The following is a 54367-nucleotide window of genomic DNA, read 5'->3' as shown; positions in this document are numbered from 1 at the left end:
AGAGCGGAATCGTCGAGGCCGACGGCCGTTCGCTGTTCCTGACCGTGCAGGTGCCGCCGCCGCGGCTCGTGGTGATCGGCGCCGTTCATATCAGCCAGGCGCTGGCGCCGATGGCGCAGGCAACCGACCTCGACGTCACCATCATCGACCCGCGCACCGCCTTCGCGACGCCGGAGCGCTTCCCCGACGTGCCGCTCCTGGCCCTCTGGCCCGACGATGCCCTGGCGCAGCTGCCGCCCCTCGACCGCTACACCGCGGTGGCGGCCCTGACCCATGACCCGAAGATCGACGACCCGGCGCTGATCGCGGCGCTCAGGGCGGAGTGCTTCTATGTCGGGGCGCTGGGCTCGCGGAAGACGCATGGCCGGCGCGTCGAGCGCCTGACCGCCGCGGGGTTGAGCGAAGCCCGGATCGCCCGCATCGCCGCGCCGATCGGCCTCGACATCGGTGCCGTCAGCCCGGCCGAGATCGCCGTTTCGGTGCTGGCCCAGGTGATCGCGAGCCTGCGCCAGGACCGGCGGCGAGCCCCCGCATGAGGTTCGGTCCGGTTCCGATCGGAGAGGCCGCCGGGCTGATCGCCGCCCATTCGGTGCGCGCCGGCGACGCCGTGGTGAGGAAGGGCCGGGCGATCGGTGCCGAGGACGCCGCCCGCCTCGCAGCCTCCGGCATCGCCGAGGTGGTGGCGGTGACCCTCGAACCGGGTGACGTCGGCGAGGACGAGGCGGCGCAACGGCTCGCTGCGGCCGTCGCGGGACCGGGCGTCGGCGTCGAGCCGCCGTTCACCGGCCGGGCCAACCTTCACGCCGCGCAACCCGGGCTGCTCTGCCTCGACGAGGGAACGATCGGCGCGGTCAACCGGATCGACGAGGCAGTGACCCTCGCGACCCTCGCGGCGTTCAAGCCGGTGGTCCCCGGCGAGATGGTGGCGACCGTCAAGATCATCCCCTACGCGGTGCCGGGCGCGGTCCTCGACCGGGCGCTCGCCGTGGCCGCCCCGGCGATCCGGGTCGCGCCCTACCGCCTGACCCGCGTCGCGGCGATCTCGACCCTGCTGCCGGGCCTGAAGGCCAGCGTCGTCGACAAGACCCTGCGCACCCTCGAGGCGCGCCTGAGCCCGGCCGGCGCGCGCATCGTCGCCGAGGCCCGGGTGGCGCACGATTCCGCCGCGGTGGCGCAGGCCCTGCGGGACGCGATCGAGCGGGACGGCGCGGAACTGGCTGTGGTGTTCGGTGCCTCGGCCATCGCCGACCGGCGCGACGTGATCCCGGCCGGAATCGAGGCGGCCGGCGGCTTGGTCGACCATCTCGGCATGCCGGTCGATCCCGGCAACCTGCTTCTGCTCGGCCGGCTGGGCCCCGGCACGGCGACCCCCGTGCCGGTGATCGGGGCGCCCGGCTGCGCCCGCTCGCCGAAGGAGAACGGCTTCGACTGGGTGCTGCAACGGCTGCTGGCGGGGCTCCCCGTCACCCGCGACGACATCGTCGGGTTCGGGGTCGGCGGGCTCCTGATGGAGATCGTGTCGCGACCCCAGCCGCGGGACGGCGGGGAGAGCGCCGACGATGCCTGACCCGGTCGGCACGGTGCTGCTCGCCGCCGGACGCGGCACCCGCTTCGGTGCGAGCCCGAAGCTCCTGAGCCTGCTCGACGGCAAGCCGCTGGTGCGCCACGCCGCGGAAGCCGCCGTGGCGGCGGATCTCGGACCCGTGATCGTGGTGCTCGGCCATGCCGGCGAAGCGGTGCGCGAGGCGCTGGCCGGCCTGCCCCTGACGGCAGTCGAGAATCCGGATTTTGCCGAAGGCCTGTCGACCTCGCTGCGATGCGGGTTCGGCGCCCTGCCGGATCCGGTCGCAGCGGCGGTCGTGCTCCTCGGCGACATGCCGCGGGTCGGCCCCGGCCTGCTGGGGCACCTCGCCGCGGCGTTCCGCACCGCGCCGGTCGCCCCGTCCGCGGTAGTGCCGATGCGGGACGGGCAGCGCGGCAACCCGGTGCTGCTCAACCGCCGTCTCCTCGGCCCCGGCCTCGCCGCCCTCACCGGGGACCGCGGTGCCGGGCCGCTGCTGGCGCGGCGCGACGATGTTCTGGAACTGCCGGTGGACGAGGCCGGAATCCTGATCGACGTCGATACGCCGGCCGCGCTCGCGGACCTGTCCTGACCGGTCAGGTCGGCAGTCGCGTCGTCAGCACCCGCAGGCCGGCCCCGGCGAAGAGCAGGGCGAAGGCGCCCTCGAACCAGCGCCGCAACCGCCGGTAGGCCTGCGCGATCCGGCCGTGCGAGAACAGCAGGGCGTAGCCGGTGAAGATCGCGGTGCTCTGCAGGCCGACGGCGACGATCACCAGGGCCAACTCGGCGGGCGAGGCCTGCGGCGACAGGCCGAGCGTGTAGAGCGAGCCGAAGAACAGGATCGCCTTCGGGTTGGCGAGGTGCAGGGCGAGCCCCTTGGCGTAGGCCCGGGAGGGGGAAGCCTCGACGGCCATCCGCTCCGGATCGGCCGTGCCCCGAACGGCGCTACGCCCCGACCTGTAGGCGAGGTACAGCAGGTAGGCGCCGCCGCAATAGCGCAGCACCTCGAGCGTCCAGGCGCTCGACGCCATGATGGCGGCGAGGCCGAGAGCCGCCGCGATCGACCAGGCCAGCGAACCGGTCACGACCCCGGCGGCGAGGGCGAGGCCGGTCCGGCGCCCGGCCTGCATGGCGGTATCGGCGATCGCCAGCGTTGCCGGACCCGGGCTCGCACTCGACACGAAGGCCGCCGCGAGGATCAGCGGGAGGTTGATCGAGAGGGACATCCGCGTCCGTCCGCGTGTGAGGTGCCGTTCGACCGGAATCGGCCGATCCCATCCCAGGCCGACGCCCGCGCCGGGACCGTGCTCCCGGCAGCGCCCCGTCCCGGACCGTTCTTCCCTCGTTCGCGACGAAGGCTCACGCCCCCGCGGCGACCCCGAGGTTCAGCAGGCCCACCACCGCGGTGAAGACCGCGTAGACGAAGCCGAGGTTGAGCAGCACGCCGAGCACGCCGACGCCGAGGCCGGCCGCCACCACGATGCCGTCGCGCTCGACGAGGCCGAGGCCGACCAGCGTGACCGCCAGCCCGAGCGGGATCTGGCCGACCAGGGGGGCGGCGACGATCAGCACCAGGGACAGCACCAGGAGCAAAAGCCCCATGGTGCGCATGCCGATGTCGTTCTCGAACACCCGCAGGCGCGGCCGCGACCAGCGCTCGAGCCGGCGCAGCAGCGGCACGGCGCGGGAGACCGCCCGCTGCAGGTCGGAGCGGGCGATCGAACGGCCGAGCAGCGCGCGCGGCAGCCAGGGCGCCGACATGCCGGCGGCGATCTGTGCCGCCACGAGCGCGAGGAGAAGGCCGCAGATCAGCGGGATCGGCGGCGGCATCGGCAGGCAGTTGGGCAGGCCGAGCAGCACGACGAGGAGCGCGAAGGCCCGGTCGCGCAGGACCGCCACGATCTCGCCGACGGTCAGCCGCTCGGTGTCCTGGGCGGCGAGGACCGTCAGGATCTCGGAGGTGCGGGCGGATTGCGTCACGGGGCTCTGGTCGTCCGGTGCCGGGGAGGCGCTCCCGGGCGGGATCGCGGCCCCCTCGAACGAGGAGGCGACGCTCGCCGGCGCAGGCGCGGCGCCCCGGGCCGGGGTCGCGCGGCCCCCTCTAGCCCACTCCGCCGCGCGGGCCAACCCGCGGGCGTGGGACGCCGCATTCCGGTCCGGATGGGCCGGAACGGCGGCAAGGGGCGCGAACCGCCGTCGAAGCGGGCCGGCGGCGGAGAGGAGGCGCCTGTGCATGGTTCACCGACGTGAGCGCCGCGCCCGTCCGGGCGCGGCTGTTGCGGTCTCACACACGGCCAAACAGGCAATCGTAGGGCAGAGGCCGAAAAATCGTCGGCCCTTCCCCGGCTCAATGCAGGGTCAGCACGCCGTTCACGGCGCGGAACTCCGCCGGCTTGATCAGCCGGGAATGCGCGACCCGGACCGAGTGAAGCGGTCCGTCCAGCTCGCGCTTCCAGAATTCGAGGAACCCGGTGAGGACCGGGAAGCGCGGGGCGAGGTCGTATTCCTGCCAGACGAAGGTCTGGAGGACGCCGGGGTGATCGGGGATGCGGTACAGGATGTGGGCCGTGGTCAGGCCGTAACCCTCGATCTGCTGCCTGAACTCCTTCGAGACCATGGAACCTCCTCGTGTGGTGAAGATCCTTCTCGGGGTGCGAAGCGCTTTGCCGACCAAGGGTGCGATGATGCGGTTAACCGATCGTTACGATCAAGCAGGACGAGGCTCTAAACCCTTGTTATCTCAAGCATTGGCAGCCGATCTGGCCGAGTGCTGACAATTTGTCCCGTCAAGAACGGTACCGGACGGCTTCGGGGTGCGCGAGTACCTGGTGGCCGGCCGGGTGCCCCACCTCCCGCGGGTATGTATCCGGCACAATCGAGAGAGGGCTGGAGCCCGACATCCACTGTGTGATGCCGGATCGCGCCGGTTGACGTTGCGTCCAATGGAAAAGATATTTCCATTCGTGCAATGACGGATTCGGCCGACGTGCCTCCTGCGGCTCGCCATGCTCTGATATGGACCGCGGCCTTTCTCGGCTGCCCCGACGACGTCCGTGCCGAAGACCTCCGCGCCGATGGCCGGGACGAGGTGCGGACGGTGCTGTTCGGCAGTCTCGATGCCGGACGGTCCACCTTCGTCAGCGCCGGTGCCAAGGTCGGACCCGGCGGGATGGACCGAAGCGGCTTCGTCGCCCTGGCGGCCGTCGGCTACGGGATGCGGACCGAACGGGACTGGTGGGGCGATCCGCGCGCCGCGGCGGGCCTGCGCCCCCCCCGGACGCAGCGTCACACCGTCCAGGCCGGTGCCGTGGCCGGGTGGCAGTGGATGCACGAGTGGGGGGTCGTCGCACTGTTCGCCGGGCCGGAGCTCGCCTTCGAGGTGCTGGACAGCCCCGGCACGAAGCGGCTGCCCGCGCCGCGGCTCGGGGCCAGGGTTCAGGCGGAGCTGTGGGCGCGGCCGAGCGAGGCGACCCTCGTCACCGCCACGCTCATCGCCGGCACCGCCCGCGGCAGCGTCTGGGGCCGGGTGTCCTGGGGAATGCGGATGCCGGGCTTGCGGGGGATGGGCCTCGGCGCGGCCTATCTCGGGCCGGAGGCCGCGCTCTATGCCGACCTCACGGGCTACCGGAAATGGAGCCTCGGCCTGCACGCGACCGACGTCGCGCTCCCGGCCGCGATCTCCGCCGATCTGCGCCTGCGGGTCTCAGCCGGCTGGGTCTACGAGGAACAGATCCGGCGCCCGGGCGCCTACGGCATGCTCGCCGCCTGGCTCCCCCTCTGAGGCGTTCAGATTGTCGAGGAAGCGGGCCGAATCCGCCAGCACCTCGGCGCGGCGCGCCGACGCCATCTTGGCGAGAGTCCGGTAGGGCATGGCGAGGCGCGGGTTGCGGCTCAGGCGCTCCTCGTGGGTGATCAGGAAGTTCCAGTACAGGTAGTTGAACGGGCAGGCCGTCTCGCCGCTCTTCGCCTTCACGTCGTAGGCGCAGGCCCGGCAGTAATCCGACATCCGGTCGATATAGGCGCCCGAGGCGGCATAGGGCTTGGAGCCGAGGAGCCCGCCATCGGCCCAGAGCGCCATGCCGTGGACGTTGGGAAGTTCCACCCACTCGTAGGCGTCGGCATAGACCACCAGGAACCATTCCTCGACCTGGGCGGGGGCGAGACCGGCGAGCAGCGCGAAATTGCCGAGCACCATCAGCCGCTGGATGTGGTGGGCGTGGGCATGGGCCTTGGTGTCGCGCACGCATTCGGCGAGGCAGGCCATGGCGGTCTCGCCCGACCAGTAGAACCACGGCAGGTCGCGGGTGGCCTCGAGGGCGTTGGTGTCGGGATAGTCCGGCATCCGGGCCCAGTAGAGCCCGCGCACGTATTCGCGCCAGCCCAGGATCTGGCGGATGAAGCCCTCGACCGCGTTGAGCGGCGCCGCCCCCTCGCGCCAGCGCTCCTCGGCCGCGCGGCAGACCTCCTCGGCGTCGAGGAGGCCGAGATTGAGCGCGGGCGCGATCAGCCCGTGATACAGGAACGGCGTGCCCGCGCGCATCGCGTCCTGGTAGTCGCCGAACCCGGGCAGGCAATCGTCGAGGAAGTGCCGCAGGGCCGCCAGCGCCTCGGCCCGGGTCACCGGCCAGGCAAAGCCGTCGAGGTCGCCGAAATGGTCGGGGAAGCGGCGCGCGACGAGAGCCATCACCGCCCGGGTGACGGCATCGGGCGCGAAGCGGCGCCGCTCCGGCACGGCGTGGCCGGCGGGCAGGCGACGGCGGTTGTCGTGGTCGAAGTTCCACTGGCCGCCGACCGGATCGCGCCCCTCCATCAGAAAGCCGGTGCGCTTGCGCATGGCGCGGTAGAAGGTCTCCATCCGCAGGGCCTCGCGCCCCTCCGCCCAGCGGGCGAAGACCGGGCGCGGACACAGGAAGCGGGTATCGTCCCGGATCTCGACGGGCAGGCCGAACGCCTCCTCCCAGTCGCGCATCATCGCCTCGACCCGCCATTCGCCGGCCTCGGTCACGACGATCCGGTCGGGTGCGTGCCGGGCGACGGCGCGGGCGACCTCGCCGGTGAAGGAGCCGGTATTGCCCGGGTCTTCCAGCTCCACGTAATCGACCCGGACGCCGCGCTCGCGCAGCTCGGCCGCGAAATGGCGCATGGCCGAGAAGACCAGTACCAGCTTCTGCTTGTGGTGGCGCACGTAGGTCGCCTCCTCGGCGACCTCGACCATCAGCACCGTGTCGGCCTCGGGATCGAGGTCGGTGAGGGTGGCGAGCCGCGGGTGGAGCTGGTCGCCGAGGATGAGGCGGAGGTGGCGCAAGGGGGATCGGCGGCGGCGGGCCGCACCGTGAATCGTCTCGTGCGCCATTGCGGCTCCCTTCCGCCTGCCCATAACGCTAGCTAGGGCGTTCCGGGGGCGCCGGGCCGGGCCGAACTGACGCAGGGGACCGGCGGCGGGTGCCGGCCTGTGGAGAAGGGAGCCGTGACGTGAAATTCGCCTTCGCGGGCATCGATTTCCTCGGCGGGGTGTTCGAGGGCCTGGTCGCGGCGGGCTGGCAGCCGATCAAGCTGTTCACCCGGCCCTGCGACGGGATCTACGACCAGAACGACGCGGTGGTGGCCCTGGCGCGGCGCCACCGGGTGCCGATGCAGCTCTCGCGCCTGCGGGCGTCGGACATCGAGGCGCTGTCGGCCGAGCACGGCCGCGATTGGGCCCTGGTGGTGGCAGGCTACCCCTGGCTGATCACCGGCTGGCCGGGCCGGGTGCGCTACGCCCTCAACGTCCACCCTTCGCCGCTGCCGGACGGGCGCGGGCCCTACCCGCTGTTCCGCGCCATCCTCGATTCCTACGAGAGCTGGGGCGTCACCGCCCACGTGCTCGCCGAGGACGGGTTCGACACCGGCGACATCCTGGCCCAGGATCTCTTCCCGCTGTCGCGCGCCGAGACCCACGAGACCCTTCTCGCCCGCTGCCAGATGGCGGCGATGCGGCTCGCCCGCGGCCCGATCGCCCGCGACCTGCCCGCCCTGTGGCGCAAGGCCGAGCCGCAGGGGGACGGCGCCTACTGGCCGCGGGTGAGCGACCTCGACCGCACCCTCGACTTCCGTCAGCCGGTCGAGGCGATCCTGCGCCGGGTCCGGGCCTTCGGTGCCATCGAGACCCTGGCGCGGATCAACGACGGCCGGGTCTTCGTCCAGGAGGCCCAGGGCTGGACCGAGCCCCACCGCCACGTCCCCGGCACGGTGGTGCACAGCTACCGCCGCCAGATCCTGGTGGCGGCCCGGGACGGCTACATGCAGGTCACCCGCTGGAGCGCGATCCCGCTGGCCGACGCCGACAAGACCGGGCGCTGAGCCGATGCCGAAGATGCGCCGCAAGGGCGACCTGCCGCAGAAGATCTGTGCCCAATGCGGCCGGCCCTTCGCCTGGCGCAAGAAGTGGGAACGGGTCTGGGACGAGGTGCGCTACTGCTCGGATGCCTGCCGGCGGGCGGCCCACCGGGGCGAGCCGCCGCAAACGCCGCGGGCCTCCGGATAACGGCCCTCACGCCTCGAGGTGGCGGGCCGGCATCAGGCGCCAGACCAGGCCGCCGCGGGGCCCGAGCAGCATCGAGGCGAGATAGAGCGCGCCCGCCGCCAGCACGATCGCCGGGCCGGTCGGCAGGCTGGCATAGTAGGAGACGAGCAGCCCCGCGACGCTCGCCATCAGCGCCAGGATCACCGAGGCCGGCAGCAGGCCGCTGAGGTCGAGGGCCCAGAACCGGGCGGTGATCGCCGGCAGCAGCATCAGCCCGACCGCGAGCAGCGTGCCGAGCGCCGCGAAGCCCCCGACGAGGTTGAGCACCACGAGCGCCAGGAAGGCGTAGTGCACCGGCCCGCTCGCCCGGCCGACCGAGCGCAGGAAGAGCGGATCGACGCATTCCATCACCAGCGGCCGGTAGGCGACGGCGAGGCCCGCGAGCGTCACGGTCGCGATGCCGCCGAGCAGCACCAGCGCGTCGTCGTCGAGCGCCAGCACCGTGCCGAACAGGATGTGGAGGAGGTCGATCGACGAGCCTCGGGCCGAGATCAGCAGCACGCCGCCGGCGAGCGAGATCAGGTAGAACGCCGCCAGGCTCGCATCCTCCCGCAAGACCGTCGAGCGGGCGACGAAGCCCGAGAGCATCGCCACCGCGAGGCCGGCGACGAGGCCGCCGAGCGTCATCGCCGGCAGCGACAGCCCGGCCCACAGGAAGCCGATCGCGGCCCCCGGCAGGATGGCGTGGCTCATCGCCTCGCTCATCAGGCTCATGCGCCGCAGGGTGAGGAAAACGCCGACCGGGGCGGCGCCCACCGACAGGGCGACGCAGCCGGCGAGCGCCCGGCGCATGAAGGCGAACTCGACGAAGGGCGCCGTCAGGAGATCGATCACGCGGCGTGCCCATGGCTGTGGCGGCCGTGCGACCCGTGGTCGTGCGGCGCGGGATCGGGAGATCCGTGGTCGTGGGATTGGGGGTGGGCGTCCGGGCCGGGCCGGGCCGCGGGCACCCGGCAGACCGGCGCCTCCTCGTCCCAGGCCTCGCAGAGCCGGCGGGCGCGGCGCAGGTTGTCCGGCGTCAGCACCCCGGCGGTGGCGCCCCAGGCCACCACCTCGCGGGCGAGGAGCAGGGTCTCGGGGAAGTGGCGGGCGACTTGGTCGAGGTCGTGCAGCACCGCCACGACGGTCCGGCCCTCGCCGTGCCAGCCATGGACCAGGGCGAGCAATTCGTCGGTGGTGCGGGCGTCGATCGCCGCGAAGGGCTCGTCGAGCAGGATCACCCGGGCATCCTGGAGCAGGACCCGGGCGAAGAGCGCCCGGCGCAGCTGGCCGCCCGACAGGGTGCCGATCGGCCGGCGCTCGAAGCCGGTCAGTCCCACCGCCGCCAGGGCCGCCTCGACGGCGTCGCGATGGCGCTTGAGCGAGCGCCACGGCCCGACCCGGCGCCACAGCCCCATCGCCACGAGGTCGAAGACCCCGATCGGAAAGGCCCGGTCGATCTCGGCGGCCTGGGGGAGGTAGGCGATGTCGTGCCGGGCGAGGCCGGCGCGCACGACCTCGCCCTCGAGCGGGCGGATCTCGCCCATGATGCCCTTGAGCAGGGTCGACTTGCCCGCGCCGTTCGGCCCGACCACCGCGGTGAGCGAGCCGGGTGGGATCGCGCCGTCGAGGTGATGGACCGCCGGGTGGCGGGCATAGCCCAGGGTCAGGCCGCGAAACGCGAGAGTGCCGCCCGGTGCGGAGGTGGTGAGACGCTCCATCACGCCATCGCCCAGCCGATCAGGGCCCAGACCACGAGGGCGGGCAGGGCCGCCAGGGCGAGACGCGGCCCGACCCCCTGCCGCAGCAGGGAGAACGGCGCCGGCAGGCGGCGCGGAACGGCGGCGTCGGCCCGCTCGGCGGAGCCATGATCGTGCGGCATCGGCGATTCGTCGCTTCGGGATCCGGGGCACGCCCTCGGCGGGCGCCGTCGCGAACCCCATATGAGGACGGCCGGATGCCGCCCAAGCGCCGAGCGTTACACTGTAACAGGCCGGACCTGTCAACCGCCGCCGGGTTGAGGTAGTCCATCGTCCTGAGGATGGCGGCGGGAGGGGAGCGCATGGACGAGCAGGGTATGGACGAGCACGGAACCTGCGGGCATCACGCGCACGAGGACCGGACGCAGAACGCCGGCACGCACGGGGCTCACGACCACGGCGCCTGCGCGCATGGACCCGCCAGGGCGGGCGACCTCGTGGCCCGGGCCGAGCGGCTGGCGCAGGCACGCGGGCTGCAATTCACGGCCCTGCGCCGGCGCACCCTGGAGGTGGTCGCCGAGGAGGGCCGCCCGCTCGGCGCCTACGACATCGCCGAGCGCCTGAGCGTCCCGGGCAAGCGCGTCGCCGCGGTCTCGGTCTACCGCGCCCTCGATTTCCTCACCGAGCACGGCCTCGTCCACCGCATCGCCAGCCGCAACGCCTTCGTCCCCTGCGAGCACGGCCACGGCGCCGGCGAGAGCGCGGTCTTCCTGATCTGCCGCCGCTGCGGCAACGTCGACGAGACCACCTCGGCCGAGATCGAGCGCAGCCTCGACCGGACTTTGGCCCAGGCCGGCTTCAAGCCGGCGAGCCGGATCGTCGAGATCGAGGGGGAGTGCGGGGCGTGCCAGGGCAAGGCGGAGGCCGAGTGATCCGGCACGCCGTCGTTCCGCGTATTGCAGTACTTGCTCCATGTTAAGATCCACGGATCGACTTCGCTCATCGATCGGGATGATCCGTTAATGCTGCCGAGAGACGGCGTGTCGTCTCTTGATCGCTCCGCCCCATGTTCGTGGCTTCGCCGGACACGCCAGCCGTGTTCGGCGCACGATGACGGCCCCGGACGCTCCTGCGAGCGCTATCCGCCTCGGGCCGGTGGAGTGAAGCGTCGATGATCCATCAGCTCGTCTATTACAGCCGCAACACCGTTCCGGGCGGCGACCGCGCCATGCTGACCAACATGCGCGAGATCCTTTCCGCCTCCCAGCGCAACAACGGCCGCGACGGAATCACCGGGTTCCTGATCTTCGACAGCCAATGGTTCGTGCAGATCCTGGAGGGCGAGCGCGCCAAGGTGACGGAGACCTACAACCGCATCGCCCGGGACCCGCGCCACGCGGGCGCGACGATCCTCAACGTGCGCGACGTCGCGGCGCGGCTCTTCCCGAACTGGACCATGGGCGGCGCCATGCGCACGCCGGACGTCCAGGAGATCTACCTCGGCCACGGCTTCGGCGGGCCGATCGATCCGACCCGGCTCAAGTCCGACCAGGTCGTCGGCCTCGCCCTCGACCTCCAGGCCTTCGAGGAGAGCCGTCGCCAGGGCCGGCGCCTCGCGAGCTGAGCGGATCCGGGCCCGCCGCCGGCGGCGGCGGGTCCTCGCCCTCTCAATACGCGTTCCGGAACGCGCTCCGGGCCACCACCGTCATCACCAGGATCCGCAGGTCGAACCACAGCGACCAGTTGTCGATGTAGAACAGGTCGTGCTCGACGCGCCGCTGCATGTCGGCGTCCGTCAGGGTCTCGCCGCGCAGGCCGTTCACCTGGGCCCAGCCGGTGATGCCGGGCCGCACGTTGTGGCGGCGCGCGTAGAGGGCGATGCGGCGCTCGAAGCTGCGGTCGTGGGCGACCGCGTGGGGGCGGGGGCCGACGAGCGACATGTCGCCTCGGATCACGTTGAGGAGCTGGGGCAACTCGTCGAGGTTGGTGCGCCGCAGGATACGGCCGATGCGGGTGATGCGGTCGTCGTCCCGGGTCGCCTGGCGGAAGCTGCTGCCGGCCTCGGTCCGCATGCTGCGGAACTTGAACACAGAGAACGCCTCCTGGTTGAAGCCGTAGCGCTTCTGCCGGAACAGGCTCGGGCCGCGGCTGTCGAGGCGGATCAGGATCGCGATGAGGAGCAGCAGCGGCGAGAGCGCGACGAGGGCCAGCGACGCGACCACGAGGTCGAAGGCCCGCTTGGCCGCGATCTCGACGGGGGAGAGCGGCGCACGGCCGACATTGATACCGGTGAGCAGCCCGACCCGGCCGACCCGCACGTCGCTGAAGCGGTCCATCACCCGGCCCGGGCGCAGGTGCAGGGCGACCGGCACCCGCAGGAACGCGTCGACGCAGGCCTCCAGGTCCTCGACCTCGGCCCAGGGCACGAGCACGAACACGTCGTCGGGGCGCAGGAAGCGCACCACCGAGACGCTGAGATCGAGATCTTCCGAGAGCTGGGTCCGGCGCGCCTCCTGGTCGCCGCCCTCCGGCGCGTCGCGCAGGGTGCTGACGCCGATCACCCGCAGGCCGAGCGCCGCGGTGTCGTGGGTGGCGTAGAAGCTCGCGACGTCCTCCTCGTAGCCGATCAGGTGGATGCGGCGCGCGGAGTCGGAGCGCGGCGTGATCAGCCGGCGCACCAGCCCCACGGTGACGAGCCGGGTGGCGACGAGGGCCGGAAGGCCGGTGAGGAACGTCGCGAGCGCCGCGACGCGGGAATGGTCGCCGGTCGTCTTGCTGAGGAAGCCGAGGACCAGCACCACCGCCCAGGCGGCGAGCCACAGGCTGACGATCCGCCGGAAATGCGGCGCGCGGGCGAGGTAGTTCTCGATGCTGTACTCGCCCCGGGCGATGTTCGGCAGCACCACGAACAGGCCGAGGAACAGCCCGACGGCGAGGGACGGGCCCAGCTCCGGCTGCCGCTCGTACGACACGAGGTGGTAGACCATCTCGCAGGCGAGCCCGGTGAGGGCCACGGCCACGAGCTCGGCGAGCGCCGCGCCGCCCGCGATCGCGAGGCGCAGCAGGGCACGGCCGCGCCGGGGCAGGAGCGCGTTCCAGACCGCCCGCGCCTCGGACGAGGCGAGATGGGCGTTGCCGTCCTCCGGGAACCGTTCGTGTCGCATGGCGAGATGACCCGTGACCGCATCTGTGCCGGCTCGGAACGGACCGGGTGGACATGTGCCGTTATCGCACATCCCGGGGCCCGTCACCGGCGCTTGAAGGGACTGACAGCAAGCCCGGGACCGGGGGCATTCCAGCCCTGCGGCCCGCGACGGGACGCAGCCCCGTGGCGGGTGTATGGGACGGTCGGCCGTAACCCCTGGTCCGACAGGTGGCGCGGCGCGAGACGGCCGGCGTGACGGCCGCCCGGGGAGGCCTCAGGCGATGGATGCGACGGCGAGCGGCGCGCGAGCGAGCGCGACGGGAGAGAGCGGGGACCTCGAGGCCGTCGCGGCGCCGGTGACCGGACCGCCGCAGGCCGCGCCGGCGACGACGATCGTCGCTCCGGCCGCGGCCGGCCCGGCGGCCCTGGTGCTCGGCGGCCTGAGCCTGTCGCACCTCCTCAACGACATGATCCAGTCGCTGCTGCCGGCGATCTACCCGCTCCTCAAGCAGGCCTACGCCCTCGACTTCGCCCAGATCGGCGTGCTCACCCTGGCGTTCCAGCTCACCGCCTCGCTGCTGCAGCCGGTGGTCGGCCTCGTCACCGACAAGCGGCCGATGCCGTTCTCCCTCGCCACCGGGATGCTGCTCTCGCTCTGCGGCCTGCTGCTCCTGTCCCATGCCGGAACCTACGAGCTCCTGATCCTGGCCGCCTGCTGCATCGGCCTCGGCTCGGCGATCTTCCACCCCGAGGCCTCGCGGGTCGCCCGTCTCGCCTCGGGCGGGCGCTACGGCCTCGCCCAGTCGGTGTTCCAGGTCGGCGGCAATGCCGGCTCGGCGCTGGGCCCGCTGCTCGCCGCCTTCATCGTGGTGCCGCTCGGCCAGAGCAGCGTCGCGCTGTTCGCGGTCGCGGCGCTCGCGGGCTTCGTGGTGCTGTCGGGCGTGGGTCGCTGGTACCGGGAGCGGCTGCGCACCGGGGCGGCCCGTCCCCGCAAGGGCGGGGCCGGCGGACGGACCCTGCCGCGGGGCAAGGTGGTCGCCACCATCGCGGTCCTGCTGGTGTTGATCTTCTCCAAGTACTTCTACATGGCGAGCCTGAGCTCGTACTTCACCTTCTACCTGATCCACCGCTTCGGCGTGTCGGTGCAGGAATCGCAGCTCTACCTGTTCGTGTTCCTCGGCGCGGTCGCGGCCGGCACGGTGGCGGGCGGGCCGATCGGCGACCGGTTCGGCCGCAAGGTGGTGATCTGGGGCTCGATCCTCGGGGTCCTGCCCTTCACCCTGGCGCTGCCCCACGCCAACCTGTTCTGGACGGTGGCGCTGACGGTGCCGATCGGCATGATCCTGGCCTCGGCGATGCCGGCGATCCTGGTCTACGCCCAGGAGCTGCTCCCCGGCCGGGTCGGCCTCGTCGGCGGGCTGTTCTTCGGCTTCGCTTTCGGCATGGGGGGCCTGGGGGCCGCGGTGCTGGGCGAGGTCGCCGACCGGACCAGCATCGAGTACGTCTACGGCCTCTGCGCCTTCCTGCCGGCGGTGGGCCTCATGGCGGCGTTCCTGCCGCGGCTCGAGGCGCCCCGCGCCGCCTGAGACGGCGACGCGGGAGCGGGGCGCGAGCCCCGCTCCGGGACCGGAACTCAGTCGTTCCGGGCGACGGTCTGGATCGTCTCGAACCCCTCGAATTGCGGGTGGCCGAGATAGAGCGGCTTCGTCCCCGGGGCGCGGCTATGAGCCTTGCGGAACTGCTCGGAACGGGTCCAGGCCTCGAAATCGGCCTTCGAGGACCAGATCGTGTGCGAAGCGTAGAGGATGTGGTCCTCCGCCTCCGGCCCGCGCAGCAGGTGGAACTCGACGAATCCCGGCATCTCGCCCAGGTGGCTGTCGCGCCCGAGCCAGACCTGCTCGAAGTCCTGCGCAGCATCCTTGTAGACCTTGAACCGGTTCATCGCGATGAACATGGCGGGCATTCCTCCGGGCTCCAGCGGGTTCGGCCGTTGAGATGGTGGCTCGGTCGCCGCCGGCAAGGTGACCCGTCCGGGTCTGCCCCGGAAGCACCGCCCCGCGACCTGCAGTTAGGTGGGATCTCAGTAATTTTTCTAACCTCTGTTCCCTTGGGGAATTCACTCGGAGCGTGTAGACGTGCGTTGGGTTGCATGTCAGACCCGCATGCGCGTCCCGAACCGGCTTAGAAACGGCACGGGCGAACGGAATGATTGGCCATTCGGCTCACCGGAAACGCCCGACGCGGCGGATCGACCGGGACGAGCCGGGGAGGCGAGAGGGTGGACCGGAGGCGAGGCGTCTTCGCTGCCGGCCCGAATGGGAGCCGCGAGGCTGCCGGCGCGAGACCGCCCCGGCCGGCCCGCGGGCATGGATGACGCGGGACGGCGGCAGCCCGGTCACCGGGACGGAGCCTCCGACAGGCCAGAACCAAGACGTTGAGGACCGATGCCCAAGCAAACCACTGAGGTCGATCGGCTCGTCGGAGTGCGGATCACGGCCCTGCGCAAGGCCAAGGGACTGAGCCAGACCGCCCTCGGCAATGCCGTCGGCGTCACCTTCCAGCAGGTCCAGAAGTACGAGAAGGGCCAGAACCGCGTCGGCGCCGGCCGCCTGCGCGAGATCGCCCGGCTGCTCGAGGTCCCGGTCTCGGCCTTCTTCGAGGACCAGACCGGCGGCGACGGCAGCGACGACAACGTCTTCGGCTTCCTGAGCGCGCAGGGCGCGATCGAGCTGCTGCGCGCCTACGTGCAGATCGAGGACGAGCAGTTGCGCCGCGAGGTGCTGGCGATCGTGCGCTCGGCCGCCCGCCTCGGCCGCTCGGCCGCCGCCGCGAGCGCCGAGGCGACCGCGACGGCGACTGCCGCCGAGTAGGCGCCCCGCGACCCCCTCCGGGCTGCCGTCAGCGCAGCCCGACGAGGTGGAAGAAGCTGCCGCTGACCCGGCCGCGCCGGTGTCCGGCAAGACCCAGGGGGCGCCCTTCCGCATCCGTGACCTCGGCCAGGGCCTCGTCGGGCCCCGGCTGAGGCGTGAGTTCGCTCGCGTAGTGGAACTCGTGCCCGACGAGGCCCTGGCCGGCCGGCCCGAGGGAGCCCGGCCCGACGAGCGTGGCGATCCGGTAGCCGAGATGCAGCCGGCGCCGGGCGTAGGAGGTCGCGACCGGGAGGAGCCCCGCCATGCGGTGGGTCGCGCCCTCGGCATCTTCCAGGCTCTCGCCCAGCACCATGTAGCCGCCGCATTCGCCGTGGACCGGCCTCGTCTCGGCGAAGGCCCGCAACCCGTCGAGGAAGCGCGACGCCGCGGCGATCCGGCCGGCATGCAGCTCCGGGTAGCCGCCGGGCAGCCAGCAGGCGTCGCATCCTGCGGGCGGCGCCTCGTCGGCGAGCGGGGAGAACGGCACGATCTCGGCCCCTGCCGCCCGCCAGCCGGCCTCCAGATGCGGGTAGACGAACGAGAACGCGGCGTCGCGCGCCACCGCCAGGCGCTGCCCGGGCGGCGGCGGCAGGAGCCCGGTCCCGGGTGCCGGGACATGCCCGCCGGCGGCGGCCGCCACGGCGTCGAGGTCGATCGAGGCCTCCGCGAGATCGGCGAGGCGGTCGAGACGGGCCTCCAGGTCCGCGGTCTCGCCGGCCTGGATCAGGCCGAGATGGCGCTCGGGCAGCACCAGGGAGGCCTCCCGCGGCACGGCGCCGAGGACCGGCACGCCGATCCGGGCGAGGCCGACCTCGACGAGGCGGCGGTGGCGCGGGCTCGCCACCTTGTTGAGGATCACCCCGGCGAGCTGGAGGCGCGGGTCGTAGGCCCGCACGCCCAAGGCCGTCGCGGCGGCCGATTGCGCCGCCCCCGAGACGTCGAGCACCAGTACCACCGGCCAGCCGTAGCGGGCGGCGATGTCGGCATTGGCGCCGCTGCGGCCCTCTTCCGCCACGACGCCGTCGAACAGCCCCATCGAGCCCTCCGCCAGGACCAGTTCGGCCGCCTCGCCGGCCCGGCCCGCCACCGCGTCGAGCAGGGCACCGTCCATGGCGAAGCTGTCGAGGTTGTAGCTCGGGCGTCCCGTCGCGGCGGCGTGGAAGGCGGGATCGATGTAGTCCGGCCCGCATTTCGCCCCGGCCACCGCCAGCCCGCGCCGGCGCAGGGCCCGCAGCAGGGCGAGGGTCACGGTGGTCTTGCCGGAGCCGGAACGGGCGGCGGCGATCAGGAGGCCGCGGGCGGGGCGTGGGGTCACGAAAGCTTCCATCGTCTCACGGTCGGCGCACATTCACCGCGCCGCCGCGGGGTGATACCACGCCGCATGGATGCGACACGACCACGGGAGACCCTGCGCCGCGGCTGGACCACCGGCGCCTGCGCGGCCGCCGCCGCCAAGGCGGCCTATGCCGGTCTCGTCACCGGCGCCTTCCCGGACCCGGTCGAGATCCCGCTGCCGAGCGGCGCCCGCCCTGCCTTCGCGCTCGCCCGGACCGCGACCGTCGCGGACGGCGCGCTCGCGGGCGTGGTGAAGGATGCCGGCGACGACCCGGACGTGACCCACGGGGTTCTGGTGCTGGCCACGGTCCGGCGGGGCGCGCCGAACTCCGGCATCGCGTTCCGGGCCGGCCCCGGCGTCGGCACGGTGACCCGGGCCGGGCTGCCGCTGCCGGTCGGCGAGCCGGCGATCAACCCGGCCCCCCGGCGGATGATCGCAGCCGCGATCCTGGAGGCCGCCGCCGGCCTCGGCGGGCCGCCGGACGTGGTGGTCGAGGTGTCGATCCCGGGCGGCGAGTTGCTGGCCCAGAAGACCCTGAACCCCCGGCTCGGCATCCTCGGCGGCCTGTCGGTGCTCGGCACGACCGGGGTGGTGGTGCCCTATTCCTGCGCGGCCTGGATCGATTCGATCCATCGCGGGGTCGACGTGGCCCGGGCCGGCGCCCTCGACCACGTCGCGGGCGCGACCGGCTCGACCTCCGAGGAGGCGGTGGCACGCCTGCACGGCTTGGCCCCCCAGGCGCTGATCGACATGGGCGACTTCGCCGGGGGCATGCTGAAATACCTGCGCCGCCATCCGGTGCCGCGGGTCACGGTGGCGGGCGGCATCGCCAAGATGGCGAAGCTCGGACACGGCCTCCTCGACCTGCATTCGCGCTCCGGCCCGGTCGATCTCGCCTGGCTGTCGGAGCGGGTCGTCGAGGCCGGCGGCACCCCGGACCTCGCCCGGCGGGCAGCCGGCGCCAACACCGCCCTCGAGGTGCTGCGGCTCGCGCAAGGCAGCGACCTGCCGCTCGCCGATCTCGTCGCCCGCTACGCCTGGGCCACCGCCGCCCGGGCATTGGCAGGGTCGGGCAGCTCGCTCGAGGTGGTGGTGTTCGACCGGGAGGGCGGTCTGGTCGGGCGGGCGCCGTTTCACCCGGTGGGGTGAGACCTATTGTCATCGCACCGACGGACCGACGATCAGGATTCGAATCTAGTCCGCCCCATCGGTTCACGTCGCGTCAGGCACGGTCTTTCGACTCGGATTGGCCGATAACGATGGGATCGGCCCAATGGTAGCGAATCACCGGCCGGTCGCCGCCGGGAACGGAGTGCCGGCTCCTCTCGGCGATCACGCCGCCGCGCCGCTCGTAGAAGCGGCGGGCCGGTTCGTTCTGCTCGAAGCACCACAGGTAGATTCCTGACGCGGGGTAGGCGCGCAAGGACCACTCGGCCGCGGCTCCGAGCAGATCCGTCCCCAAGCCTCGCCCCTTCGCCTCGGGCAAGACGTGGAGGTTGTCGATCAGCGTTCCCCAACGCTCATCCTCCGCTCCGACCGCGCAGACGAAACCGACCGGCCCGTCGGCCTCCTCGGCGATGAGAGCGGTCACCTGCGGATGATGCGGCCCAATGCGGCCGGTCCAGGCTTCCAGACGGTCCTGCTCGATCGGACCGGCGAGGAAGTCCGGATCGAGGATCCCTCGATACGCCGCTCTCCAGCTCGCTGTATGGATCCGAGCGAGCACGGCGGCATCGGCGTCGGTGGCGATTCTCATCCGCATACACGATGTCTCCGGACGGAGTTGCGAAACCCCACGGTACACGACCCTGTCCGGGAACCGTGCAGCCAGGCTCCATGACCCATTGCAAACCAACCCCTTTTCCGGACGACTAAAGCGAAGCGGAAAGAGATCCGGAATCCAGCACGAAAAGCCGCGAAGCGTCTCATTGTCTGCGACGGTGCAACAGGTTGAGCCGCTTCGCGGCATGTCCTCTGCTGGATCCCGGATCTCCTTCCGCTGACGCTCCAGTCGTCCGGGAAAGGGGGTGGAACGCCCGCGTGGTGGCCTCCACTTACTTCAATGTCGTGTACTGTGGTGAAACCCACAACGGCCGGGAGCCGGATCACGTCGACCGGGGGCCGGCGGGGACCGTCACCGCTCCGCCCGGCCGGAACCGCCGGTCGTAATCGACCGCGTACAGCGCGCTCTCGCGAAACTCCGTCGCCCCGAGCGCCGGGCCGACCAGGATCAGCGCCGTACGCTCCAGTCCCGCCGCGGCGACCTGATCGGCGATGGTGGACAGGGTGCCGCGCAAAACCCGCTCGTCCGGCCAGGTTGCCCGGAAGACCACCGCCGCCGGGCAATCCGGGCCGTAATGCGGGATCAGCTCCGCCGCCACCGTCCCGACGACATGGATCGAGAGGTGGATGGCGAGCGTCGCCCGGGTCGCCGCGAAGGCGGCGAGGCGCTCGGTATCGGGCATCGCCGAGGCACGGCCGCTGGTGCGGGTGAGCACCACCGATTGCGCCAGTTCCGGCACCGTCAGTTCGCGCCCCAGCACCGAGGCGGCGGCGGCGAAGGAGGGGACGCCGGGGGTGAGGTCGTAGGGGATGCCGAGCCGGTCGAGGCGGCGGGTCTGCTCGGCCACCGCGCTCCAGATCGAGAGGTCGCCGGAATGCAGCCGCGCCACCTCGTGACCGGCCGCGTGCGCCGCCGCCATCTCGTCGATGATCGCGTCGAGGGAGAGCGGGGCGGTGTCGACGATCCTGGCGCCGGGCGGGCACCAGGACAGGATCTCGGGCGCCACCAGCGAACCGGCATGGAGGCAGACCGGGCAGCGGGCGATCAGGTCGCGGCCCCGCACGGTGATGAGGTCGGCGGCCCCGGGGCCGGCACCGATGAAGTGGATCATGACGACAGGGCGTCTCCGCTGGCGGCGAGCGCGCAGGTGGCACCCGCCGAGGCGATGCGGGGCAGGATAAGGCGCCCCTCGGGGCCGGATGCCGCGAGGGCGGCAGCCTCGGCGAGCGAGCCGACGCCGCGCAGGGCCTCGATGCGGACGGAACGGGTGACGACCCGGCGGCCGGCCTCGCGCAGGGCCTCGACCCCGATCGCGACGAGGGGCACGCCGAGGGATTGGGCCGCCGCGCGGATCGCCGGATCGCCGGCCCGGTCCTCCGCGGTGGCGAGCGCCGCGAGATGCGCGCCCGGCAGATCGGCCTGGCGCAGGCCCTCGGCTACCAGACCCAGGATCTCCTCGGCCGAGGTGGCCTGGCGAAAGCCGATGCCCGCGACGAGCGCGCGCGGCGTCGCGGGAGCGGGGGCGCGGCCGGGGCCGTGCTGGAGCGCGGGCGGCGGGGCCGAGCCCGGGACCCGGGCGTGGATGACAAGGCCCATCACGGCTTGGCCAGCGCCCATTGCGTCACCGGCATCGCGGTGCGCCAGCCGGTGAGATGGCCGACCGGCTCCGCCCGGGCGACCGAGAGGCGCCGCAAGGTGCCGCCGTGCTCGGCGTGCATGCGCAGCAGTAGGGCCTCGCTCTCCAGCGTCACCGCATTGGCGACGAGGTGCCCGCCGCGGGGCAGGGCGCCGAGCACCGCCGCGACCAGGGCCGGATCGGAGACGCCGCCGCCGATGAAGGCCGTATCCGGGGCCGGCAGCCCGGCGAGGCTGTCCGGGGCGCGGCCGACCACGACCCGCAGGTCGGGCACGCCGAGGGCGAGGGCGTTGCGGCGGATGCGGCCGGCGCGGTCCTCGCGCGCCTCGATCGCGATGGCGCGGTTCGCCGGATGGCGCAGGCACCACTCGATGCTGATCGAGCCCGAACCGGCACCGACATCCCACAGCACCTGCCCGGCGCGCGGGCGCAGGGCCGCCAGGGTGACGGCGCGGATCTCCGCCTTGGTGAGCTGGCCGTCGCTCTCGAACCAGGCGTCGTCGAGGCCGGGCGCCAGCGGGATCACCCGAGCGTCCGGCTCGGCCACGACCTCGATTGCGACCGTATTGAGCGGGTCGATGCCGCGCTCCGAGAACGCGGCCGCCAGGGCACTGCGGCGGCGCTCGCGGGGGCCGCCCATGGCTTCGAGCATGGTGAGGCGCGAGCGCGGGAAGCCGCGCGCCGTCAGCAAGGCCGCGAGTTTTTCCGGCGTCGACCCGTCCCAGGTCAGGACCAGGAGCCGGGCGCCGGGCTGGAGATGCGGGATCACCCGCTCCAGGGCCCGCCCGTGCAGGGTCACGCACGCGACCTCGGCGAGCGGCCAGCCGAGCCGGGCGGCGGCGAGGCTGAAGGCGGACGCCTGGGGATAGGCCGCGATCTCCTCCACCGGCACCAGCCGGGCGAGCTCGGCGCCGACGCCGTAATGGAACGGATCGCCGGTGGCGAGCACGCAGGTCGGCTGCCCGCGCCGGGCGAGGATCGTCGGATACGCGTCCGAGAGCGGGCTCGGCCAGGCCAGGGTCTCGGCGGAGAGCGGGCCGGCCAGTTCCAGGTGGCGTCGCCCGCCGATCACGAGCCCGGCGCCGTCGAGGGCGGCGCTCGCGGCCGGCGACAGGCCGGCCCGCCCGTCCTCGCCGATGCCGACGATGGCGAGCCAGGGGGCGGCGCTCGACACGGCGGCGACCTCAGGCGACAAGGCGGCCATGCGCATCCTCATCCTGGGCGGCACCACCGAGGCCGCCGCTCTGGTGCGGCGGCTCGCCGACCGGCCGGACCACGACGTCACCCTGTCGCTCGCCGGGCGCACCACGGCGCCGCTGGCCCTGCCGGTGCGCACCCGCATCGGCGGCTTCGGCGGAGCGGAAGGGCTGGCGGCCTATCTCCGCGAGCACCGCATCGCGGCGTTGATCGATGCCACCCATCCCTTCGCCAGACTCATCTCGCGCAATGCCGCGGCGGCGAGCCGTGCGGCCGGCGTGCCGCTCCTCGCCGTGCGGCGCCCGGCCTGGACCCGCGCGCCCGGCGACGACTGGCGCGAGGTCGATTCCGTGGCGCAGGCCGTGCCGGCGCTCGGAGACGCGCCGCGAAAGGTTTTCCTGACGGTCGGGCGCCTCGAACTCGCCGCCTTCGCGGCCGCGCCCCAGCACCGCTACCTCGTGCGCACCATCGAGCCGGTCGGCGATGCGCTGCCGGGGATCGACGTGACGCCGATCGAGGCCCGCGGGCCCTTCGGCGCCGCGGACGAGGCCGCCCTGATGCGCGCCCACGGCGTCGAGGTCCTGGCGACCAAGAATTCCGGCGGGGCGGCGACCTACGGCAAGATCGAAGCGGCCCGGGCCTTGGGTCTGCCGGTGGTCATCGTGCGCCAGCCCGCGCTGCCGGAGGTGGCGCAGGTCTCGCGGATCGACGACGTGCTGGCCTGGCTCGACGCTCATCGGGCGACCGAGCGCGGGGTGTAGACGAAGGGAGCCTGCCCCTCCCGCGGGATCAGGCGGGTCGCGCTCGCGCCGATCATCACCAGCGTCGCCATGTCGGCCTCCGCCGCCCGCGCCTCGGCCAGCGTCAGGATGCGGATCGCCTCGTCGGGCCGGCCGACGGCGCGGGCGAGGATCACCGGGGTTTCGGGCGCGCGGTGCTCGGCGGCAAGGCCGAGGGCCGCGCCGAGCTGCCAGGGCCGGGCCCGCGAGATCGGGTTGTAGAGCGCGATCACCAGATCGGCGGCCAGTACCGCGTTCAGCCGCGCGGTGATGACCTCCCAGGGCTTCAGGTTGTCCGACAGCGAGAGGGCGCAGAAATCGCCGCCGAGCGGCGCGCCGATCCGCGCCGCCGCCGCCAGCATCGCGGTGATGCCGGGCTCGACCGTGATGGACAGCGCGCGCCAGGCCGGATCGCCCGCCTCCAGCGCCTCGAACAAAGCCGCCGCCATGGCGAAGACCCCGGGATCGCCCCCCGACACCACGGCGACCCGCCGGCCGGCGGCGGCGAGTGCGAGGGCGTGGCGGGCCCGGTCGACCTCGACCCGGTTGTCGCTGGCATGACGCGTCAGGCCCGGCCGCTCCGGCACCCGGGCGACGTAGGGAAAGTAGCCGATGAGGTCCTGCGCCGCGTCGAGCGCCGCCTGCGCGGCGGGCGTGAGGTAGCGCGGATCGCCGGGCCCGAGGCCGATCACCGTGACGGACCCGCTCACGGCCGGCGGCCCTCGCCCGGCACCAGCACCATCGAGAAATAGGGCGCGGTGTCGTCCGGCTTCTCGGCCAGCGGCGTCACGCTCTCGCCCGCCATGGTGCCGCGCTCGACATAGACCGCACGGCCGATCAGCCCGGCCTCGTTCAGCGCCGCGCGCACCTTCGGCAGGTGGCGGCCGAGCTTCATCACCACGGCGGCGTCGGTGGTCTTGAGGCGCGCCACCAGCGTCGCGTGCGGCAGGGTGGCGGGCAGCACCGTCAGCACGTCGTCGCCCCAGGTGATCGGGGTGTTGGCCCGGGTCCAGCAACCCGACATGCCGGTGACGCCCGGCACCACCTCGACCGGGAAGCGGTCCTTCAGGCGGCGCCACAGATGCATGAACGAGCCGTAGAAGAAGGGATCGCCCTCCGACAGGATCGCCACGTCGCGCCCCGCCGCCAGCACCGCGGCGAGGTTGTCTGCCGCCTCGTCGTAGAACGCCGCGAGCGCCGCCACGTAGGCCGGGTCCTCGGGATGCAGCTCGGTGGTGTAGGGGTAGGGCAGCGGCCATTCGCGGGCGGCGTCCCGCACCACCGCGTCGGCGATGGTGCGGGCGTTGCCGCGCTTGCCGGCCTTGCAGAAATGCACGAGGTGGTGGACGCGCTCCAGCACCCGCACCGCCCGCACGGTGAGGTAATCCGGGTCGCCCGGCCCCATGCCGACGCCGTAGAGCGTGCCGGTGACCGCGCCGGTCGGGGCGGAGGGGATCTCGGCCGGGTCGGCCTTGAGGAAATCGGACGGGCCGTCCATCACTCGACCTCGTTGGCGAGCGCGTTGACGGCCGCCGCCGCCATGGCGCTGCCGCCGCGCCGGCCGCGCACCACCAGGAACGGCACGCGCCCGTCCGCCGCGAGCGCGTCCTTCGATTCCGCGGCACCGACGAAGCCGACCGGGATGCCGATCACCGCGGCGGGCGGCGCCACGCCCTCGTCCAGCATCTCGAGCAGACGAAACAACGCGGTCGGCGCATTGCCGACGGCGACGATCGAACCGGCGAGCCGGTCACGCCACAATTCCATCGCGGCGGCGCTCCGGGTGGTGTCGAGGGTTTTTGCCAGTTCCGGCACCCGCGGGTCGGAGAGGGTGCAGATCACCTCGTTGCTGGCCGGCAGGCGGGACCGGGTGACTCCGTCGGCGACCATGCGGACGTCGCACAGGATCGGGGCGCCGCGGCGCAGGGCGCCCTCGGCGGCCTCGGCGAAATCCGGCGACAGGTCGATATCGGCCGGGAGGTCGGTCATGCCGCAGGCGTGGATCATCCGCACCGCCACCCGCTCGGCGGCGCCGTGAAAGCGCGCGAGGTCGGCTTCGGCGCGGATCATCGCGAAGGAGCGCGCGTAGATGGCGGCGCCGTCGCGGATGTAGTCGAGGCGCGGGTTCATGCGGGCTCCCGGAAGGCGTCTCTGAGGCCGGTCTCGGCCCATGGGCTGGACAAATCGCGAAGGCTCTCTAGCCGCTCCAGCACGGCACCGAAAGTCAGGACGCGATCGGTGTCGGTTCCGGCCTGGCCGTCCAGCACCACCCCGTAGCGCCCGTCGGGCCGCCCGACCAGGGTCAGGGTCGCGGGGCCGGGATGGGCGCAGCCCTTCGGGCAGCCGGAGACGTGGGCGGTGGCGCCCTCCCGGGAGAGGGCCGCGAAGGCGGCGGCGAGGCGTGGCGCGTCGCCCTGCGCCGGGGTGCCGCCCGACGCGCAGGCCGGCGCGCCGGGGCAGGCGGCCACGGCGCGGCGCGGGTCGGCGGGATCGACGATCAGGCCGGCGGCCTCGTCGCGCAAGCGCGCGGCGGTGGATTCGTCCCGGGCCGTCAGGGCGACGCCCCGGCTCGGCGTGAGGGCGATGTGGCCGTCCCCGTAAAGCTCGCTCCACGCCGCGAGGCGGTCGAGGAGGGCCGCATCGCAGCGGCCGAAGGGCAGTTCGGCGAGGAGCGTGAGGCCGTGCAGGCCGGCGGGATGCACGGTGCCGGCCGGCGGCGCGTCGCCCCGTTCGAGGCCGTCGAGGAGGGCGTCGCGCTCCGCGTCCGGAAGCGCGCGCATCCGGCGGGCGCCCGAGGCGGCGAGGCCGAGCAGGAGCGTGCGTAAGATGGCGAGCGCGGCGGGGCCCGGCATCGGCGCGAGCCAGAGCGGGGCGGCCGGGGTTGCGATGGCGAGTTGGAGCGCCGGAAAAAGTGTGTCTTCGGCGCCTTCCGACACCGCTCGCCGCCCGGTGCGCATCTCCTCTCCCCGCGGGCGGGGAGAGGGTTTCGTCCCCCTCGTCGGGGGCGAAACGAGGCGGCAGCCGATGGTGAGGGGGTATCTCCGGAGGAGTCTCACGCGTCGAGACCCCCTCACCCCCGCTTCGGCTGCGCCTGCGCTCGCTTCACCCCCGACGAGGGGGGTGAAGCCCTCTCCCCGCCCGCGGGGAGAGGAGAGAACTCGCGCCCGATACGGCGACATCGAGGTGAGGCGGCCCTCTGCGTCGGGTGCCACCCGCACCCAGACATCCGCCTCGACCGGCCCGAGCCCGCCGGCCGCGTCCTCCACCGCCACCAGGGTCTTGGCCGGCAGCCCCGCGACCTCGCGGCCGATCGCCTCCACGGCCGCGACGACGGCGAGGACATCCGCCCCCTCGAGCGGCGCGTCGAGGGTCAGGCGCTGCGGGCCGCCGTCGTGGCGCGCGTCGCCAAGGCCCGCTTCCGCGAGGATGTCTACCACGTGTCCGTGGCTCTCCACGGTCACGCCGCGGATCTGCAGGTTGCCCCGCGCCGTCACGTCGAGGAGGCCGTTGCCGCCCTCGCGGGCCGCGCGGGCCGCCGCGCGGACCTGCCCGGCCGAGAGCCGGCCGGAGACCGGGTGGAGGCGGACGAGGAGCCCGTCGCCGGTCGGCATCGGCCGGGCGAGGCCGGGGCACCAGCCGCGGCGGGGAGCGGGATCGACGCTCATTCGGCGGCCTCGCGCGGCTCCAGGGCGGCAAGCGAGTTGCGCCGGCTGCGCCACAGGCCCCGGTCGCGTAGCGCGGCGAAGCGGGACCGGAGCGCCGCGGCGACGCCGGGATTGGCCGCCTCGATCGCAGCCAGCACCTCCGGATCGCCGAGATAGGCGTCGTAGAGCCGGTCGAGCTCGGCATCCGCGACCGCGTCGGTGGCGGCGGCCATGACGAACACGGCGTCCAACCCCTGCGCCAGTTCCTGCGCGCCGCGCCAGCCGTGGCGGAGCTGCGCGGCGATCCAGCGCGGATGGGCGAGGCGTCCGCGCACCAGGCGGGCGACATCCTCGCGGGCGGTACGGGCCTTCGGTGCCTCGGGCCGGCTGGTATCGAGGCTGTAGAGGGCCGGCGCCGCCCCGAGCGAGACCGCGGCGGCGGAGAAGCCGCCCATCGCGTCGGCGCCGGCATCGCCGTCGAGAAGGTCGCGCTCGGCGACGTCGAAGGCGTGCAGGTAGGCGTCCGCCGCCGCCACCCGGGCGGCGAAATCGGCGTCCTCCGCCCCCGTCGCCTCCGCGGTGGCGTCGAGGTAGGCCCGGGCGAGGTCGCCGCGCCCGGACCACTGGCCGTCGAGGGCGAGGGACGCGGTGCCGGCACCGTAGCGGCCGGGCGCGGCGCCGAAGACCCGGGCCGGCGCCTCGCCCCGGCGGCGGGCCGCGGCGAGCGGGTTGTCGGCGTCCTCCTCCTCGCGGGAGGCGACCGCCCGGGCGGCCCGGTCGAGGAGCGCCAGGGTGTCGGGAAAGGTGTCGCGGAAGGCGCCGGATACCCGCACCGTCACGTCGATCCGCGGGCGGTCGAGGAGGGCGAGGGGCAGCACCTCGAACCCGGTCACCCGGGTCGAGGCGTGGTCCCAGGTCGGGCGCACGCCCATCAGCGCGAGCGCCTGCGCCACGTCCTCGCCGCCGGTGCGCAGCGTCGGGGAGGCCCACAGGTCCATGACGAGGCGGGCCGGGTACTCGCCCTCGTCCTGGAGGTAGCGCCGCACCACCTCCGTCGCGGCCTTTTCGCCGAGCATCGTGGCGGCCCGGGTCGGAAGGGCACGGGGATCGAGGGTGGCGAGGTTGCGCCCCGTCGGCAGCACGTCGGCCCGGCCGCGGGCCGGCGAGCCGGCAGGGCCCGGCGGCACGAAGCGCCCGTCCAACGCCGCGAGCAGCCCCGCCCGCTCGGCGGGGCCGCAGGCCGGATGGGCCTCGGGCGCTTCGCCGAAGACATGCAGCCCGTCGCGCATCGTCACCTCGGCGAGGTCGCAGAGATGCGCGTCGAGGGCGGCCAGGGCGTCGGGCATCGGGGTGTCGCGGTCGATGCCGGCCGCCGCAAGCAGCCCCGCATCCCCGGCCCGCTCCAGGATCCCGCGGGCGATCAGGGTGGCGCGGCGCGGATCGAGCACGGTGGCGGCGGAATACTCTTCCACCAGTTCGCGCAAGGTCGCGGCCTCGGGGTCGAGCCCGGCGGCGGCGGTTTCGGGCGGCAGGTGGCCGATCGTGACGGCGCCGATGCGGCGCTTGGCCGGGGCCGCCTCGCCGGGATCGTCGACGATGAACGGGTAGACCACCGGCAGCGCCCCGACCGCGAGGGCCGGCCAGCAGGCGGGCGAGAGTGCCGCCGCCTTGCCGGGCAGCCACTCGGTGGTGCCGTGGGTGCCGAGATGGATCAGGGCATCCGCCTCGGCGCGCAGGGCGAGGTGGAACGCCAGATAGGCGTGACAGGGCACCGCGTCGGGGTCGTGGTAGCCGGCCTTCCGGTCGCCCTTGTGGCCCCGGTCGGGCTGGAGCGCCACCAGCACGCGGCCGGCCCGCACCGCCCGGAACCGGAAGGCGCCGTCCCGGCAGGCCGAATCGTCGGCGGGTTCGCCCCATTCCGCGGCGAGCGCCGCGCGCGCTCCCTCCGGCAACCGGGCGCGCCAGGCCTCGTAGGCGGGAAGCGGCACCGCGAAGCCCGGCGCGTCCTCGGTGAGGCGGCGCATCAAGGCGTCGGGCTCGGGAATGTCAGAGACGGCGTAGCCCTCGCGGTGGAGCAGGTCGAGGATGACCCTCGTGCTCGCGGGCGTGTCGAGCCCGACCGCGAACCCGGCCCGGCCGCCCCGGGCCGGGTAGTCGGAGAGAACGAGCGCGAGGCGGCGCTTCGCCCGCGGGATGCCGGCGAGGCGGGCCCAGGCGGCGGCCCGGTCGGCGGTGGCGGCAATGCCGGCGAAATCCGGCACCGCCCGGCGCTCGCGAAACCCCTCGACCTCCGGCGCCTCCTCCTTGTGGGAGACCGGGAACCCGGAGAGGCGCCCGTCGAATTCCGGCAGGGCCACCTGCATGGCGAGGTCGGCGGCGTTGAGCCCGCGGGCGGAGGCCGCCCAGGCGTCCCGGCCCGAGCCGACCGTGAAGGCCTGGATCACCGGGCAATCGGCGGCGTCGAGCACGAAACCGGCCTCGTCCCGGGCCGAGAAGGCGGTGGCGGCGACGATCACGGCAGGCCGGTGCGCGGCCACCGCCTCGCGCACGACCGCCACCGCCTCCGGGTCCTTCAGGCTCGCGACGGCGACGATGGTGGGAGCAAGACCCCGCTCCCACAGGGCGGCGGCGAGTGCGGCAGCCGGCGCCGTGTCGCCGCCGAGAATCGCCGAGCGGTAGACGAGGACCAGGGCACGGGGCAGGGGCGAGGCTGGGCCGAGCGCGTCGAGTGGGCCGCAGCCTGGGCACCAGGCGAATCCCCGCGGCAGCGCCCGGGGCGGCCCGGCGACGACCGGCCGGCCGAGCTCGGCGGTGATCCGGGTCAGGAGGCCGCGCAGGTTCTCCACGCCGCCGGCCCGGACGTAGCCGTCGAGGGCGTCGCGCAGCTCCGGCGCGACGGTCGAGATGGCGGCGAGCCGCGGATCGGGCCGGTCGCAGCCCGGCAGCACGACGAAGGGGATGGCGTGGGCCCGGCAGGTCTCGGCCAGCCGCTCGAGGCCGTAGCGCCAGTAATCCATCCCGCCGAGGCAGCGCACCAGCACGAAGCGCGCCTGGGCGATCACCGCGTCGGCGTAGAGGTCGACGGAGAGGGGGTGGCGCAGCTGCGCCATCTTGGCGAGCCGCAGGCTCGGCCAGTCGCCCGACAGCGACGCATAGGCGCCGGCGAGCCCGGCGAGGTCGGAATCGGTGAAGGAGAGGGCGACGATGTCGCCGGGCGCCTGGCCCAGATCGACCGCCGCCTCGCCCTCGTCGAGGGAGACCGTATCGACGCGGAGGAGGTGCATCCTAGTCCCCGGTCCCCGAGACGAGGCGGGGCCGCGCCGGGAAGGCGACGCCGTCATAGACCTCCGCCAGCGCCAGGGTCATGCCGAACTCGGGCAGATCGATCGTCCCGTCGAGACCCGTCACGAGGCGACGCTGCCAGACACCATCCGCATCCCGGTGCCATAGGGCGATCTCAGGCGCGTTCGGCTCGACCAGCAGGATCACCGCGAGGCTCGGCAGCGTCTTGTACTCTTCCAGCTTGTCGAAGGCGTCGAAGTCGCGCGTGGAAGGCGACAGCACCTCGACGACGAGCCGCGGCTCGGCCGCGCTCAGCCCGTTCGGATCACGGGGCCCGCAATCGACGCCGAGATCGGGCCGGCGAATCTGGCCGGGCAGGGTCTCGACGCTGCCGTCGCCGGTGAAGGGCCGGCACGGCGTGCCGCGCAGGCGCGTGCGGAACTCCGCCACGAGGTTGACGACGATGTCGTCGTGGACGTTCCGGGCGCCCGCCATCAGGCGCACCGGCACCCCGCCTACCAGCTCGTAGCGCTCGGGCTGCTGTTCCTGCCAGGAGAAGAACTCCTGCACGCTCCAGGGCCGCGGCGCCGGCTCCGACATGGGATGGCCCTCCGGGGCTGGGGGTTTCGACAGTCGAGGTTCGGCCTCAACCCGACGCCATGGCGTCAGGCATCGCGCTTCGAAAGTAAAGCGTGGGTCCCTCCTCTCCCCGCGGACGGGGAGAGGGGACGATCCGCGCTTCTTCCCGGCATGGACGGCCCGTCGCAGTCTGCGAGACCCGGTACGCCGGAACCGGCGTACCGTTTCCGTCAGCCCTTCAGCGCCGCCGTCACCGCCGCCTTGTCGAAGCCCGTGAGCCCGATCACCACCAGCGTGCCGTCGCGGTGCTCGGCCGGGCGCCAGGGACGGTCGTAGTGGTGCGCGACGCGGCGGCCCACGCCCTGGACGACGAGGCGCATCGGCTTGTCGGCGACGGCGCAGAAACCCTTGATGCGCAGCACGCCGGCGACCTCGGCCGCCTTGGCGACGCGGGCGGCGAGGTCCTCGGGCGAGCCCGCGGCCGCGACGGGGATCGCCACGCTCTCGAAGTCGTCGTGATCGTGGTCTTCCTCCGTCTCGTGATGCGAGGGCCGGGCCGCGAGGTCGTCCTCGGCGGCCGCGTTGAGGCCCAGCAGCACGCGGGGATCCAGCGCCCCGTGGGCGGTCTCGACGAGCTTGACGGCACGCGGCAGGTGCGCCTCGACCTCGGCGCGGACGCGCGCCCGCTCGCCCTCGTCGAGGAGGTCGGACTTGTTCATCACCACGAGGTCGGCGCAGAGGAGCTGGTCCTCGAAGACCTCCTCCAGCGGGTTCTCGTGGTCGACGCTGGCATCGGCCGCACGCTGCGCGGCCAGCGCCTCCGGATCGTCCGCGAAGGCGCCCGAGGCCACCGCCGGGCCGTCCACCACCGCCACCACGCCGTCGACGGTCACCCGCGAGCGGATCGCCGGCCAGTTGAAGGCCTGGACGAGGGGCTTGGGCAGGGCGAGGCCGGAGGTCTCGATCAGGATGTGCTCCGGCGGCTCCGGCCGGTCGAGGAGCGTGTTGAGCGCCGGCACGAAGTCGTCGGCGACGGTGCAGCAGATGCAGCCGTTCGGCAACTCCACCACCGCGTCGGCGTCGCAGCCCGGGATGCCGCATTCGGCGAGCAGGGACCCGTCGAAGCCGACATCGCCGAACTCGTTGACGATGATGGCGAGCCGCCGGCCGTCGTTGTGCTCGATCGCGTGGCGCACCAGCGTCGTCTTGCCGGCGCCGAGGAAGCCCGTGACGATGGTGCAGGGGATCTTGTTGAGGATGGTCATGCGTTCACCGGCGCGGGAGGGATGCGGGCGACGACACCCTTGCGGAACTCCTGCGGACGCTCGCGCCAGGGCACGATTCCGTCCGGCGTCCCGGCATAGAGGCCGATGCCGTCGAGGATGATGTCGGCGGAGGTCGCCGGGTCGAGGTCGCCGTAGACGTAGGTCCAGCGGCCGGGGCTCGCGACCGCGACCGTGCAGGACCGCTTGCAGACCGAGAGGCATTCCACCGGCTCGATCGTGACCGGCGCGCCGGGCCGGGCGGCCAGCGCTGCGGCCAGCGCGTCATGCAGGCGGGCCCCGGCGCGGGGGCCGTCGGCCGGATCGGCGGCGTCGCGGCAGGTGGTGCAGACGTAGAGGACAACCGGATCACTCATGCCGCCACCCCGCTGCGGACGGGATGCCCCGTCCGCCCTGCCACGGCGCCCCAGGCCCAGCCGAAGGCGAGGCCGAGCACCGCCCAGAAGGCGAAGCCGATGGCGAGCGACCGGGCGGCGAACTGCGCCGCGAAGACCGGCGGCATGGCGGAGATTTCTTCCGGCCCGTGCGGCGCGCCCCAGACATGCGGCGCGACGAGGAGGGCGAGGCCGATGCCGATCGCCGCCGGGCCGCGGCGGATCGCGATCAGGTAGAGGCCGGCCGCCGTGGCGAGGGCGGTCGCCACCCACCAGAGCTGGCGCGATTCGAGGCCCGCCGCGGCGATGCCGGGCAGTTCCGGCGGCAGCCCGATCGCGGGAGCGAGGCCGGCGGCCAGGAAGCCGCCGATGCCGAACTTGAGCGCTTCGCCCGGCGTCACGGTGCGGCCGGTCGCGACCAGGACGGCGCCGAGCAGCAAGGCGTAGCCGACGCCGCTCACCAGGGTGGCGAGGGCCGTGAAGGCGAGGCGCGGCAGGCCGGGGGCGGGCTGCCATTGCGGCTCGCCGCCATGGTCGTGGCCGGCCTGGTCGTGTCCGGCATGGGCCAGCACGATCAGCGGGTTGGACAAGGCCCTGCCGGCGAGAGCCGGCCCGGCGGTCTCGGCCGTTTCGTACTTCTCCGCCGCCAGGATCAGCGGCGAGGTGAGGGCGAATTGCAGCACGGACGCCACGCAGGCGGCCAGGAAGCCGGCGACCAGGGCCGCGGCGAGCAGTCGTTTCGTCATGGGATCCCCTGCACGACCAACGGGAAACGGGCCCGCACCCCGTGAAGGGCGCAGGCCGCGCAGCCGCGTTCGGTCAGTCCCTGGTCAGTGGCAGGGGAAGTTGGCGGAGTGGCGCCAGTCGTGCGCGGCGTTGTGCAGGGCGACCACGGGCGCGAAGCCGGAGACGAACAGCAGACCGACGCCGAGGGTGGCGGCCAGGAGGACGGCGCTCAGGCGCTCGCCGACCAGGGCGGGGGAGAGGGAACGGGTGATCGCGACCATGACGAAACTCCTGCCGCCCCACCGGCGGCGTCGAGAGGAAAGGATGACGGCAGGTCTCCTGGCTCGCGGGCTCTCAACACCGGCCCACCGCCTTCCCGGATCGCTCCAGTGGCCGATGGCGGGCCGTAATCGTCCGCTCACAGTTGCGGGGGCAGCCGCGGCAGGCCGGAACGATCCCGGTTTCCGCGTTCCCTTTTCACCTCGTGACCGAGGCACCGTCGCGAAGACCCTAGCGGCTCGCCTGCGGGCTTGCAATCGCCGCCCCGTCCCCCGACACCCCCCATTCGATGGATTTCCACCCGACCCCCGCGCCCGAGGAGAGTTCCGTGCCGGACGAGACCCGCGCCGCGCCGCGCCTGACCCTGGTGCTGGGTGGCGCCCGCTCGGGCAAGAGCGCCTATGCCGAGGGGCTGGTCTCGGCGCGGGCCGGCCCCTGGCTCTACGTCGCGACGGCGCAGGGGTGGGACGACGAGATGCGCGAGCGCATCGCCCTGCACCGCGCCCGCCGACCGCCGCCCTGGGAGACCGTGGATGCGCCGCGCGATCTCGCCGGGGCGATCCGCCGGGCGCCGCCGGGCCGGCCGGTGCTGGTCGATTGCCTGACGCTCTGGCTCACCAATGCGATGCTGGACGAGGAGGCCGACCTCGCCGCCGAGGTCGCGGCGCTGCTCGCGGCCTGCGCCGCGGCGCCCGGGCCCCTGGTGCTGGTCTCGAACGAGGTCGGGTTCGGCATCGTGCCCGAGAACGCGCTCGCCCGCCGGTTCCGCGACGAGGCCGGCCGCCTGCACCAGCGCTTGGGCGCGCTCGCCGACCGGGTGGTGCTGGTGGTGGCGGGCCTGCCCATGACGATCAAGGGAGAGACGCAATGAGCGACGACGAGGCGGCGCGCCACCGCGCCAAGATGGAGAAGCGCAAGGCGGTCCAGGACGCCGAAGTGGCGGGCAAGACCATCGAGAAGGGCCTGCTCATCGTCCATACCGGCCCCGGCAAGGGCAAATCGACGGCGGCCTTCGGGCTGATGCTGCGGGCGCTCGGCCGCGGCTGGCGGGTCGGGGTGGTGCAGTACATCAAGGGCGCCTGGGAGACCGGCGAGCGGTTCGCCCTCGACCGGTTCGCCGACCAGGTCGAGTGGCACACGATGGGGGAGGGCTTCACCTGGGAGACCCAGGACCGCGACCGCGACGTGGCCGCCGCCCGCGCCGCCTGGGCGACGACCGAGGCGCTGATGGCCGATCCGGCGATCCGGCTCCTCGTCCTCGACGAGCTCAACATCGCGCTGCGCTACGACTACCTGCCGCTGGCGGACGTGGTGGAGGCCCTGAGCCGGCGCCGGCCCGACCTGCACGTCGTGGTGACGGGCCGCAACGCCAAGCCGGAGCTGATCGCCGCCGCCGATCTCGTGACCGAGATGACCCTCGTCAAGCATCACTTCACGGCCGGTGTGAAGGCGCAGGAGGGTATCGAGTTCTAACGGGGCAGAGCCCGATTGACGGCGCCGGCCGGCGGGAGCTACAGGCTCGGCCATGACCAGCGCCCTCCCGACCGGACTCTATCCCGCGCCGCAGCCTTAAGCGGCGGAGTGCTCGTCATTTCTCAACCGCTGCGACGTGTCGGCGGTTGAGGCTTTCCCCCCAAGGTCCAGGCCCGCCGACCTCGCCCATCCCCGAGGTCTTCCCGTGCCGTTTTCCCTCGATCCTCCCGTTTCGATCGGCCTGATCGGCTTCGGCGCCTTCGGACGCCTCGTCGCCGCGCATCTGGGGCCGCACGCCGACTTGCGCGTCCACGACCCGTTCGTGCCCGCGGGTGCGATCGCGGAAACGGGCGCCGCGCCCGCCACGCTCGCCGAGGCCGCCGCCTGCCCGGTGGTGATCCTCGCCACCCCCGTCGCGACCCTCGCCGCCGTGGTGGAGAACATCGCTCCCCACCTGCGGCCGGGCGCCCTCGTCCTCGATGTCGGCTCGGTGAAGGTGCGGCCGGCCGAGATCATGCGGGCGGGGCTGCCGGCCCACATCGACATCGTCGCCACCCATCCGCTCTTCGGGCCGCAGAGCGCGCGGGACGGGTTGCGCGGGCTCAAGATCGCGCTCTGCCCGGTGCGGGGCGGCCGGACGCGACGGGTCGGCGCCTTCCTGCGCCGCGCCCTCGGCCTCACCGTGATCCTGACCACGCCGGAGGCGCATGACCGCGAGGCGGCGGCGGTGCAGGGCCTGACGCACCTCATCGCCAAGGTGCTGGTGGCGATGGAGCCGCTGCCGACCCGGATGACGACCCGCAGCTTCGACCTGGTGATGCAGGCGGTCGGCATGGTCCGGCACGACGCCCCGGAGGTCTACCACGCGATCGAGCGCGAGAACCCGTTTTCGGCCGAGGTGCGGCGGCGGTTCTTCGCCCTGGCGGCGCGGATGGACGCGGAACTCGGGGAGGGCGCGTCCCGCTAGAGCATTTTCCGACGAAGTGGATGTCGGTCACGAAAAAAGCGGGACGCTCGCGCGCCCCGCTCTTCCTCACCCTCGATCGACGTTCAGTTGCTCGCGAGGTGCGGCATCGGGTCGACCGGGGTGGCGCCCTTGCGGATCTCGAAGTGCAGCTGCGGCGAGGTCACGTTGCCCGACGCGCCGGACTTGGCGATGGTCTGGCCGCGCTTCACCTTCTCGCCCGGCCGCACGTCGATCTCGCCGTTATGGGCGTAGGCCGAGACGTAGCCGTTGGCGTGGCGCACCAGGACGAGCTTGCCGTAGCCCTTCACGTCGCTGCCGGCATAGGCCACGGTGCCTTCCTCGGCGGCCTTGACCGGCGTGCCTTCCGGCACCGCGATGTTGATGCCCTCGTTGCCGCTCGAGCCGTAGCCGTTGATCACCCGGCCGCGGGCCGGCCAGCGGAAGGTCGATTGCGGATCGGGCGCCGCCGGGGCGACCGCCGGGGCGGGAGCCGGCGCGGGCTCGGGCGCCTTCTCGGGCAGGGCCGCGACCTTCACGGGCTTGGCCGGCTCGGGCTTCGGCTCCGGCTTCGCCTCGGCGACCTTCTTCGGCTCGGGCTTCTTGATCTCGGCCTTGGCCTCGACCGGCTTCGGCTCGGGCTTCTTGGGCTCGGGCTTCGTCTCGGCCTTGGCCTCGATCTTCGTGGGCTCGGGCTTGTGCAGCTCGGCGACCTTCTTCACCTCGGGCTTGGCCTTCTCGGCGACCTTCGGCTCCGGCTTGTGCTCGACCTTGGGCTCGGGCTTCCGGGCCTCGACCTTGGCGGCCTTCGGCTTCACGGCGGCCTTCTCGTCCTCGTCGTCGTCCTGCTGGCGCGCAGCGACCTTGGCGGTGGCCTTCGCCTGCGACTTGCTCGCGACCCGCTCCTCCTCCTCGCGCGGCTCGGGCTTGCGCAGGTTGAGCTTGGCGGCGCGCTCGGCGGCGGCGGGCGCCACCGGCTTCGCCTCGGCCTGGCCGGGGCGGACGGGGGCCTTGCGGGCCGGTTCCGGCTCGCGGCGGGCGGGCTCGGCCCGGACCGGCTCGGGACGGGGCGCGACCTCGGCCACCCGACGCACCGGCTCGGGGGCGCGGGTCTCGGCGGGGCGGGCCTCGGCGACCTGCATCCGTGGCGCCGGCGGCACCGTGCGGGCGCTCATCGCCGCGCCGCCGGCGTGGTAGACCGGGATCACGATCTGGCGGCCGGCGGTGACCTGCGCGGCGCTCGACAGGCCGTTGGCCTGGAGGATCGCGGCGGCCGGCACGCCGAAGCGGGTCGACATCTGGTTCAGGCTGTCGTTGGCGCCGACCGTGATGGTGGTGCCGCCGGTCGGCGACCAGCCGGCCGGGCCGCCGGTCACCGGCGCCGCGGCGGCGACGCGGGGCGTCAGGACCGGGGCGGCGGCCAGCGGGCGGCTCGTGACCGGCGACGCCAGGGGGGCGGCCAGCGGCCGCGACTGGATCGGCGCCGAGCGCACCGGCGCCGTCAGCGCCTCACCCTCGGGCAGGCTGCCGGTGGCCCCGGGTTCCCCGCTGGCGCTCGATGAGAACGGGTTCGAGAACGGATCGAGCCGCACCGCATCGGTGCTGCAGGCCGCCGTGGCGCCCCCGATCAGCCCGATGAGGGCGAAGCGCGACAGCCTCCGCATCCCCTTGCCTGCCCCGCGATCCCGCATCGACGCACCCGTACATCCACGCAACCCTATGACCGGGATTCAAACAGGATTCAGGTTAAGCTTCCGTTGCGGGGCGATGTTTCGGGCTCATCAAGCGGGGCCGTGGCGGGAGTGGACGCGTCGGCGCGTCAGAGCGCCGCCGCGAGACCGGGCGTCAGCGGGCCGATGCGCAGCGGCGTCTCGCGCACCTGCCGCCACGGGCCGTCCGCCTCCTGGGCGATGGCGACGAGGCGCGGCCCCGCCGGCGTCGTGAGCGCCCCGACGAGGCGCCCGCCCGGGTTCAGGCGCGCCAGCAGCGAGTCGGGCAGGTCGCGCAGCGTGCCGTTGACGAGGATGCGGTCGAACCCGCCGGTTTCCTCCGGCGGCGCATGGCCGTCCGCGAGCGCCACCATCGCGGCGTCGAAGCCGAGCGCGTCGAGGCGCGAGCGGGCGTTGCGCGCGAGCGTCGCGTAGCGCTCGAGGCTCACCACCTCGGCCGCCCCGAGGCGCAGCAGCAGGGCGGTGGCGTAGCCCGATCCGGTGCCGATCTCGAGCACCCGGGCTCCTTGCGGGTTGAGCGCCGCCAGCATCGTGGCGATGACGCTCGGCGCCGTCATGGTCTGGCCGCAGGGGAGCGGCAGGGCGAGGTCGCGGCGGGCGAGGTCGCGGAAGGCGAGGGGGGCGAAGGCTTCCCGCGGCACCCGCTCCATCGCGCCGAGCACCGCGGCGTCGCGCACGCCGCGGGCCCGGAGCCCCAGCACGAAGGCCGCGGTCTCGACCGCGCCGGCCGAAGCCTCACCCGATTCTCGACCCGGTTCCGTCCCGGGCTCTCCGGCCGGCGGCGCGGCGTTCACGCGAGGGCCTGGGCGTAGCGCGTCAGCGTCGGCTCGTCGGTGAGGTCGAGGCGCAGCGGGGTTACCGAGATGAAGCCGTCGGCGATCGCCTTCAAATCGGTGCCGTGGCCCGGCTCGAACCGCGCCTTGGCGAAGGCGAGCCAGAAATACGGGTTGCCGCGCCCGTCCATCCGCTCGTCGATCGACAGCAGGGCCTGATTGCGTACGCCCTGCGCCGCCACCGCGAGGCCCTTCACGTCGTCGGGCTCGCAATCGGGGAAGTTGACGTTGACCAGGATGCCGGGCTCGATCCCGACATCGAGGATCCGCCGCACCGTCGCGGCGCCGTGCCGGGCGGCGGTGTGCCACTTCACGTTGGCGCGCCCGCCGATGCCGTAGGCCTGGCTCAGCGCCACCGCCTTCACGCCGAGGATCGTCGCCTCCATGGCGCCCGCGATGGTGCCCGAATAGGTCACGTCCTCGGCGACGTTCTGGCCGCGGTTGACGCCGGACAGCACGAGGTCGGGCCCGTGATCCTTCAGGAGATGGCGGATGCCCATGATGATGCAGTCGGAGGGCGTGCCCTTCACCGCGAAGCGCTTCTCGCCGGCCTGGCGCAGGCGCAGGGGATCGTTGAGCGACAGCGAGTGCGACACGCCGCTCTGGTCGGTCTCCGGCGCGACGACCCAGACGTCGTCCGAGAGCTGCCCGGCGATCTCCTCCAGGCAGCGCAGGCCCGGCGCGTGGATGCCGTCGTCGTTGGTGACGAGAATGCGCATCAGCGCTGTCCTTCGATGCGGGTGAGGCCGCCCATGTAGGGCGCGAGGGCCGACGGGACCGTGATGCTGCCGTCGGGGTTCTGGTAGTTCTCCATCACGGCAATCAGCGCGCGGCCGACCGCGACGCCCGAACCGTTCAGGGTGTGGACGTAAGCCACGCCCTTGCCCTCCTTCGGGCGGTAGCGCGCCTCCATCCGGCGGGCCTGGAAGTCGCCGCAGACCGAGCAGGACGAGATCTCGCGATAGGTCTTCTGGCCCGGCAGCCAGGCCTCGATGTCGTAGGTCTTGGCGGCGGCGAATCCCATGTCGCCGGTGCAGAGCGTGACGACCCGGAACGGAATGTCGAGGCGCTTCAGCACGGCTTCGGCGCAGGACAGCATCCGCTCGTGCTCCTCGGTCGAGCGCTCGGGCGCAGTGACCGAGACGAGCTCGACCTTGCTGAACTGGTGCTGGCGCAGCATGCCGCGGGTGTCGCGGCCCGCCGCCCCGGCCTCGGCCCGGAAGCAGGGGGTGAGCGCCGTGAAGCGGAGCGGCAGCTCGTCCTCGGCGAGGATCGATTCGCGCACGAGGTTGGTGAGCGGCACCTCGGCGGTCGGGATCAGCCAGCGGTTCGGCGCGCCGCTCTCCTGGGCGATCTCGGGCGTGCCCTGGACCGCCGCGAACTGGTCGTCGCGGAACTTCGGCAGTTGCGCGGTGCCGAACATCGCCTCGTCGCGCACCAGGAGCGGCGGCGCCACCTCGGTATAGCCGTGCTCGCCCGTGTGCAGGTCGAGCATGAACTGGCCGAGCGCTCGCTCCAGCCGGGCGAGCTGGCCCTTGAGCACCACGAAGCGCGAGCCGGAGAGCTTCGCGGCGGCCTCGAAGTCCATCAGGCCGGTGGCCTCGCCGAGCTCGAAATGCTGGCGGCCTTCTTGCGCGAGGCCACGGCCCTCGAACAGGCTCTTCTCGACGTTGTCGTGCTCGTCGCGGCCCTCCGGCACGCCGGGACCCGGGAGGTTGGGGATCGCCGCCAGGCGCTCGGCGAGCGCCTTGCCCGCCGCGTCGGCGGCGGCATCGAGCGCCGGCGCCTCCTCCTTGAGGCGGGCGACCTCGGCCATCAGCGCTTGGGCCCGGGCCTCGTCCTTCGCCTTCTTGGCCGCGCCGATCTCCTTCGACAGGGCGTTGCGCTTCTCCTGGGCGCCCTGCGCCGCCGAGATCGCGGCCTTGCGGGCATCGTCGAGGCCGATCAGCTCGGCCGAGAGCGGCTCCAGCCCGCGGCTCGCCAGCCCCTTGTCGAAGATCGCCGGGTTGTCGCGGATGGCCCGGATGTCGTGCATGGCGCGGTCCGAATCGTTTGTCTCTGAAGGGCCGGAGAGTCCGGCGATGACGCCAGGACGCTTTGCAGCATCGGCTACGCCGCGACAAGGGAGGAGCCTGCCGCCCACGGCTACGACCAACCCACACGTTGGCGCCGACAGCCAACCCTTTTTCATGTCGTCATGAACGGTATCGTCGGCCGCGGCCGCTCCGTTCACGGTGCCGAGATCGCCGTGCACTCATAGACGAGATTCGGGGGAGATCGACGCGCAGGCAAGCCCCTTGAGGTCGATGTGCCGACGCTTCATTTGGGTGTCCCGTTTGCCAGCCAGAGAAACCGGCCGACCAAATTCAGCCAGCGGTTATTCGGCAGCCAAATGTTTCTTGCGCGATGGCCGTGTCAAACAATTGATCGGATGGCCCACCGGGCCTATCTTCAGCGAGTGAGGGCCGCGGTGGCAGCCGCGACCCTCGTTAGGCGACTTGCTAGGCCGCTACCAGAGCCCGATCGTGATGGTCACAGACCATCCGGTCGGGTTTTTGGCAACGATGACGGTGATCATCGGAAATCCGATCACGCCGTTCACCTCCCTTCCAGCCATGCCTGCTCAGCCCTCGCGGGTTTCGGTGACGTCCGGCAAAATCCGCCACAAGCTCCGCTCGCCACGGAGCCGTCGCGACTGGAAGGGTGTGTCGCCTGCAAAGACGATAACATTCTCGCCGCCTGCTTCAAGGTTCAGAAAAAAATTGTGCCGCATAATGCATTGTGGTGTCTTAACAGGGATTTCACGATATTTAACGATTGATTAACCATTTTTCCCTGATCTGGAACGCATTTTGAGCGCAAATCAACAGATCAATAATCGTACCGGTGCAGTTCGATGAACTTGTCGACGTAGCGCAAGGCGTTTACGAAAAATCTCGCGCTGCGGCGCATGAGCGACCTTGAGAGATGCGGCTCTGGTTCCGCGCCACCATTCCCATGCGGCTGCGGGGGAGCGATGTGCCATGCGTCCGGCGTGGCGACCCGATCCCATCTCAGCCCCGCTTGCAGCCGGCCGCCCCGGCGTGAGAAGAGCGCCCCGTGCAGGCTGGGGGCCCTCCGCCCCGGCCGGCCCGAACTTTGCAGAACTGGTCAACGCATGAACATCTTCGCCGCCTTCGAGGCCCGCATCGGCGAGGCGCTCGAGACGCTCACCCGCGCCGGCACCCTCCCGGAGGGGCTGGACCGCGCCCGCGTGGTGGTCGAGCCGCCGCGCGATTCGAGCCACGGCGACCTCGCCACCAATGCCGCCCTGGTCCTCGCCAAGGAGGCCCGCACCAACCCGAAGGCGCTCGCCGAGGCGCTCGCCGCCGACCTGCGCACCGACCCCAGGGTGACGGAAGCCAGCGTCGCCGGGCCGGGCTTCATCAACCTCCGGCTGAACCCTTCGATCTACGGCGAGGTGGTGCGGGCGGCGCTGCGCGACGGCGACGCCTACGGCCGCGGCGCCACGGTGCCGGGCGGGGTCAACGTCGAGTACGTCTCGGCCAACCCGACCGGGCCGATGCATGTCGGCCACGGCCGCGGCGCGGTGTTCGGCGACGCGCTGGCGAACCTCCTCGTCGCGGCCGGCCGCGACGTGACCCGCGAGTACTACATCAACGATGCCGGCGCCCAGGTCGACGTGCTCGCCCGTTCGGCCTTCCTGCGCTACCGCGAGGCCCTCGGCGAGACGGTGACGATCCCCGAGGGGCTCTATCCGGGCGACTACCTCGTGCCGGTCGGCGAGGCCCTGAAGGCGCAGTACGGCGAGACGCTGCGCGACAAGCCCGAGGCCGAGTGGCTGCCGCTGGTGCGCGACTTCGCCATCGACCGGATGATGGACCGCATCCGCGAAGATCTGGCGGCCATCGGCATCCATCACGACGTCTTCTTCTCCGAGCGCACGCTCCAGGCCGGGGGCGAGGGCGGTGCCGTCGCGGCGCTGATCGCCGACCTGCGCGAGAAGGGCCTCGTCTACGAGGGCCGGCTGCCCCCGCCCAAGGGCCAGCTGCCGGAGGATTGGGAGGACCGCGAGCAGACGCTGTTCCGGGCCACCGCCTTCGGCGACGACATTGATCGGCCGCTGCTGAAGTCCGACGGCAGCTTCACCTACTTCGCCTCGGACATCGCCTATCACCGCTCCAAGGTCGAGCGCGGCGCGGTCGAGCTGATCGACGTGCTCGGCGCCGACCACGGCGGCTACGTCAAGCGCATGCAGGCCGCCGTGAAGGCGGTCTCGGACGGGAAGGCGGCCCTCGACGTCAAGCTGTGCCAGCTGGTGCGGCTCCTGCGCGGCGGCGAGCCGGTGAAGATGTCCAAGCGGGCGGGCGAGTTCGTCACCCTGCGCGAGGTGATCGACGAGGTCGGCCGCGACCCCGTGCGCTTCATGATGCTGTACCGGAAGAACGACGCCACCCTCGATTTCGACCTCGCCAAGGTGGTCGAGCAGTCGAAGGACAACCCGGTCTTCTACGTCCAGTACGCGCATGCCCGCGCCGCCTCGGTGTTCCGCCAGGCCCGCGAGGCGTTTCCCGATCTCGACCTGTCGCCGGCCGCCCTGGCGCGGGCCGACCTGTCGGGCCTCACCGATTCGGGCGAGCTCGACATGATGCGCCTGATCGCCCAGGTGCCTCGCGTGATCGAGGCGGCGGCCGCCGCCCACGAGCCGCATCGCCTCGCCTTCCACCTCTACGAGCTGGCCAGCGCGTTCCATAGTTTCTGGAACAAGGGCAAAGACTTGCCGCAATTACGGTTTGTTAATCAAACCGACAGAAAGTCCACGGAGGCGAGGCTGGCCCTCGTCGCCGCCCTCAAGGGCGTGGTCGCGTCCAATCTCGGGATCCTCGGCGTCGGTGCACCCGACGAGATGCGCTGAGGCTCGGCGCCGGGATCGGCGCGCGACCGGACGCCGCGGAGGGTGCGAAGGCGCCTTCGCGGCGGGACGCGAGCGATGGGATCTGCCGGCCGCCCTCCCCATATCGGGGTGGGCGGCCGATGTCGCCGAGCCGGCCTGATTCAGCGCCGCGAGGTGACGTGAGGGCGAACAGGATGGTGCTGCCATGACGACGAATGCTTCCCGGGTTCCCGTCGACTACGACGGCTTCGAGCACGATCGGCAGCCGACCCCCGCCCAGCCCGGCGCGCGGCCCGATCCGCTCGCCGAACTCGCCCGCATCGTCGGCCAGGACGATCCGTTCCGCGCCCTGCTCGAGGCCAAGGAAGCCAAGGAGGCGACCCGCAATGCGGAAAGCCGCGGCCGCGTCGAGCCGGTGCTGCCGAGCTACGGCGAGGCGGGCTTCTCCGCACCGGCGGGCGCCCTCGCCGCCGGCCGGTCCGAGCCCACGATGGCCGCCCCGTCGCACCCGCCGGCCGGGGCCTTCAACCAGTACCTCGCCGCCTCCGAGCACGAGGCCGTCGCCGATCCGGTCCCCGTGGCCGGCGAGGCGGAGCCCGCCCTCGCCGCCGAACCGCGGCCCCGCGGCCGCCGGCGCATCGCCCTCGTCGGCACCGCGCTCGGCATCGTGGCGGCGTCGATCGGCGGCGCGCTGACCTGGAAGGCCTTCCATCACGGCCGCTCCGGCGCGCCGATCCTGGTCATGGCCGATCAGGCGCCGCTCAAGGTCGCGCCGCAGAATGCCGGCGGCGTCGAGATCCCGGACCAGAACAAGCAGATCTACGAGCGCGGCACCACCGCCAAGGATGGGCAGATCCGCATCGTCAACCGCGAGGAACAGCCCCTCGACGTGAAGCAGGCGGCCCGGGCCCTCGTGGCCGAGGCCGGCCCCTCCGCCTCGCCCGCCACCCCCGGCAACGCGCTGACCGAATCGCTCGGCGAGCCGCGCCGGGTGCGCACCGTCTCGGTGCGGCCCGAGCCGTCGCCGGCCGAGGCCCAGCGCGCCGCCCAGGAGGCCCAGCAGAAGGCCGCGCAGGCGCAAGGCGCCGCCGCCTCGCCGATCCCGACCATGACCCTGCCGACCGAGGCTACCGGCTCGACCCCGGCCCCGGCCCCGGTGACGCCGCGCAGCAGCGCCCGGGTCGTGCCGATCGCCCCGCAGACCCCGGCCGCGGCGGCCGAGGCCCCGGCGCCCGAGACACCGGCGCCCAGGCCGCCGCAGCGCGTCGCTTCCGCCGAGCCGCCCACCACCACCCAGGCGATGCCGACGCCCCAGGCGCCGGTCGGCGGCTTCTCGGTCCAGCTCTCGGTGCGCGCCACCGAGAAGGAGGCCGAGGTCGCCTTCAAGCAGGCCCGCGAGCGCTACGCCGCCGTGCTCGGCAACCAGTCGCCGCTGATCCGCCAGGCCGAGGTCAACGGCAAGTCGATCTATCGCGTCCGCGTCGGGCCGATGTCGAAGGAGAGCGCCGACGGCCTGTGCGGCAAGCTCAAGTCGGCGGGAGCGGCCTGCTTCGTCGCCAAGAACTGAACCGGTACGAACTGAGCCGGCGAGAACTGAGCCTGTCGAGCGCCTGAACCGGATGCCTCCGAAGGGAGGCTTCCCGCTTCGGCCGGGCCGGGGAAACCCTGCCGCTGTGGCGCTCCGCCGACAGCTCCGCACCGGCGAAGCGCGCTAGATTCCTCTTCCTCGAATCGCCCGTCCCGCTCCCCGATGCCCCTGGCAGCGGGCGGGGTGGGCTCCCCGTTCCAGCCCCCGAACCGACGAGAATCGCCGTCGATGACGAGCCTTGCCCTGATCCTTGGCTGCGCCGGCCCGACCCTGAGCGCCGACGAGGCCGCCTTCTTCCGCGAGGCGCAGCCCTGGGGCTTCATCCTGTTCAAGCGCAACATCGAGAGCCCGGAGCAGGTCCGCGCCCTCACGGCGGCGCTCCGCGAGACCATCGGCCGGGCCGATGCGCCGATCCTGATCGACCAGGAGGGCGGGCGCGTGCAGCGCATGACCCGTCCGCACTGGAACGCCTACCCGGCCGGCCGGACCTACCTGCGCGCCGGCGGCCCGGAGAACGGCCCGGCGCTCGCCCATCTCGGCGCCCGCCTGATGGCGCACGACCTCGCCTCGGTCGGCATCAACGTCGATTGCGCGCCGGTGCTCGACGTGCCGGTGCCGGGCGCCCACGACGTCATCGGCGACCGGGCCTACGGCACCGAGCCGGCGGTCGTGGCGGCGTTCGGCCGCGCGGTGGCCGAGGGCCTGATGGCCGGCGGCGTGCTGCCGGTGATGAAGCACGTCCCCGGCCACGGCCGCGCCGGGGCCGACAGCCACCACGCCCTGCCGGTGGTCGAGGCGACCCCGGGCGAGCTCGACGCCCACGACTTCCAGCCGTTCCGGGCGCTCGCCGACCTGCCGATGGCGATGTCGGCCCACGTCGTGTTCCGCGCCCTCGATCCCGACAACCCGGCCACGACCTCCGCGACGGTGATCCGCGAGATCGTGCGCGGCCGCATCGGGTTCGACGGCCTGCTGATGACCGACGACCTCTCGATGAACGCGCTCGCCGGCGGGTTCCGCGACCGCGCCGCCGCCGCCTTCCGGGCCGGCTGCGACGTCGGCCTGCACTGCAACGGCGTCCGGGCCGAGATGGAGGAGGTCGTGGCGGCGGCGCCGTCCCTCGCCGGCGAGGCCCTGCGCCGGGCCGAGGCCGCCCTGGCGCGCCTCGCGCCCGACACGGCGTCCTTCGACCCGATGGAAGCCCGCGCCCGCCTCGATGCCGGGCTCGCCGACGCGGCCTGACGGGACGCGGCGATGAGGGCGGACGAGGCCGCGCGGGAGACCGACGAGGACGCGCCCGAGGGCGCGGCCTTCGTGGTCGACGTCGACGGCTTCGAGGGCCCCCTCGACCTGCTGCTGGAACTGGCGCGCCGCCAGAAGGTCGATCTCGCCCGGATCTCGATCCTGGCGCTCGTCGAGCAGTACCTCGCCTTCATCGACGAGGCGCGGCGCCTGCGGCTCGAACTGGCGGCGGATTACTTGGTGATGGCGGCCTGGCTCGCCTACCTCAAGTCGCGGCTGCTGCTGCCGGCCCCGCCCCGCGGCCCTGAGCCCGCGGCCGGCGATCTCGCCGAGGCCCTGGCCCTGCGGCTGCGCCGGCTCGAAGCCATCCGGGCCGCCGCCCTGATGCTCTCGGAGCGTACCCAGCTCGGCCGCGACGTCTTCGGCCGCGCCGCCCCCCTGCCGGAGCCCGAGGCGGGGGAGGGCGGGTCCTTCGCCGTCTCCCTGCACGACCTCATCGCCGCCTATGCCCGCCAGTGCCAGGAGCGAGCCGGGGCGCAGGTCACCCTGCCGCCGCGCAACGTGTGGTCGCTGATCGACGCCCGGACCGCGCTGGAGCGCCTGATCGGCCCCTGGGACGACTGGACCGATCTCGATTCCTGCCTCGCCCGGTACCTCGCCGACCCGAAGAGCCGCGCCACGGTGCGCGCCTCCTCGCTCTCGGCGGTGCTCGAACTCGCCCGCGAGGGCCGGCTCCTCCTGCGCCAGGACGCCCCCTACGCGCCGATCCAGATCCGCGCGGCCGGGCCGTGAGCGCAAGACCTCCCCGCCCGACCGAGCCGCCCGTTCCCTCGCAGGCCGTGCGCCTCGCCGAGGCGCTGATCTTCAGCGCGCCGGTGCCGCTCGGGCCGGCCGCGCTCGCCGCCCGGCTGCCGCCCGGCACCGACGTGCCGGCGGTCGTCGCCGAGATCGCCCGGGCCTACGCGACGCGCGGGCTCACGCTCGTCCGGGTGGCCGGCGGCTACGCCTTCCGCACCGCCCCCGACCTCGCGGGCGCCCTGCGGGGCGACGCGCCCGAGCCGCGCAGGCTGTCGCGGGCGGCCCTCGAGACCCTGGCGATCGTCGCCTACCACCAGCCGGTGACCCGGGCCGAGATCGAGGAGATTCGCGGCGTCACCACCTCCAAGGGCTCCCTCGACCTCCTGCTGGAGACCGGCTGGGTGCGCCTGCGCGGCCGGCGCCGCACGCCGGGGCGACCAGTGACCTACGGCACCACCCCGGCCTTCCTCGACCATTTCGGCCTCGATGCGATTTCCGACCTGCCGGGCCTCGACGAGCTGAAGGGCCTCGGCCTGATCGAGGGACGGCTGCCGGCCGGCTTCCGGGTGCCGCAGCCGGGCGACGGCGCCGATCCGGACGACGATCCGCCGTCCGGCGAGGGCGAGCTGATCGCATGAAATCCCCGGTGGTCATTCCGTCCGTCTCTGAGGAAGCGCCGGAGGAAACGCTTGTTTTCGCCTCTTCGCGTCCTTAGGTTCCGGCCGGACCGTGCGCGCTCGGCTCAGCCGGTGCGGCGACGATGAGCGTGCGGGATCAGAGGTTTGGGGCGTGCGAGAACGCCCCGTGACGAGTGCGGCAGCGAAGCTGACGCTGCGCGGGAGAGAACCATGGGCGGCGCGAGTATCTGGCACTGGATCGTCGTCGGCGTGATCATCATGCTGCTGTTCGGGCGCGGCAAGGTGTCCGATCTGATGGGCGACGTCGCCAAGGGCATCAAGGCCTTCAAGAAGGGCATGGCCGACGACGAGCAGGCCCCGACCACGACCGCGCAGGTGCCCCACGCGCCGATCCCGCCGGTTCAGGTCCCGCCCCCGGTCGTGCACCCCGCTCCGGTGCAGCCGGTCCACGCGCCGACTGCCGCGCCGCACACCGTGCCGACCGCCCAGATGCCGCCGCTCACCCCCCAGCCGAACACCGACCACAAGGTCGGCTGAGCCGCCGCCATCGTGGAGGGGTGCGCGCGGCCAGGCCGGCCGCCCCGTCCGCATCGAGCACCTCCAGGCCGGCGCAGGACCGCCCGCGGGCCCCGCCTCTCAACCGGAACCTGCGCGGCGCCGACTGGCGCCGGCGCCGCGGCGTGCTAGACAGCCCGCGCGGGGCGCCCGCCCGAGAGTCGCGCCGCGCGAGTAGCAGGGCCGTCACGCCATGTTCGATATGAGTTGGGGCGAGGTGATGCTGATCGGCGGCGTCGCGCTCGTCGTCATCGGCCCCAAGGACCTGCCCAGGGCCCTGCGCACCGTGGGCCAGGTCACCGGCCGCCTCAAGCGCATGGCCGGCGAGTTCCAGAGCCAGTTCAGCGAGGCGATGCGCGAGGCCGAGCTCGACGACGTCCGCCGCGAGGTCGAGGGCATCAACCGCAGCGTGACCTCGGCGACGGCGACCGGCTTCAACCCGGTCCAGACCATCCGCAACGAGATCAAGGGCGCGGTGGACGGTACGGCGGCCACCAAGCCGACGACCCAGGCGCTGCCCGGCTCCGATCCGCTCGTCGCCTCGGCCGACCCCTACGCCGCGACGATTCCCGATCCGGCACCCGTCGATCCGGCCGCGCCGCCGGCCTACCAGCCGCCCGAGCCCGCCGCCGAGAAGCCGACCCACGAGGCGCTGGCCGCCGCCACCGCGCATCTCAAGGCCGAGGCCGCCCGCGCGGCGCCGGAAGCCGCCGGTTCCCACACGGCGGAGCCGTCCACGTCCCCCGATACCGCCAGCACGGGCCGCAGCGCATGATGACCGAGGCCGACGAAGCCGAGATCGAGGCCTCGCGTGCACCCCTGATCGAGCACCTGATCGAGCTGCGCTCGCGGCTGATCAAGTCGATGCTCGCCTTCGGGGTGATGTTCTTTATCTGCTTCTTCTTCGCCCAGCACATCTACAACGTGCTGGTCTATCCCTATGTCAGCGTGGTCGGGGCCGACAAGGCGCGGCTGATCGCGACCCATTTCCTCGAGCAGGTCTTCACCAACATCAAGCTGAGCGTGTTCGGCGCCGGCTTCCTGTCCTTCCCGGTGGTCGCGACCCAGCTCTACGCCTTCGTGGCGCCGGGCCTCTACCGCAACGAGCGCCGGGCCTTCCTGCCCTACCTGATCGCCACGCCGATCTTCTTCCTCCTCGGCGCCCTCGTCGTCTACTTCCTGGCGATGCCGCTGCTGATCAAGTTCTCGGTCAGCCTGCAGCAGATCGGACAGCCCGGCGAGGCCACGATCGAGCTTCTGCCCAAGGTGGACGAGTATCTCTCGCTCATCATGACGCTGATCTTCGCCTTCGGCATCGCGTTCCAGCTGCCGGTGATCCTGACCCTGCTGGGCCAGGTCGGCCTGATCGATTCGAAGTTCCTGAAGGAGCGGCGGCGCTACGCGATCGTGCTGGTCTTCGTCGCCGCCGCGGTGCTGACCCCGCCCGACGTGATCAGCCAGCTCTCCCTCGCGGTCCCGATGCTGCTCCTCTACGAGGCATCGATCGTCTCGGTCCGCGCGATGGAGAAGCGGCGCGAGCGCGAACGGGCGGCCGAGGAGGCGGCGGGGGGCTGAGCCCTCCCGCCCGGTCTCCGAGCAGCCCCCGGGGGCCGCGCGAGCGGCGCCCGGGTTGATCCCCTCAGTCGAGCCGCCGACCCAGCCGCCCGGCGAGATCCTGGATGTACTGGAACGCCGTGCGGCCCGAGCGCGCGCCGCGGGTGGTCGACCATTCGAGCGCCTCGGCCCGCAGCTGCTCGGGCGCGACCGTCAGGCCGTAGCGGGCGACATAGGCGTCGATCATCGCCAGGTACTCGTCCTGGCTGCACTTGTGGAAGCCGAGCCAGAGGCCGAAGCGGTCGGACAGCGAGACCTTCTCCTCCACCGCCTCGCCCGGGTTGATCGCGGTGGCGCGCTCGTTGTCGATCATGTCGCGGGCCAGGATGTGGCGCCGGTTCGAGGTGGCGTAGAAGATCACGTTGTCGGGCCGGCCCTCGATGCCGCCGTCGAGCACCGCCTTCAGCGACTTGTACGAGGTGTCGTCGGCATCGAAAGACAGGTCGTCGCAGAACACCACGAAGCGGTGCGGATCGGGGCGCAGCCATCCCATCAGGGCGGGCAGGCCTTCGATGTCCTCGCGGTGGATCTCGACGAGCTTGAGCGGCCGCTCCGGCCCCCGCGCGTTGATCTCGGCATGGACCGCCTTGACCAGCGACGACTTGCCCATGCCGCGGGCGCCCCACAGGAGCGCGTTGTTGGCCGGCAGCCCGCGGGCGAAGCGGTCGGTGTTGTCGAACAAGGTGTCGCGCACCCGGTCGATGCCGCGCAGCAGGCCCATCTCGACCCGGTTGACCCGCGGCACCGGCTGCAGCCGCCCCTCGGGCTGCCACACGAAGGCGTCGGCCGCCGCGAAGTCGGGGGCGGGGATCGCCGGCGGGGCGGCGCGCTCCAGGGCCGCGGCGATGCGCAGCAGCACGGGCATGAGGTCCGACGGGGAATCAGGAGCGGGGGAGGGCGTCTGGTCGGTCATCGGGGGGATGCAGGCTCCTTGCGCAGGGGCGGACGTGCGGGTGGCGCCTCTTAATCCCAAGGCACCGCGGACGAAAACCCGGTCGGATCGGACGGGGACGCACCCCACCCCGCAATTGCTTTCGGGTCGTCGGTGGCTATAGTCCGCGCGCTTTTGCAAGGCCGGCGGACACCCGCCCGGCCCGTTTTCGTCTTGTTTCGGGAGACCTCGAGAGTGATCACGCCCGCCTTCGCGCAGGGAGCCGGGGCGACCGGCGGCACGGACATCCTCGTGCAGGTCGTCCCCTTCATCCTGATCTTCGTGATCATGTACTTCCTGATCCTGCGCCCGCAGCAGCGCCGCGCCAAGGACCACCAGGACATGGTCAAGAACGTGCGCCGCGGCGACACGGTGGTGACCACCGGCGGCATCGTCGGCCGGGTCGCCAAGGTGACCGAGGCCCCGGAGATCGAGGTCGAGATCGCCCCGAACGTCCAGGTCAAGGTGGTCCGCACCATGATCGCCGAGGTCCGGGCCAAGGGCGAGCCGGTCAAGGCCGCCTGATCCCAGGCCGCCTGAACCTCGCTGACGCAGGGAGAGGCCCGGCCGCGAGCGCCGGGCCGCCCTATCTGACCTCCATTCGAGACCGGTTGGGACGCCGCGGATGCTCCGTATCTCCACCACGAAAGCCGTCGCGACGCTCGCCGTGATCCTGGTCGGCCTGATGCTCGCCGTGCCGAGCTTCTTCACGGCCGATCAGCGCAACGGGTTCATCAAGTCGCTGCCGTCCTGGTTCCCGACCTGGATCGTCCCGACCCGCGCCATCGTGCTCGGCCTCGACCTCCAGGGCGGCTCGCAGATCGTGCTGGAGGTCGACCGCAACGACCTCGGCCGCACGATGGCGCAAGGGCTGCGCGACGACGTGCGCCAGGCCCTGCGCGAAGCCGGCGTCCAGAATTACGGCGGCATCCAGCTCCAGCCCCGCGGCGTGCAGCTGCGCATCGCCGACGAGGCCGCCCGCGCCAAGGCGCTGCCGAAGCTCCAGGCCCTGTCGCAGCCCGTCACCGACGCCACCCTCGGCCAGACCGGTGCCCGCACCCTCGACGTGCGCGAGGAGCCGAACGGCCTGATCCAGCTCACCTACACCGATGCCGGCTTCAACGCCCGGGTGCGGCGCGCGGTCTCCCAGGCGATCGAGGTGATCCGCCGCCGCGTCGATCTCGGCGGCACCACCGAGCCGTCGATCCAGCAGCAGGGCGCCGACCGCATCCTGGTCCAGGTGCCGGGCCTCCAGGATCCCGCCCGCCTCGAGGAACAGCTCGGCAAGACCGCCAAGCTCGAGTTCCGCATGCTCGCCGACAGCCCGGCCGGCGACGTCGACATGCTGCCCTCCAAGGACGCCAACGGCCAGAAGGTGCCGGTGGAGCGCCGCGTCATGGCGGATGGCGCCGACCTGACCGACGCCCAGCCGGGCTTCGACCAGAAGTCGAACGAGCCGATCGTCAACTTCAAGTTCAACCTGCGCGGCGCCCAGAAATTCGGCCAGGCGACGAGCGAGAATGTCGGCCGCGCGATGGCGATCGTCCTCGACAACGAGGTCGTGTCGGCCCCCCGCATCCTGCAGCCGATCACCGGCGGCCAGGGCCAGATCTCCGGCCGGTTCACGGTGCAGCAGGCCAACGACCTCTCGGTGCTGCTGCGGGCCGGCGCCCTGCCGGCCAAGCTCACCGTGATCGAGCGCCGGACCGTCGGCCCGGGCCTCGGCCGCGATTCGATCGAGGCCGGCAAGCACGCCACCATCGTGGCGACGATCCTCGTCGTGGTGCTGATGTTCGCCGCCTACGGCGTGTTCGGCCTCTTCGCCAACATCGCGCTGCTGGTCCATGTCGGCCTGATCCTCGGCCTGATGTCGGTGCTGGAAGCCACCATGACCCTGCCGGGCATCGCCGGCATCGTGCTCACCATCGGCACCGCGGTCGATTCGAACGTGCTGATCTACGAGCGCGTGCGCGAGGAGGTGCGGGCCGGCCGCTCGATCCCCTCGGCGCTCCAGGCCGGCTTCGACCGCGCCTTCGCCACCATCGTCGATTCGAACTCCACCATGGCGATCGCCGCGGTGATCCTGTTCTTCATGGGCTCGGGGCCGGTGCGCGGCTTCGCGGTGGTGTTCATCCTCGGCATCCTGACCACGGTCATCACCGCCGTGACCCTGACCCGGATGATGATCGCCCTGTGGTACCAGCGCCTGCGGCCCAAGGTTCTCCCGATATGAAGACCCTGCCGATCTGATTTTTTTGCAGACGGGCGGCGATGAGCCGCCCGTCTCATGCGCTGCGCTCCGAGCGGGGCGCGCCGACACACCCCTTTCGAGACCGACGATGCGCCTCCTCCGCCTCTGGCCCGACGAATCCCACTTCGACTTCATGCGCCTGCGGCGCTTCAGCTTCCCGCTCTCGGCCTTCATCTCGGTCGCCACGGTGGTGCTGTTCCTGCAGGTCGGGCTCAATTTCGGCATCGACTTCAAGGGCGGCACGCTGGTCGAGTTGCGGCCCAAGGCCGGCGTCACCGCCGATGTCGGCGCGGTACGCCACACCGCCAACGATTTCGGCTTCGGCGAGACCGAGGTGCAGGAGCTCGGCCAGGGCTCGATCTCGGTGCGCTTCCCGCTCCAGGCCGGCGGCGAGACCGGGCAGACCCTCGTGATGCAGAAGGCGCATGCCGCCTTCGACAAGGATTACGCCTTCGACCGGGTCGAGACCGTCGGCCCCCGCGTTTCGGGCGAGCTGGTCCAGTCGGGCACGATCGGCGTCGTCCTGTCGGTCGTGGCGGTGCTGCTCTACCTGTGGTTCCGGTTCGAGCGCGAGCTGGCGCTCGGCGCCATCGTCGGCACCCTGCACGACATCGTCATCACGGTCGGCCTGTTCGTCATCACCCGGATCGAGTTCAACATGACGTCGATCGCCGCGATCCTGACGATCGTCGGCTACTCGTTGAACGAGACGGTGGTCGTGTTCGACCGCACCCGGGAGCTGATGCGGCGCTACAAGACCATGCCGACCGAGGAGCTGCTCAACCTCTCGATCAACTCCACCATGTCGCGCACCGTGATGACCGCTTTGTCGACCGCCCTGTCGCTGCTGGCGCTGGTTCTGTTCGGCGGCGAGGCGATCAAGGGCTTCTCGGTCGTGATGCTGGCCGGCGTGGTGATCTGCACCTACTCGGCGATCTTCGTCTCGACCCCGTTCCTGATCTATATCGGGCTCCAGGCCGGCGGCACCCGCTCGCAGGCGCGGGATCCTTCCAGCCTGAAGCAGGCGGCCGAGTAGTGGCCGGCGGGGGAGCCTCCGGGTCCGGGCGGCTGCACGACGGGTTCGTCCCGGGCCGCTACCCGATCGACACCTATGGCGGCGGCGGCTTCCGCTTCGCCGACATGTCGCATCGCGGCTCGATCCTGGTGCTGCCCTCGGGCGTGCGCGCCTGGGACGTGACCGACCCGGCCGGGATCACGCCGGAGAGCCTCGCGCCCCTCCTGGCCGAGGCCGGGGACGCGAACCTCCTGCTGCTCGGCACCGGATCCGAGATCGTGTTCGTGCCCGATTCCCTGCGCCGGCACCTGAAGCAGGCCGGGATCGGCCTCGACGTGATGCAGACCGGCGCGGCGGCGCGGACCTACAACATCCTGATGGCCGAGAACCGCAAGGTCGCGGCCGCCCTGATCGCGGTACCCTGAGATCATCATGAGCGAGGCCGAGCCCCGGGATCCGGCCTGGGCCTACGCCCATTGCGAGACCCTGGTCCGCGAGGGCGATCCCGACCGCTGGTACGCCAGCCTCTACGCCCCGGCCGAGAAGCGCCCGCATCTCCACGCGCTCGCCGCCTTCAGCCTGGAGGTGGCGCGGGTGCGGGAGGCCGTGTCGAGCCCCATGCCGGGCGAGCTGCGCCTGCAATGGTGGCGCGACGCGCTCCAGGGCGAGGCGCGGGGCGACGTGCGGGCCCATCCGGTCGCTGCCGCCCTCGACGACACCCTGGTCAAGGCGCGCCTGCCGCGCCAGCCCCTCGTCGATCTCGTCGATGCGCGCGTCTTCGATCTCTACGACGATCCGATGCCCTCGACGAACGACCTCGAGGGCTATTGCGGCGAGACCGCCTCCTGCCTGATCCGCCTCGGCAGCCTGATCCTGGCGGACGGCACGGAGCCCGGGGGCGCCGCCGCGGCCGGACATGCCGGCGTCGCCTACGCGGTGACCGGGCTGTTGCGGGCGTTGCCCTGGCACGCCCGCAGCGGCCAGGTCTACCTGCCGGCCGATGTGCTGAAGGCGCACGGCGTCACCCGCGAGGACATCGTGGCGGGCCGGGGCGGCCCGGGCCTCGCCGGCGCCTGCGCCGACCTGC

General features: G+C 72.8%; 57 protein-coding genes and 1 riboswitch (2 of these 58 running past the window's edge). Of the genes, 28 read left to right on the top strand and 29 right to left on the bottom strand.

What is annotated here, in order from left to right:
• The 3 genes in view from miv_RS15635 to miv_RS15625 are tightly spaced (each overlapping or abutting the next) and all read left to right on the top strand, a layout consistent with a single transcriptional unit that may run on beyond the window.
• Positions 1–536, top strand: the 3' portion of a protein-coding gene (locus tag miv_RS15635; protein WP_207177754.1) for an XdhC family protein. The gene continues 163 nt to the left of window position 1, outside the view; the window shows 536 of its 699 coding nt (coding positions 164–699); the start codon falls outside the window, past its left edge; the stop codon is at positions 534–536.
• Positions 533–1567 (top strand): molybdopterin-binding protein, encoded by a 1035-nt coding sequence (locus tag miv_RS15630; RefSeq protein ID WP_207177753.1) that lies wholly within the window; start codon positions 533–535, stop codon positions 1565–1567. Before miv_RS15635 ends, miv_RS15630 begins: the two co-directional genes overlap by 4 nt.
• A complete protein-coding gene (locus miv_RS15625) occupies positions 1560–2153 on the top strand; it encodes a nucleotidyltransferase family protein (RefSeq protein ID WP_207177752.1) in 594 nt (197 codons plus the stop codon). The genes miv_RS15630 and miv_RS15625 overlap by 8 nt, the downstream gene beginning before the upstream one ends.
• Before the next feature lie 4 nt (positions 2154–2157).
• Here miv_RS15625 and miv_RS15620 read toward each other — a convergent pair whose 3' ends face one another.
• The 3 genes from miv_RS15620 to miv_RS15610 form a co-directional block, all read right to left on the bottom strand.
• A complete protein-coding gene (locus miv_RS15620) occupies positions 2158–2787 on the bottom strand; it encodes a LysE family translocator (protein ID WP_058619332.1) in 630 nt (209 codons plus the stop codon).
• Between the two features lie 133 nt (positions 2788–2920).
• Complete coding sequence (locus tag miv_RS15615) at positions 2921–3541, bottom strand: exopolysaccharide biosynthesis protein (RefSeq protein WP_048425744.1); 621 nt, start codon at positions 3539–3541, stop codon at positions 2921–2923.
• Positions 3542–3908: 367 nt separating this feature from the next.
• A complete protein-coding gene (locus miv_RS15610; RefSeq protein ID WP_082711199.1) occupies positions 3909–4178 on the bottom strand; it encodes an usg protein in 270 nt (89 codons plus the stop codon).
• A 480-nt stretch (positions 4179–4658) separates the two neighbouring features.
• On the opposite strand from miv_RS15610, the gene bcsS reads away from it, so the two are divergent.
• Complete coding sequence (gene bcsS / locus miv_RS15605; RefSeq protein ID WP_244748543.1) at positions 4659–5342, top strand: cellulose biosynthesis protein BcsS; 684 nt, start codon at positions 4659–4661, stop codon at positions 5340–5342.
• Here bcsS and miv_RS15600 read toward each other — a convergent pair.
• Complete coding sequence (locus miv_RS15600) at positions 5265–6914, bottom strand: cryptochrome/photolyase family protein (protein ID WP_207177750.1); 1650 nt, start codon at positions 6912–6914, stop codon at positions 5265–5267. The two genes, bcsS and miv_RS15600, sit on opposite strands and share 78 nt — an antisense overlap.
• A 119-nt stretch (positions 6915–7033) precedes the next feature.
• On the opposite strand from miv_RS15600, the gene miv_RS15595 reads away from it, so the two are divergent.
• On the top strand, positions 7034–7900 hold the full coding sequence (locus tag miv_RS15595) for a methionyl-tRNA formyltransferase (protein ID WP_207177749.1): 867 nt from the start codon (positions 7034–7036) through the stop codon (positions 7898–7900).
• Between the two features lie 4 nt (positions 7901–7904).
• Positions 7905–8084 carry a DUF2256 domain-containing protein gene (locus miv_RS15590; RefSeq protein WP_207177748.1) on the top strand — a complete coding sequence of 60 codons (180 nt, stop codon included), beginning with the start codon at positions 7905–7907 and terminating at the stop codon, positions 8082–8084.
• Between the two features lie 6 nt (positions 8085–8090).
• Here miv_RS15590 and miv_RS15585 read toward each other — a convergent pair whose 3' ends face one another.
• The 3 genes from miv_RS15585 to miv_RS15575 are packed head-to-tail and all read right to left on the bottom strand — an operon-like array spanning position 8091 to position 9984.
• Positions 8091–8915, bottom strand: coding sequence for a metal ABC transporter permease (locus tag miv_RS15585; RefSeq protein WP_167349664.1), 825 nt, complete (start codon positions 8913–8915; stop codon positions 8091–8093).
• Positions 8916–8953: 38 nt separating this feature from the next.
• Positions 8954–9823 carry a zinc ABC transporter ATP-binding protein AztA gene (gene aztA / locus miv_RS15580; RefSeq protein WP_207177747.1) on the bottom strand — a complete coding sequence of 290 codons (870 nt, stop codon included), beginning with the start codon at positions 9821–9823 and terminating at the stop codon, positions 8954–8956.
• A complete protein-coding gene (locus miv_RS15575) occupies positions 9823–9984 on the bottom strand; it encodes a hypothetical protein (RefSeq protein WP_158004005.1) in 162 nt (53 codons plus the stop codon). Before miv_RS15575 ends, aztA begins: the two co-directional genes overlap by 1 nt.
• Positions 9985–10179: 195 nt before the next feature.
• On the opposite strand from miv_RS15575, the gene miv_RS15570 reads away from it, so the two are divergent.
• Together miv_RS15570 and miv_RS15565 are read left to right on the top strand one after the other, a co-directional pair.
• Positions 10180–10734: a Fur family transcriptional regulator gene (locus miv_RS15570; RefSeq protein WP_048425738.1), complete on the top strand. Its 555-nt coding sequence runs from the start codon at positions 10180–10182 to the stop codon at positions 10732–10734.
• A 239-nt stretch (positions 10735–10973) separates the two neighbouring features.
• Positions 10974–11426, top strand: a complete 453-nt coding sequence (locus miv_RS15565) for a BLUF domain-containing protein (protein ID WP_207177746.1) — start codon at positions 10974–10976, stop codon at positions 11424–11426.
• A gap of 43 nt (positions 11427–11469) precedes the next feature.
• On the opposite strand, the gene miv_RS15560 is transcribed toward miv_RS15565, so the two are convergent.
• A complete protein-coding gene (locus tag miv_RS15560) occupies positions 11470–12966 on the bottom strand; it encodes an undecaprenyl-phosphate glucose phosphotransferase (protein ID WP_058619337.1) in 1497 nt (498 codons plus the stop codon).
• Positions 12967–13228: 262 nt separating this feature from the next.
• Between miv_RS15560 and miv_RS15555 the strand changes: the two genes are divergently transcribed.
• Positions 13229–14533 carry an MFS transporter gene (locus miv_RS15555; RefSeq protein WP_058619338.1) on the top strand — a complete coding sequence of 435 codons (1305 nt, stop codon included), beginning with the start codon at positions 13229–13231 and terminating at the stop codon, positions 14531–14533.
• Positions 14534–14580: 47 nt separating this feature from the next.
• Here the strand turns inward: miv_RS15555 and hmuQ are convergent, their stop codons facing one another.
• Positions 14581–14901 carry a heme-degrading protein HmuQ gene (gene hmuQ / locus miv_RS15550; protein WP_048425756.1) on the bottom strand — a complete coding sequence of 107 codons (321 nt, stop codon included), beginning with the start codon at positions 14899–14901 and terminating at the stop codon, positions 14581–14583.
• A 490-nt stretch (positions 14902–15391) separates the two neighbouring features.
• Between hmuQ and miv_RS15545 the strand changes: the two genes are divergently transcribed.
• Entirely contained in the window at positions 15392–15817 is a 426-nt protein-coding gene (locus miv_RS15545; protein WP_048425734.1) for a helix-turn-helix domain-containing protein, read from the top strand.
• Positions 15818–15845: 28 nt separating this feature from the next.
• On the opposite strand, the gene miv_RS15540 is transcribed toward miv_RS15545, so the two are convergent.
• Positions 15846–17183 carry a cobyrinic acid a,c-diamide synthase CobB gene (locus tag miv_RS15540; protein WP_048425733.1) on the bottom strand — a complete coding sequence of 446 codons (1338 nt, stop codon included), beginning with the start codon at positions 17181–17183 and terminating at the stop codon, positions 15846–15848.
• Between the two features lie 54 nt (positions 17184–17237).
• Here miv_RS15540 and miv_RS15535 point away from each other — a divergent pair, with 54 nt between their 5' ends.
• Positions 17238–18341: a cobalt-precorrin-5B (C(1))-methyltransferase gene (locus miv_RS15535; RefSeq protein WP_048425732.1), complete on the top strand. Its 1104-nt coding sequence runs from the start codon at positions 17238–17240 to the stop codon at positions 18339–18341.
• 73 nt (positions 18342–18414) lie between these two features.
• Here miv_RS15535 and miv_RS15530 read toward each other — a convergent pair whose 3' ends face one another.
• The 4 genes from miv_RS15530 to miv_RS15515 all read right to left on the bottom strand — a co-directional run bounded on the left by miv_RS15530 (position 18415) and on the right by miv_RS15515 (position 21815).
• Positions 18415–18948: a GNAT family N-acetyltransferase gene (locus miv_RS15530; RefSeq protein ID WP_158004004.1), complete on the bottom strand. Its 534-nt coding sequence runs from the start codon at positions 18946–18948 to the stop codon at positions 18415–18417.
• Between the two features lie 349 nt (positions 18949–19297).
• Positions 19298–20086, bottom strand: coding sequence for a precorrin-4 C(11)-methyltransferase (gene cobM, locus miv_RS15525; RefSeq protein ID WP_207177745.1), 789 nt, complete (start codon positions 20084–20086; stop codon positions 19298–19300).
• Entirely contained in the window at positions 20083–20571 is a 489-nt protein-coding gene (locus miv_RS15520) for a cobalamin biosynthesis protein (RefSeq protein ID WP_082172041.1), read from the bottom strand. The genes cobM and miv_RS15520 overlap by 4 nt, the downstream gene beginning before the upstream one ends.
• On the bottom strand, positions 20571–21815 hold the full coding sequence (locus miv_RS15515) for a bifunctional cobalt-precorrin-7 (C(5))-methyltransferase/cobalt-precorrin-6B (C(15))-methyltransferase (RefSeq protein ID WP_048425729.1): 1245 nt from the start codon (positions 21813–21815) through the stop codon (positions 20571–20573). The genes miv_RS15520 and miv_RS15515 overlap by 1 nt, the downstream gene beginning before the upstream one ends.
• Between miv_RS15515 and miv_RS15510 the strand changes: the two genes are divergently transcribed.
• The gene (locus tag miv_RS15510) at positions 21814–22569 is read left to right on the top strand and encodes a cobalt-precorrin-6A reductase (protein WP_207177744.1); all 756 of its coding nucleotides are present in this window, start codon (positions 21814–21816) and stop codon (positions 22567–22569) included. The two genes, miv_RS15515 and miv_RS15510, sit on opposite strands and share 2 nt — an antisense overlap.
• Here the strand turns inward: miv_RS15510 and cobJ are convergent.
• From cobJ to miv_RS15460, 10 genes are all read right to left on the bottom strand, one after another.
• The gene (gene cobJ, locus miv_RS15505) at positions 22542–23297 is read right to left on the bottom strand and encodes a precorrin-3B C(17)-methyltransferase (protein ID WP_207177743.1); all 756 of its coding nucleotides are present in this window, start codon (positions 23295–23297) and stop codon (positions 22542–22544) included. The genes miv_RS15510 and cobJ overlap by 28 nt on opposite strands.
• The gene (locus tag miv_RS15500) at positions 23294–24085 is read right to left on the bottom strand and encodes a precorrin-2 C(20)-methyltransferase (RefSeq protein WP_207177742.1); all 792 of its coding nucleotides are present in this window, start codon (positions 24083–24085) and stop codon (positions 23294–23296) included. The genes cobJ and miv_RS15500 overlap by 4 nt, the downstream gene beginning before the upstream one ends.
• On the bottom strand, positions 24085–24717 hold the full coding sequence (locus miv_RS15495; protein WP_207177741.1) for a precorrin-8X methylmutase: 633 nt from the start codon (positions 24715–24717) through the stop codon (positions 24085–24087). Before miv_RS15495 ends, miv_RS15500 begins: the two co-directional genes overlap by 1 nt.
• A complete protein-coding gene (locus miv_RS15490) occupies positions 24714–26252 on the bottom strand; it encodes a nitrite reductase (protein WP_207177740.1) in 1539 nt (512 codons plus the stop codon). The genes miv_RS15495 and miv_RS15490 overlap by 4 nt, the downstream gene beginning before the upstream one ends.
• Positions 26249–29515: a cobaltochelatase subunit CobN gene (gene cobN, locus miv_RS15485; RefSeq protein WP_207177739.1), complete on the bottom strand. Its 3267-nt coding sequence runs from the start codon at positions 29513–29515 to the stop codon at positions 26249–26251. Before cobN ends, miv_RS15490 begins: the two co-directional genes overlap by 4 nt.
• Position 29516: 1 nt before the next feature.
• On the bottom strand, positions 29517–30113 hold the full coding sequence (locus miv_RS15480) for a Uma2 family endonuclease (protein ID WP_207177738.1): 597 nt from the start codon (positions 30111–30113) through the stop codon (positions 29517–29519).
• Between the two features lie 209 nt (positions 30114–30322).
• Positions 30323–31357 (bottom strand): cobalamin biosynthesis protein CobW, encoded by a 1035-nt coding sequence (gene cobW, locus miv_RS15475; RefSeq protein ID WP_207177737.1) that lies wholly within the window; start codon positions 31355–31357, stop codon positions 30323–30325.
• Positions 31354–31731 (bottom strand): DUF1636 family protein, encoded by a 378-nt coding sequence (locus miv_RS15470; RefSeq protein WP_048425722.1) that lies wholly within the window; start codon positions 31729–31731, stop codon positions 31354–31356. The genes cobW and miv_RS15470 overlap by 4 nt, the downstream gene beginning before the upstream one ends.
• Complete coding sequence (locus tag miv_RS15465; RefSeq protein WP_048425721.1) at positions 31728–32495, bottom strand: CbtA family protein; 768 nt, start codon at positions 32493–32495, stop codon at positions 31728–31730. Before miv_RS15465 ends, miv_RS15470 begins: the two co-directional genes overlap by 4 nt.
• A gap of 84 nt (positions 32496–32579) precedes the next feature.
• A complete protein-coding gene (locus miv_RS15460) occupies positions 32580–32756 on the bottom strand; it encodes a CbtB domain-containing protein (RefSeq protein WP_048425720.1) in 177 nt (58 codons plus the stop codon).
• Positions 32757–32787: 31 nt separating this feature from the next.
• Positions 32788–32991: riboswitch (cobalamin riboswitch) on the bottom strand.
• A 121-nt stretch (positions 32992–33112) separates the two neighbouring features.
• Here miv_RS15460 and cobU point away from each other — a divergent pair.
• The 3 genes from cobU to miv_RS15445 all read left to right on the top strand — a co-directional run bounded on the left by cobU (position 33113) and on the right by miv_RS15445 (position 35194).
• Complete coding sequence (cobU, locus tag miv_RS15455) at positions 33113–33625, top strand: bifunctional adenosylcobinamide kinase/adenosylcobinamide-phosphate guanylyltransferase (RefSeq protein WP_048425753.1); 513 nt, start codon at positions 33113–33115, stop codon at positions 33623–33625.
• Positions 33622–34227 carry a cob(I)yrinic acid a,c-diamide adenosyltransferase gene (cobO, locus tag miv_RS15450; protein WP_048425719.1) on the top strand — a complete coding sequence of 202 codons (606 nt, stop codon included), beginning with the start codon at positions 33622–33624 and terminating at the stop codon, positions 34225–34227. The genes cobU and cobO overlap by 4 nt, the downstream gene beginning before the upstream one ends.
• Before the next feature lie 205 nt (positions 34228–34432).
• Positions 34433–35194: a prephenate dehydrogenase/arogenate dehydrogenase family protein gene (locus tag miv_RS15445; RefSeq protein ID WP_048425718.1), complete on the top strand. Its 762-nt coding sequence runs from the start codon at positions 34433–34435 to the stop codon at positions 35192–35194.
• Between the two features lie 83 nt (positions 35195–35277).
• On the opposite strand, the gene miv_RS15440 is transcribed toward miv_RS15445, so the two are convergent.
• The 4 genes from miv_RS15440 to serS all read right to left on the bottom strand — a co-directional run bounded on the left by miv_RS15440 (position 35278) and on the right by serS (position 39789).
• The gene (locus miv_RS15440) at positions 35278–36855 is read right to left on the bottom strand and encodes a peptidoglycan DD-metalloendopeptidase family protein (protein ID WP_244748539.1); all 1578 of its coding nucleotides are present in this window, start codon (positions 36853–36855) and stop codon (positions 35278–35280) included.
• A 155-nt stretch (positions 36856–37010) separates the two neighbouring features.
• On the bottom strand, positions 37011–37622 hold the full coding sequence (locus miv_RS15435; protein WP_048425752.1) for a protein-L-isoaspartate O-methyltransferase family protein: 612 nt from the start codon (positions 37620–37622) through the stop codon (positions 37011–37013).
• Between the two features lie 89 nt (positions 37623–37711).
• Positions 37712–38473 carry a 5'/3'-nucleotidase SurE gene (surE, locus tag miv_RS15430; RefSeq protein WP_048425716.1) on the bottom strand — a complete coding sequence of 254 codons (762 nt, stop codon included), beginning with the start codon at positions 38471–38473 and terminating at the stop codon, positions 37712–37714.
• Positions 38473–39789 (bottom strand): serine--tRNA ligase, encoded by a 1317-nt coding sequence (serS, locus tag miv_RS15425; protein WP_048425715.1) that lies wholly within the window; start codon positions 39787–39789, stop codon positions 38473–38475. Before serS ends, surE begins: the two co-directional genes overlap by 1 nt.
• 1122 nt (positions 39790–40911) lie before the next feature.
• Between serS and argS the strand changes: the two genes are divergently transcribed.
• The 8 genes from argS (at position 40912) to tatC (ending at position 49044) form a co-directional block, all read left to right on the top strand.
• On the top strand, positions 40912–42669 hold the full coding sequence (gene argS, locus miv_RS15420; RefSeq protein ID WP_207177735.1) for an arginine--tRNA ligase: 1758 nt from the start codon (positions 40912–40914) through the stop codon (positions 42667–42669).
• Positions 42670–42853: 184 nt separating this feature from the next.
• The gene (locus miv_RS15415; RefSeq protein WP_207177734.1) at positions 42854–44215 is read left to right on the top strand and encodes an SPOR domain-containing protein; all 1362 of its coding nucleotides are present in this window, start codon (positions 42854–42856) and stop codon (positions 44213–44215) included.
• Between the two features lie 249 nt (positions 44216–44464).
• Positions 44465–45478, top strand: a complete 1014-nt coding sequence (nagZ, locus tag miv_RS15410; RefSeq protein ID WP_207177733.1) for a beta-N-acetylhexosaminidase — start codon at positions 44465–44467, stop codon at positions 45476–45478.
• Between the two features lie 12 nt (positions 45479–45490).
• Complete coding sequence (locus tag miv_RS15405) at positions 45491–46270, top strand: segregation and condensation protein A (RefSeq protein WP_207177732.1); 780 nt, start codon at positions 45491–45493, stop codon at positions 46268–46270.
• Entirely contained in the window at positions 46267–46914 is a 648-nt protein-coding gene (gene scpB, locus miv_RS15400) for an SMC-Scp complex subunit ScpB (protein WP_207177731.1), read from the top strand. Before miv_RS15405 ends, scpB begins: the two co-directional genes overlap by 4 nt.
• A 210-nt stretch (positions 46915–47124) precedes the next feature.
• On the top strand, positions 47125–47451 hold the full coding sequence (locus tag miv_RS33380) for a twin-arginine translocase TatA/TatE family subunit (protein ID WP_082713792.1): 327 nt from the start codon (positions 47125–47127) through the stop codon (positions 47449–47451).
• A 211-nt stretch (positions 47452–47662) separates the two neighbouring features.
• Entirely contained in the window at positions 47663–48244 is a 582-nt protein-coding gene (tatB, locus tag miv_RS15390; protein WP_048425520.1) for a Sec-independent protein translocase protein TatB, read from the top strand.
• Positions 48241–49044 (top strand): twin-arginine translocase subunit TatC, encoded by an 804-nt coding sequence (gene tatC / locus miv_RS15385; RefSeq protein ID WP_048425521.1) that lies wholly within the window; start codon positions 48241–48243, stop codon positions 49042–49044. The genes tatB and tatC overlap by 4 nt, the downstream gene beginning before the upstream one ends.
• Positions 49045–49108: 64 nt before the next feature.
• Here tatC and miv_RS15380 read toward each other — a convergent pair whose 3' ends face one another.
• Positions 49109–49996, bottom strand: a complete 888-nt coding sequence (locus tag miv_RS15380) for an ATP-binding protein (RefSeq protein ID WP_207177730.1) — start codon at positions 49994–49996, stop codon at positions 49109–49111.
• A gap of 213 nt (positions 49997–50209) precedes the next feature.
• Here miv_RS15380 and yajC point away from each other — a divergent pair, with 213 nt between their 5' ends.
• From yajC to miv_RS15355, 5 genes are all read left to right on the top strand, one after another.
• On the top strand, positions 50210–50539 hold the full coding sequence (yajC, locus tag miv_RS15375) for a preprotein translocase subunit YajC (RefSeq protein WP_048425523.1): 330 nt from the start codon (positions 50210–50212) through the stop codon (positions 50537–50539).
• 100 nt (positions 50540–50639) lie between these two features.
• Positions 50640–52247, top strand: coding sequence for a protein translocase subunit SecD (gene secD, locus miv_RS15370; protein WP_048425524.1), 1608 nt, complete (start codon positions 50640–50642; stop codon positions 52245–52247).
• A 106-nt stretch (positions 52248–52353) separates the two neighbouring features.
• A complete protein-coding gene (secF, locus tag miv_RS15365) occupies positions 52354–53301 on the top strand; it encodes a protein translocase subunit SecF (protein WP_048425525.1) in 948 nt (315 codons plus the stop codon).
• Positions 53301–53705, top strand: a complete 405-nt coding sequence (locus tag miv_RS15360) for an Mth938-like domain-containing protein (protein ID WP_244748537.1) — start codon at positions 53301–53303, stop codon at positions 53703–53705. The genes secF and miv_RS15360 overlap by 1 nt, the downstream gene beginning before the upstream one ends.
• Positions 53706–53712: 7 nt before the next feature.
• Positions 53713–54367, top strand: partial view of a phytoene/squalene synthase family protein gene (locus miv_RS15355; RefSeq protein ID WP_207177729.1) — the 5' portion only. It continues 212 nt past the right edge of the window; only the first 655 of its 867 coding nucleotides appear in the window; the start codon lies at positions 53713–53715; its stop codon lies off the right edge, out of view.

Origin of the sequence: Methylobacterium indicum, assembly GCF_017347565.1 — a bacterium.
GTDB lineage: Bacteria > Pseudomonadota > Alphaproteobacteria > Rhizobiales > Beijerinckiaceae > Methylobacterium > Methylobacterium indicum.
The sequence above is the reverse complement of the archived record's forward strand: the minus strand, read 5'-3'. Positions and strand labels throughout refer to the sequence as shown.

What these genes read in the sequence shown, in the direction of transcription:
- miv_RS15565 (WP_207177746.1), top strand. Translation starts at nt 10,974, where the DNA reads ATGATCCATCAGCTCGTCTATTACAGCCGCAACACCGTTCCGGGCGGC.
- miv_RS15625 (WP_207177752.1), top strand. Translation starts at nt 1,560, where the DNA reads ATGCCTGACCCGGTCGGCACGGTGCTGCTCGCCGCCGGACGCGGCACC.
- miv_RS15555 (WP_058619338.1), top strand. Translation starts at nt 13,229, where the DNA reads ATGGATGCGACGGCGAGCGGCGCGCGAGCGAGCGCGACGGGAGAGAGC.
- miv_RS15600 (WP_207177750.1), bottom strand. Translation starts at nt 6,914, where the DNA reads ATGGCGCACGAGACGATTCACGGTGCGGCCCGCCGCCGCCGATCCCCC.
- miv_RS15470 (WP_048425722.1), bottom strand. Translation starts at nt 31,731, where the DNA reads ATGAGTGATCCGGTTGTCCTCTACGTCTGCACCACCTGCCGCGACGCC.
- miv_RS15500 (WP_207177742.1), bottom strand. Translation starts at nt 24,085, where the DNA reads ATGGACGGCCCGTCCGATTTCCTCAAGGCCGACCCGGCCGAGATCCCC.
- miv_RS15620 (WP_058619332.1), bottom strand. Translation starts at nt 2,787, where the DNA reads ATGTCCCTCTCGATCAACCTCCCGCTGATCCTCGCGGCGGCCTTCGTG.
- serS (WP_048425715.1), bottom strand. Translation starts at nt 39,789, where the DNA reads ATGCACGACATCCGGGCCATCCGCGACAACCCGGCGATCTTCGACAAG.
- nagZ (WP_207177733.1), top strand. Translation starts at nt 44,465, where the DNA reads ATGACGAGCCTTGCCCTGATCCTTGGCTGCGCCGGCCCGACCCTGAGC.
- cobO (WP_048425719.1), top strand. Translation starts at nt 33,622, where the DNA reads ATGAGCGACGACGAGGCGGCGCGCCACCGCGCCAAGATGGAGAAGCGC.
- miv_RS15440 (WP_244748539.1), bottom strand. Translation starts at nt 36,855, where the DNA reads ATGCGGAGGCTGTCGCGCTTCGCCCTCATCGGGCTGATCGGGGGCGCC.
- miv_RS15585 (WP_167349664.1), bottom strand. Translation starts at nt 8,915, where the DNA reads ATGCGCCGGGCGCTCGCCGGCTGCGTCGCCCTGTCGGTGGGCGCCGCC.
- miv_RS15380 (WP_207177730.1), bottom strand. Translation starts at nt 49,996, where the DNA reads ATGACCGACCAGACGCCCTCCCCCGCTCCTGATTCCCCGTCGGACCTC.
- miv_RS15535 (WP_048425732.1), top strand. Translation starts at nt 17,238, where the DNA reads ATGGATGCGACACGACCACGGGAGACCCTGCGCCGCGGCTGGACCACC.
- aztA (WP_207177747.1), bottom strand. Translation starts at nt 9,823, where the DNA reads ATGGAGCGTCTCACCACCTCCGCACCGGGCGGCACTCTCGCGTTTCGC.
- miv_RS15560 (WP_058619337.1), bottom strand. Translation starts at nt 12,966, where the DNA reads ATGCGACACGAACGGTTCCCGGAGGACGGCAACGCCCATCTCGCCTCG.
- hmuQ (WP_048425756.1), bottom strand. Translation starts at nt 14,901, where the DNA reads ATGTTCATCGCGATGAACCGGTTCAAGGTCTACAAGGATGCTGCGCAG.
- miv_RS15510 (WP_207177744.1), top strand. Translation starts at nt 21,814, where the DNA reads ATGCGCATCCTCATCCTGGGCGGCACCACCGAGGCCGCCGCTCTGGTG.
- tatC (WP_048425521.1), top strand. Translation starts at nt 48,241, where the DNA reads ATGATGACCGAGGCCGACGAAGCCGAGATCGAGGCCTCGCGTGCACCC.
- miv_RS15465 (WP_048425721.1), bottom strand. Translation starts at nt 32,495, where the DNA reads ATGACGAAACGACTGCTCGCCGCGGCCCTGGTCGCCGGCTTCCTGGCC.
- miv_RS15405 (WP_207177732.1), top strand. Translation starts at nt 45,491, where the DNA reads ATGAGGGCGGACGAGGCCGCGCGGGAGACCGACGAGGACGCGCCCGAG.
- miv_RS15540 (WP_048425733.1), bottom strand. Translation starts at nt 17,183, where the DNA reads ATGGAAGCTTTCGTGACCCCACGCCCCGCCCGCGGCCTCCTGATCGCC.
- miv_RS15610 (WP_082711199.1), bottom strand. Translation starts at nt 4,178, where the DNA reads ATGGTCTCGAAGGAGTTCAGGCAGCAGATCGAGGGTTACGGCCTGACC.
- miv_RS15515 (WP_048425729.1), bottom strand. Translation starts at nt 21,815, where the DNA reads ATGGCCGCCTTGTCGCCTGAGGTCGCCGCCGTGTCGAGCGCCGCCCCC.
- miv_RS15630 (WP_207177753.1), top strand. Translation starts at nt 533, where the DNA reads ATGAGGTTCGGTCCGGTTCCGATCGGAGAGGCCGCCGGGCTGATCGCC.
- miv_RS15490 (WP_207177740.1), bottom strand. Translation starts at nt 26,252, where the DNA reads ATGAGCGTCGATCCCGCTCCCCGCCGCGGCTGGTGCCCCGGCCTCGCC.
- cobN (WP_207177739.1), bottom strand. Translation starts at nt 29,515, where the DNA reads ATGCACCTCCTCCGCGTCGATACGGTCTCCCTCGACGAGGGCGAGGCG.
- miv_RS15460 (WP_048425720.1), bottom strand. Translation starts at nt 32,756, where the DNA reads ATGGTCGCGATCACCCGTTCCCTCTCCCCCGCCCTGGTCGGCGAGCGC.
- argS (WP_207177735.1), top strand. Translation starts at nt 40,912, where the DNA reads ATGAACATCTTCGCCGCCTTCGAGGCCCGCATCGGCGAGGCGCTCGAG.
- miv_RS15530 (WP_158004004.1), bottom strand. Translation starts at nt 18,948, where the DNA reads ATGAGAATCGCCACCGACGCCGATGCCGCCGTGCTCGCTCGGATCCAT.
- miv_RS15590 (WP_207177748.1), top strand. Translation starts at nt 7,905, where the DNA reads ATGCCGAAGATGCGCCGCAAGGGCGACCTGCCGCAGAAGATCTGTGCC.
- miv_RS15545 (WP_048425734.1), top strand. Translation starts at nt 15,392, where the DNA reads ATGCCCAAGCAAACCACTGAGGTCGATCGGCTCGTCGGAGTGCGGATC.
- miv_RS15520 (WP_082172041.1), bottom strand. Translation starts at nt 20,571, where the DNA reads ATGGGCCTTGTCATCCACGCCCGGGTCCCGGGCTCGGCCCCGCCGCCC.
- surE (WP_048425716.1), bottom strand. Translation starts at nt 38,473, where the DNA reads ATGCGCATTCTCGTCACCAACGACGACGGCATCCACGCGCCGGGCCTG.
- cobM (WP_207177745.1), bottom strand. Translation starts at nt 20,086, where the DNA reads ATGATCCACTTCATCGGTGCCGGCCCCGGGGCCGCCGACCTCATCACC.
- tatB (WP_048425520.1), top strand. Translation starts at nt 47,663, where the DNA reads ATGTTCGATATGAGTTGGGGCGAGGTGATGCTGATCGGCGGCGTCGCG.
- secD (WP_048425524.1), top strand. Translation starts at nt 50,640, where the DNA reads ATGCTCCGTATCTCCACCACGAAAGCCGTCGCGACGCTCGCCGTGATC.
- cobW (WP_207177737.1), bottom strand. Translation starts at nt 31,357, where the DNA reads ATGACCATCCTCAACAAGATCCCCTGCACCATCGTCACGGGCTTCCTC.
- miv_RS15570 (WP_048425738.1), top strand. Translation starts at nt 10,180, where the DNA reads ATGGACGAGCACGGAACCTGCGGGCATCACGCGCACGAGGACCGGACG.
- miv_RS33380 (WP_082713792.1), top strand. Translation starts at nt 47,125, where the DNA reads ATGGGCGGCGCGAGTATCTGGCACTGGATCGTCGTCGGCGTGATCATC.
- miv_RS15575 (WP_158004005.1), bottom strand. Translation starts at nt 9,984, where the DNA reads ATGCCGCACGATCATGGCTCCGCCGAGCGGGCCGACGCCGCCGTTCCG.
- secF (WP_048425525.1), top strand. Translation starts at nt 52,354, where the DNA reads ATGCGCCTCCTCCGCCTCTGGCCCGACGAATCCCACTTCGACTTCATG.
- miv_RS15495 (WP_207177741.1), bottom strand. Translation starts at nt 24,717, where the DNA reads ATGAACCCGCGCCTCGACTACATCCGCGACGGCGCCGCCATCTACGCG.
- miv_RS15480 (WP_207177738.1), bottom strand. Translation starts at nt 30,113, where the DNA reads ATGTCGGAGCCGGCGCCGCGGCCCTGGAGCGTGCAGGAGTTCTTCTCC.
- miv_RS15415 (WP_207177734.1), top strand. Translation starts at nt 42,854, where the DNA reads ATGACGACGAATGCTTCCCGGGTTCCCGTCGACTACGACGGCTTCGAG.